General features: G+C 57.8%; 49 protein-coding genes and 2 pseudogenes (1 of these 51 running past the window's edge). 33 read left to right on the forward strand and 18 right to left on the reverse strand.

The features are described from left to right. Window positions 1-19: 19 nt before the first annotated feature. Window positions 20-424 (forward strand): annotated as a pseudogene (gene nanQ / locus ACE1BR_RS03070) (N-acetylneuraminate anomerase); the annotation flags it as partial. A gap of 243 nt (window positions 425-667) precedes the next feature. After that, window positions 668-2419 (forward strand): exo-alpha-sialidase, encoded by a 1752-nt coding sequence (locus ACE1BR_RS03075; RefSeq protein ID WP_374867518.1) that lies wholly within the window; start codon window positions 668-670, stop codon window positions 2417-2419. A gap of 173 nt (window positions 2420-2592) precedes the next feature. On the opposite strand, the gene ACE1BR_RS03080 is transcribed toward ACE1BR_RS03075, so the two are convergent. Together ACE1BR_RS03080 and ACE1BR_RS03085 are read right to left on the reverse strand one after the other, a co-directional pair. Beyond that, window positions 2593-3111 carry a tyrosine-type recombinase/integrase gene (locus ACE1BR_RS03080; protein ID WP_374867520.1) on the reverse strand — a complete coding sequence of 173 codons (519 nt, stop codon included), beginning with the start codon at window positions 3109-3111 and terminating at the stop codon, window positions 2593-2595. Between the two features lie 172 nt (window positions 3112-3283). Next, window positions 3284-4045: an alpha/beta fold hydrolase gene (locus tag ACE1BR_RS03085; RefSeq protein WP_374867522.1), complete on the reverse strand. Its 762-nt coding sequence runs from the start codon at window positions 4043-4045 to the stop codon at window positions 3284-3286. Window positions 4046-4234: 189 nt separating this feature from the next. On the opposite strand from ACE1BR_RS03085, the pseudogene ACE1BR_RS03090 reads away from it, so the two are divergent. After that, a pseudogene (locus ACE1BR_RS03090) lies at window positions 4235-5504 on the forward strand (IS4 family transposase). Between the two features lie 121 nt (window positions 5505-5625). Here ACE1BR_RS03090 and ACE1BR_RS03095 read toward each other — a convergent pair. Further along, window positions 5626-6834: a tyrosine-type recombinase/integrase gene (locus tag ACE1BR_RS03095; RefSeq protein ID WP_374867524.1), complete on the reverse strand. Its 1209-nt coding sequence runs from the start codon at window positions 6832-6834 to the stop codon at window positions 5626-5628. 551 nt (window positions 6835-7385) lie between these two features. Here ACE1BR_RS03095 and recR point away from each other — a divergent pair. Together recR and htpG are read left to right on the forward strand one after the other, a co-directional pair. Beyond that, on the forward strand, window positions 7386-7988 hold the full coding sequence (recR, locus tag ACE1BR_RS03100; RefSeq protein WP_374867526.1) for a recombination mediator RecR: 603 nt from the start codon (window positions 7386-7388) through the stop codon (window positions 7986-7988). A 179-nt stretch (window positions 7989-8167) separates the two neighbouring features. Then, window positions 8168-10081: a molecular chaperone HtpG gene (gene htpG, locus ACE1BR_RS03105; protein WP_374867528.1), complete on the forward strand. Its 1914-nt coding sequence runs from the start codon at window positions 8168-8170 to the stop codon at window positions 10079-10081. Window positions 10082-10191: 110 nt separating this feature from the next. Here htpG and ACE1BR_RS03110 read toward each other — a convergent pair whose 3' ends face one another. From ACE1BR_RS03110 to pspF, 6 genes are all read right to left on the reverse strand, one after another. Further along, window positions 10192-10977 (reverse strand): ATP-binding cassette domain-containing protein, encoded by a 786-nt coding sequence (locus ACE1BR_RS03110; RefSeq protein ID WP_374867530.1) that lies wholly within the window; start codon window positions 10975-10977, stop codon window positions 10192-10194. A 34-nt stretch (window positions 10978-11011) separates the two neighbouring features. Beyond that, window positions 11012-12010 carry an oligopeptide/dipeptide ABC transporter ATP-binding protein gene (locus ACE1BR_RS03115; RefSeq protein WP_374867532.1) on the reverse strand — a complete coding sequence of 333 codons (999 nt, stop codon included), beginning with the start codon at window positions 12008-12010 and terminating at the stop codon, window positions 11012-11014. 118 nt (window positions 12011-12128) lie between these two features. Continuing rightward, entirely contained in the window at window positions 12129-13022 is an 894-nt protein-coding gene (locus ACE1BR_RS03120; protein ID WP_374867534.1) for an ABC transporter permease subunit, read from the reverse strand. A 35-nt stretch (window positions 13023-13057) separates the two neighbouring features. Beyond that, window positions 13058-14017, reverse strand: a complete 960-nt coding sequence (locus tag ACE1BR_RS03125) for an ABC transporter permease (RefSeq protein WP_374867536.1) — start codon at window positions 14015-14017, stop codon at window positions 13058-13060. A gap of 2 nt (window positions 14018-14019) precedes the next feature. Continuing rightward, window positions 14020-15615, reverse strand: coding sequence for an ABC transporter substrate-binding protein SapA (gene sapA, locus ACE1BR_RS03130; RefSeq protein ID WP_374867712.1), 1596 nt, complete (start codon window positions 15613-15615; stop codon window positions 14020-14022). Between the two features lie 83 nt (window positions 15616-15698). Beyond that, on the reverse strand, window positions 15699-16739 hold the full coding sequence (gene pspF, locus ACE1BR_RS03135) for a phage shock protein operon transcriptional activator (RefSeq protein WP_374867538.1): 1041 nt from the start codon (window positions 16737-16739) through the stop codon (window positions 15699-15701). Between the two features lie 196 nt (window positions 16740-16935). Between pspF and pspA the strand changes: the two genes are divergently transcribed. The 17 genes from pspA to ACE1BR_RS03220 all read left to right on the forward strand — a co-directional run bounded on the left by pspA (window position 16936) and on the right by ACE1BR_RS03220 (window position 33393). After that, complete coding sequence (gene pspA, locus ACE1BR_RS03140) at window positions 16936-17610, forward strand: phage shock protein PspA (protein ID WP_041210359.1); 675 nt, start codon at window positions 16936-16938, stop codon at window positions 17608-17610. A 3-nt stretch (window positions 17611-17613) separates the two neighbouring features. Continuing rightward, window positions 17614-17850: an envelope stress response membrane protein PspB gene (gene pspB, locus ACE1BR_RS03145; RefSeq protein ID WP_108572205.1), complete on the forward strand. Its 237-nt coding sequence runs from the start codon at window positions 17614-17616 to the stop codon at window positions 17848-17850. Next, window positions 17847-18251: an envelope stress response membrane protein PspC gene (pspC, locus tag ACE1BR_RS03150; RefSeq protein ID WP_374867541.1), complete on the forward strand. Its 405-nt coding sequence runs from the start codon at window positions 17847-17849 to the stop codon at window positions 18249-18251. Before pspB ends, pspC begins: the two co-directional genes overlap by 4 nt. Window positions 18252-18396: 145 nt before the next feature. Beyond that, window positions 18397-19803, forward strand: coding sequence for a YcjX family protein (locus ACE1BR_RS03155; RefSeq protein WP_374867543.1), 1407 nt, complete (start codon window positions 18397-18399; stop codon window positions 19801-19803). Between the two features lie 65 nt (window positions 19804-19868). Beyond that, a complete protein-coding gene (locus ACE1BR_RS03160; protein WP_374867545.1) occupies window positions 19869-20900 on the forward strand; it encodes a YcjF family protein in 1032 nt (343 codons plus the stop codon). 192 nt (window positions 20901-21092) lie between these two features. Then, the gene (locus ACE1BR_RS03165; protein ID WP_374867547.1) at window positions 21093-22016 is read left to right on the forward strand and encodes a LysR family transcriptional regulator; all 924 of its coding nucleotides are present in this window, start codon (window positions 21093-21095) and stop codon (window positions 22014-22016) included. 197 nt (window positions 22017-22213) lie between these two features. Then, entirely contained in the window at window positions 22214-23359 is a 1146-nt protein-coding gene (locus ACE1BR_RS03170; protein WP_374867549.1) for an ABC transporter substrate-binding protein, read from the forward strand. A gap of 100 nt (window positions 23360-23459) precedes the next feature. Beyond that, complete coding sequence (locus ACE1BR_RS03175; protein ID WP_374867550.1) at window positions 23460-24473, forward strand: ABC transporter ATP-binding protein; 1014 nt, start codon at window positions 23460-23462, stop codon at window positions 24471-24473. Beyond that, on the forward strand, window positions 24470-25438 hold the full coding sequence (locus ACE1BR_RS03180) for an ABC transporter permease (RefSeq protein ID WP_374867552.1): 969 nt from the start codon (window positions 24470-24472) through the stop codon (window positions 25436-25438). Before ACE1BR_RS03175 ends, ACE1BR_RS03180 begins: the two co-directional genes overlap by 4 nt. A 137-nt stretch (window positions 25439-25575) precedes the next feature. After that, window positions 25576-26403 carry an ABC transporter permease gene (locus ACE1BR_RS03185; protein ID WP_374867554.1) on the forward strand — a complete coding sequence of 276 codons (828 nt, stop codon included), beginning with the start codon at window positions 25576-25578 and terminating at the stop codon, window positions 26401-26403. A gap of 29 nt (window positions 26404-26432) precedes the next feature. Then, complete coding sequence (locus ACE1BR_RS03190) at window positions 26433-27863, forward strand: gamma-aminobutyraldehyde dehydrogenase (protein ID WP_159158753.1); 1431 nt, start codon at window positions 26433-26435, stop codon at window positions 27861-27863. 153 nt (window positions 27864-28016) lie between these two features. Continuing rightward, on the forward strand, window positions 28017-28811 hold the full coding sequence (gene phhA / locus ACE1BR_RS03195; RefSeq protein ID WP_374867556.1) for a phenylalanine 4-monooxygenase: 795 nt from the start codon (window positions 28017-28019) through the stop codon (window positions 28809-28811). A 51-nt stretch (window positions 28812-28862) separates the two neighbouring features. Beyond that, window positions 28863-29201 (forward strand): 4a-hydroxytetrahydrobiopterin dehydratase, encoded by a 339-nt coding sequence (locus tag ACE1BR_RS03200; RefSeq protein WP_058051632.1) that lies wholly within the window; start codon window positions 28863-28865, stop codon window positions 29199-29201. Between the two features lie 148 nt (window positions 29202-29349). Further along, window positions 29350-30897: a transcriptional regulator TyrR gene (gene tyrR, locus ACE1BR_RS03205; RefSeq protein WP_374867558.1), complete on the forward strand. Its 1548-nt coding sequence runs from the start codon at window positions 29350-29352 to the stop codon at window positions 30895-30897. A 188-nt stretch (window positions 30898-31085) separates the two neighbouring features. After that, a complete protein-coding gene (locus ACE1BR_RS03210) occupies window positions 31086-31643 on the forward strand; it encodes a YfiR family protein (protein WP_374867560.1) in 558 nt (185 codons plus the stop codon). Then, on the forward strand, window positions 31640-32878 hold the full coding sequence (locus tag ACE1BR_RS03215) for a diguanylate cyclase domain-containing protein (RefSeq protein WP_374867562.1): 1239 nt from the start codon (window positions 31640-31642) through the stop codon (window positions 32876-32878). The genes ACE1BR_RS03210 and ACE1BR_RS03215 overlap by 4 nt, the downstream gene beginning before the upstream one ends. 26 nt (window positions 32879-32904) lie before the next feature. Then, complete coding sequence (locus ACE1BR_RS03220) at window positions 32905-33393, forward strand: OmpA family protein (RefSeq protein ID WP_374867564.1); 489 nt, start codon at window positions 32905-32907, stop codon at window positions 33391-33393. A gap of 82 nt (window positions 33394-33475) precedes the next feature. Here the strand turns inward: ACE1BR_RS03220 and ACE1BR_RS03225 are convergent, their stop codons facing one another. After that, window positions 33476-34213, reverse strand: a complete 738-nt coding sequence (locus tag ACE1BR_RS03225) for a TerC family protein (RefSeq protein WP_374867566.1) — start codon at window positions 34211-34213, stop codon at window positions 33476-33478. Window positions 34214-34321: 108 nt separating this feature from the next. Here ACE1BR_RS03225 and ACE1BR_RS03230 point away from each other — a divergent pair, with 108 nt between their 5' ends. The 3 genes from ACE1BR_RS03230 to ACE1BR_RS03240 all read left to right on the forward strand — a co-directional run bounded on the left by ACE1BR_RS03230 (window position 34322) and on the right by ACE1BR_RS03240 (window position 37577). Further along, on the forward strand, window positions 34322-35437 hold the full coding sequence (locus tag ACE1BR_RS03230) for an ATP-NAD kinase family protein (protein ID WP_374867568.1): 1116 nt from the start codon (window positions 34322-34324) through the stop codon (window positions 35435-35437). 99 nt (window positions 35438-35536) lie between these two features. Then, window positions 35537-35815 carry a YfcL family protein gene (locus ACE1BR_RS03235; protein WP_042062259.1) on the forward strand — a complete coding sequence of 93 codons (279 nt, stop codon included), beginning with the start codon at window positions 35537-35539 and terminating at the stop codon, window positions 35813-35815. Window positions 35816-35912: 97 nt separating this feature from the next. Beyond that, on the forward strand, window positions 35913-37577 hold the full coding sequence (locus tag ACE1BR_RS03240; protein WP_374867570.1) for an AMP-binding protein: 1665 nt from the start codon (window positions 35913-35915) through the stop codon (window positions 37575-37577). A gap of 112 nt (window positions 37578-37689) precedes the next feature. Here ACE1BR_RS03240 and ACE1BR_RS03245 read toward each other — a convergent pair whose 3' ends face one another. From ACE1BR_RS03245 to ACE1BR_RS03255, 3 genes are all read right to left on the reverse strand, one after another. Continuing rightward, window positions 37690-38853, reverse strand: a complete 1164-nt coding sequence (locus ACE1BR_RS03245; RefSeq protein WP_374867572.1) for a trans-sulfuration enzyme family protein — start codon at window positions 38851-38853, stop codon at window positions 37690-37692. Between the two features lie 139 nt (window positions 38854-38992). Beyond that, window positions 38993-40030 carry an isopenicillin N synthase family dioxygenase gene (locus ACE1BR_RS03250; RefSeq protein WP_374867574.1) on the reverse strand — a complete coding sequence of 346 codons (1038 nt, stop codon included), beginning with the start codon at window positions 40028-40030 and terminating at the stop codon, window positions 38993-38995. 430 nt (window positions 40031-40460) lie between these two features. Continuing rightward, the gene (locus ACE1BR_RS03255; protein WP_374867575.1) at window positions 40461-41099 is read right to left on the reverse strand and encodes an NAD(P)-dependent oxidoreductase; all 639 of its coding nucleotides are present in this window, start codon (window positions 41097-41099) and stop codon (window positions 40461-40463) included. 101 nt (window positions 41100-41200) lie between these two features. Between ACE1BR_RS03255 and ACE1BR_RS03260 the strand changes: the two genes are divergently transcribed. Then, on the forward strand, window positions 41201-42088 hold the full coding sequence (locus ACE1BR_RS03260; RefSeq protein WP_374867577.1) for a LysR family transcriptional regulator: 888 nt from the start codon (window positions 41201-41203) through the stop codon (window positions 42086-42088). A gap of 67 nt (window positions 42089-42155) precedes the next feature. Here the strand turns inward: ACE1BR_RS03260 and ACE1BR_RS03265 are convergent, their stop codons facing one another. Both ACE1BR_RS03265 and ACE1BR_RS03270 read right to left on the reverse strand, forming a co-directional pair. Next, the gene (locus tag ACE1BR_RS03265) at window positions 42156-43058 is read right to left on the reverse strand and encodes a LysR family transcriptional regulator (protein WP_374867579.1); all 903 of its coding nucleotides are present in this window, start codon (window positions 43056-43058) and stop codon (window positions 42156-42158) included. A gap of 95 nt (window positions 43059-43153) precedes the next feature. Further along, entirely contained in the window at window positions 43154-44065 is a 912-nt protein-coding gene (locus ACE1BR_RS03270; RefSeq protein ID WP_374867581.1) for a LysR substrate-binding domain-containing protein, read from the reverse strand. A 257-nt stretch (window positions 44066-44322) separates the two neighbouring features. On the opposite strand from ACE1BR_RS03270, the gene metE reads away from it, so the two are divergent. Next, a complete protein-coding gene (metE, locus tag ACE1BR_RS03275; RefSeq protein ID WP_374867583.1) occupies window positions 44323-46587 on the forward strand; it encodes a 5-methyltetrahydropteroyltriglutamate--homocysteine S-methyltransferase in 2265 nt (754 codons plus the stop codon). A gap of 191 nt (window positions 46588-46778) precedes the next feature. Continuing rightward, a complete protein-coding gene (locus ACE1BR_RS03280) occupies window positions 46779-47528 on the forward strand; it encodes a substrate-binding periplasmic protein (RefSeq protein WP_374867585.1) in 750 nt (249 codons plus the stop codon). Window positions 47529-47551: 23 nt separating this feature from the next. On the opposite strand, the gene ACE1BR_RS03285 is transcribed toward ACE1BR_RS03280, so the two are convergent. After that, on the reverse strand, window positions 47552-48430 hold the full coding sequence (locus tag ACE1BR_RS03285; RefSeq protein WP_374867587.1) for a LysR substrate-binding domain-containing protein: 879 nt from the start codon (window positions 48428-48430) through the stop codon (window positions 47552-47554). A 153-nt stretch (window positions 48431-48583) separates the two neighbouring features. Here ACE1BR_RS03285 and ACE1BR_RS03290 point away from each other — a divergent pair, with 153 nt between their 5' ends. From ACE1BR_RS03290 to pflB, 4 genes are all read left to right on the forward strand, one after another. After that, a complete protein-coding gene (locus ACE1BR_RS03290) occupies window positions 48584-50017 on the forward strand; it encodes a glycoside hydrolase family 1 protein (RefSeq protein WP_374867589.1) in 1434 nt (477 codons plus the stop codon). Window positions 50018-50233: 216 nt separating this feature from the next. After that, window positions 50234-51994, forward strand: coding sequence for a 30S ribosomal protein S12 methylthiotransferase accessory factor YcaO (gene ycaO / locus ACE1BR_RS03295; protein WP_374867591.1), 1761 nt, complete (start codon window positions 50234-50236; stop codon window positions 51992-51994). Between the two features lie 381 nt (window positions 51995-52375). After that, window positions 52376-53224, forward strand: a complete 849-nt coding sequence (gene focA / locus ACE1BR_RS03300; RefSeq protein ID WP_374867593.1) for a formate transporter FocA — start codon at window positions 52376-52378, stop codon at window positions 53222-53224. 46 nt (window positions 53225-53270) lie between these two features. Next, window positions 53271-55553 carry a formate C-acetyltransferase gene (gene pflB / locus ACE1BR_RS03305; protein WP_374867595.1) on the forward strand — a complete coding sequence of 761 codons (2283 nt, stop codon included), beginning with the start codon at window positions 53271-53273 and terminating at the stop codon, window positions 55551-55553. Between the two features lie 562 nt (window positions 55554-56115). Here pflB and ACE1BR_RS03310 read toward each other — a convergent pair. Continuing rightward, on the reverse strand, window positions 56116-56550 hold the full coding sequence (locus ACE1BR_RS03310; protein ID WP_374867714.1) for a YcgN family cysteine cluster protein: 435 nt from the start codon (window positions 56548-56550) through the stop codon (window positions 56116-56118). Window positions 56551-56952: 402 nt separating this feature from the next. Next, window positions 56953-57438 carry a cell division inhibitor gene (locus ACE1BR_RS03315; protein WP_374867597.1) on the reverse strand — a complete coding sequence of 162 codons (486 nt, stop codon included), beginning with the start codon at window positions 57436-57438 and terminating at the stop codon, window positions 56953-56955. A 229-nt stretch (window positions 57439-57667) separates the two neighbouring features. Here ACE1BR_RS03315 and ACE1BR_RS03320 point away from each other — a divergent pair, with 229 nt between their 5' ends. Continuing rightward, window positions 57668-57671, forward strand: partial view of a DUF4250 domain-containing protein gene (locus ACE1BR_RS03320; RefSeq protein WP_374867599.1) — the 5' end (the start) only. 194 nt of this gene lie beyond the right edge of the window; only the first 4 of its 198 coding nucleotides appear in the window; the start codon lies at window positions 57668-57670; its stop codon lies off the right edge, out of view.

Below are 57671 nucleotides of genomic sequence, written 5' to 3' on the forward strand. Positions count from 1 at the left end.
TTGACAAGTTGAATCTACAGTTACCTATTTTAAGCAAACCAATATGCTCGATATTCCCGTTGGGCGCTACGAGTTGGAAAAAAACTTGTTGTATGTCAATGTTATGGAGTTTGATACGGGATTCGCCGAACAAAAACAAGCAGAAGTACATAAGGAGTATATTGACATTCAATTCCTTATTAGCGGTGAGGAACGTATTTTTTTTGGGCTTGAGAATAGTAAAAATATGACATCCAAGGAGTATGATGTAATTAATGATTACTATCTCGTATCTTCGATCTCTAGTGAGTCTGAATTGTTATTGTTACCAGGGATGTTTGCGATATTTCTGCCTGAACAACCACATAAACCTGGATGCTGTATTGATAATTCAATGCCGCTCAAAAAAGCTGTAATGAAAATGCATAGGTCATTATTGGTCTAATTATGATCTGTTATTGTGGCTTGTGTATTTCTGATTAAACATAGTGAATGTTACAGTGTGGTAATATTTTATAAGGTGATTGACAGATTATGATTGCAGCTAAATTTTGATAAATATGATGGTTGATCTCTGGAAAGTAGTATTTATCATGATGTTAAAGCCTTTGCGAAAACGCAAAATAGGATAGAAGTTGCTGATGTAATAGATATATATTAAGGCCATTAATTTATGAGGGAATTATTTATGAAATGGAATGCAAAAAACTCTTTAATTTCATCAGGTCTATTAGCCTTTAGTTTACTAGGAATGCCTTTCGGCGTAGAGGCAATTGCATCAAACATTCGAGATGTTATTGTATTTAAAGGTGGGGAAGGAGGAAGTAGTAATTATCGTATCCCATCCATTGTGAGTACTGCTGACGGTACATTGGTTGCATTCGCGGAAGGGCGAGCCTCAAGTCACGATCCTGGCAGTGGCTATCCTACTAGCATAAAAAGCCGGCGTTCAACGGACAATGGTATCACATGGAGTGATTATTATGTTATCCATGAGGGAGTTAATGAAGCATATTCTGATCCACGACCATTTATAGATAAAATCAACGGAAGGATGTTTGTTTTTTATACTAAGTGGGATAACCGATGTGCTCAGAATGGTAATTGTGTACCATTCGATGATCCACAACATAAGTTATTATATCGTAGCAGCGATGATAATGGGAAAACATGGTCATCTCCCGTTGATATTTTAGCGAAAGTCAGAGACACCAACTGGATGGCCAATGGTATATCAGGGCTGGCTACTTGGTCTCTGACACCATCACAAACTCAGATTGAACAAGCAAGAAATATGGGTTGGAGTTTGAATTGGGTATCCCGTGTTGCTGATGGAAGATGTAATGTACAGTATTACGGGGATGGTAATAAACGATTCTTGGCTGATTTACAAGTCAATGCAGATAAATCAGTAAAGGTTGTTCTCTATACTGACACTGGAACTCTGGAGTACCCTCTTGCTTTGGATATTTCTGGATATCATAGCTATCAAATAAAAGGTTCAGGGAGTACAGCTAGTTTTTATGTTGATGGTCAACTGGTTGCTTCAAAATGGCTTGGACAAACTCATGCCAGTAAAACTGTAACATGGGGTAATGGCTGTTCAAACACCTCAGGCGCAATTGCTTATCAAAGCGTTGATTTTAGAATTGGTAATAGTTCACAGCTTGCTTTTAATGCAAGCTTGATGAAGCGAGTTAATGGGACTGTCGTTAATACTCCAACCAATCAAGGCTGGTCACAAACACTTACATCAAGTGGTAAAGGTGGACCGGGTTGGAAAAGCATCAACGCTGGCCCAGGACAAGGCATCCAATTGTCCAATGGAAGGTTAATATTCCCAGCGATTGTACTCGATGCATTTGCACAGTTATCTGTAGTTTCAATTTATAGTGATGATCATGGCGAAACTTGGCGAGCTGGCACTCAAACGCCGACCTATGCACATGAACCGAGTGAAGCCGATATGGTTGAGTTAAATGACGGCCGGCTTTTATTGTCAGCACGAAATGATGGGGTCACGGGGGTTGGTAATTTTAATCGCTACCAATTTATCAGCTCAGATCAGGGTGTAAGCTGGAAAATGATATTAGAAGACAGAAATTCAATTAATGGTGCGCTGTTCTTCAAACTGAATCAAGTTGATATAGGTTTGTTGAACTATGATGGTAACCGATTACTAATGTCTGCCCCACAGGGTAATACAGCTGTGAGTTCTGATAGAAATGACCTGGCCATTTGGAGTGCCACTGATGATGGTACTGGTAACTATAACTTTACTAAAAGAACCCAGGTGAGAGATGGGTATAGCGCCTATTCTGACCTTGTAAAGCTTCAAAGCCAAGGAACTAATGGTAATGAAGATATAGGTGTTATATATGAGGCATCTCCGAGCACTGAAATTAGGTTTATGGTACTCGATATCAACGAAGTAGAGTAATTTTGTATCTTCGTCCTCAGTCATTTAGCTATCTATAAAATTATTGGGATGAAGAGCTAAAAGAACCTCTCATTTGGCGCCAGTGTTAAGCTGGTGCCCTTTTTGTTTACTGATTAATACGCCGCCATTTGATAAGCGACTATAACTACAGTTTCACATATTTAGCAAGTAAATCATCTGATACAAACTGAGCCCATACATCCATCATGGGCCACAGTTGGTCTAGCAAGTCGGTGCGATGGTACGCCGCTTCTAACTTGTTTTGCACTGTGTGCTAACGCTCGTTCAGCGAGATCCCGTGCATAACCCTGCTCGCTGCACCAATCGCGAAAGCTGGAACGAAAACCATGCGCCGTTGCCAGACGGCCAGGAGTAGAGCTTGGCGCTTTTACCCGACGCAAAAATGTCGTCAGCACCATATCTGATAGGGAGACTTGATCGCGTGGTGAAGGGAAGACCAATTCATCATGCAACCCCTGCAATCCCATCAGGATCTCAACGGTTCGAAGATATAACGGGACGCGATGCATTTGCTTGGCCTTCATTCGCTCCGCTGGCAAGGTCCAGATCTTTGCTTCTGCATATTCCGGCCGGTTATGAACACCAATTCCCGGCGTCTTGCCATGTTGATCAACGCCATGTAATTGGAAGATATGTTTTGCCAGAACGATGCCGATAGTCGTAGCCTTCATGGTGGTCACGTCTCTCATCTGTGGGAACTTACATTCGCCACTTTGGCACTCAGATGCTGTTTTTGGGAGGGGCGGGCATCCCATTAACGCCGCTCAACGCATAAGGTCTTGCAAATTAATTGGGACATGAGCTTATTTATGCACTGCGCTATTTTAAAATATTAGTTATCTTTTACTGCGATATGAACTGTTGAAGTATTTTACCTACTAGCTCTGGCGAATCTTGGTGAGCAGAATGAGCTGCAAGTGGAATATTAGCAAAACTGGATCCTGTTATCTTCGCTTTTAAGGACACCGCTTCATCAAGTGAAAATAAAATATCGTTATCCCCTCTCATTATTAATGTTGGGCAACGAATTCTTTCAACCAGGTTACACGGGTAGCCAGATGGTGTTGTATCAAGCCAAACAGCCTTTACTGCACCGACAAGTTTAGAAAAATCAGGTTTGGGATTTGAAGATTCGTATAATGCGACATCATCGGGAAACTTTGAAACCCAAAAATCTTCTGTTAAACTACTTTTCAACTCTAGTGATGGTTCATTAGGCTCTAACCGCCAAGCAGCACCAAGTGTAACCAAACAAGAAACACTACGGGGGTCTAGGGCGGCTAGGCGATAACCCACGATACCACCATCACTAAAACCAAATATTGAATATCTATCAATACTAAGGTGACCGAGGACGTCTTGGATATCTTGTTGATACTGCAAGTAGCTTAGAGGGCGACTACCTAAAGGAGATCTTCCATGGCCACGGAAATCTATACTTATCAACTGATAATCAACAGCAACATATTTTTGAATGTGTATTAGTTCATCAAGGGACCCGAGACCACCATGCAGCATCAATAATGGTTTACCAACCGGATTACCCGAAAGTTCGTAATAAACCTCACTACCATTGATGTCAATATAACCGCATTTATTATTCATTTTTTGATCAACCTTATTTTGTTGTTTTGATTTATATTACCTACCAGATGAAATCGCACATCGGTGCAGACCTTGTTAGTATGACATCATATACAGGATCTTTAGCGGCAATCAATTGAAATAGATATAAAAAAGGCTTCGTTTGTGATCTGATTTTATCGCCAAACAAAATCAACACGCGCGAAGCCTATGACCATTATCAATGCTAATCACTATCTGGAGCAACTCCTGGTTCCCGCCGCACTCGAGCGCATTGCTCGGCTCTGCAAATTTTGTCTGCGTCAGCGCGCCATTACCCCAGCCATGCTCGTACCAGCACTGCTGCGGGCCATGGGGGCGACCAGGTCAATGACATTGCCGGTTTACACCGTCATTTCAATGCCTTGCAGCTGGTGGGCGCGCATCAAGTTTCCTACAAACCGTTTCACAATCAGCTGCGCAAAGAGAGTTTTGCCCTGTTTATGAAAGCCCTGGTTGAACGGGCCATCGCCTTGCGTATCGACCATCAACTCAAATCGGCTTCCCTGGGCGCGTTCAAGCAGGTGTTACTGCACGATGGCACCTCCTTTGCTGTGCATAGGCGCCTGGCTGCTGACTTTCCTGGCCGGTTCAAGACCATCAGTCCGGCGGCTATCGAGTGCCATATGACCATGTCTTTGTCGGAGCAGAGCCCGCTGTGCATGAGTGTGTCTGCCGATACCGCAGGGGAGCGGCAATTTCTCCCTGAGGCCCACAAGCTGGCCAACTGCCTGCTGCTGGCTGACGCGGGTTACATTGACAGGGCCTGGTTTGAGCAGGTGAATGACGCTGGCGGATATTATCTGGTGCGAGGCACTCAAAACCTGAACCCCAAGATAATCCAGGCCTGGCGCGGTGATGGACGGGAAGTGCCAAAACTGGCGGGACTATCACTGAAAGAGGCCGGACGGCGGCGCTGTCGGGCCGAGGTGCTGGATATGGTGGTGAAGTCCGGCAAGGTGGAATATCGGTTGATCCGGCGCTGGTTTGCCGAGGAAAAGCGGTTCTGTCTGTCGATGACCAACCTGCCGCGAGCAGCGTGGTCAGCAGAGCAGGTGATGAGCCTGTATCGCTGCCGTTGGCAGGTGGAGTTGTTATTTAAAGAGTGGAAATCGCACAACCGGCTCAAGGGGTTTGTGACGGGGGAGAAAGCCATCGCCGAGGGATTGGTATGGACGAGCCTGCTATTATCGCTGTGATGAAAAGACGGGTCGCGCAAAGTGTGATGACAGGGAAGCTATCGATGTTGAAAGCGTCAAAGAACAGTACGACATGGTGGTTGCCGCTATTGGAAGCAGTGGCCCATAGGGCGCTGACAGAAATAAGGGAAAGACTGGAATGGGCAGCTGATTATTTGGCCAAGAACGCTTGCCGAACCAAGCAGAGAAAATCGATACAGAACAGAACTTTGGAGGGAGTTTTAAAGGGACTTAATGCTTAAGGTCCTGTATATGAGAATGACATTACCTGCTGTCAGTTTCCGTCAGCAATGAGAGGGCTATTGAGAGACTCTCTTCCTGCTGCATCCGGGTGAAGGAAACGGCCTGATGGCCGTTTCCTTCTTATTCAGTTGGCAAATCACCAGTCACAAACTCAGCCCAAGCATCCATCATCGGACGCCGCTGGTCTAGCAAGTCGGTGCGATGGTACGCTGCTTCTACCTTGTTTTGCACTGTATGCGCTAACGCTCGTTCAGCGAGATCACGCGCATAACCCTGCTCGCTGCACCAATCCCGAAAGCTGGAACGAAAACCATGTGCCGTTGCCAGACGGCCAGGAGTAGAGCTCGGTGCCTTTACTCGTCTCAAAAAGGTCGTTAGTACCATATCTGATAGTGGAACTTGATCGCGTGGTGAAGGGAAGACCAATTCATCATGCAACCCCTGCAATCCCATCAGGATCTCGACCGCTCGAAGAGATAACGGGACGCGATGCATTTGTTTGGCCTTCATTCGTTCTGCTGGCAAGGTCCAGATCTTTGCTTCCAGATCTACCTCTGACCATTTCATGGCTCGCACTTCACCTGAGCGGCAAGCCGTCAGGATCAAGAACTCCAGCATCAAGCGGGTCACATCGTAACGCTGTGTTGTCCTCAGATGCTGCTGGACAAAGGTTGGAATATCACGCCAGGGCATGGCTGGTTGATGCTCTGTACGCACGGCTTTACTGGGTTGCAGCGGGAGCAAGTGACTCACGACATCGACTGGGTTTGCTTGGCAGTGACCATGCGCCCAGGCCCAAGCCATGACCGCATGCAACCGTTGTTTCACACGGCTGGCTGTTTCAGGGATCTCCAACCAGATCGGCATTAAGACCTCAGCGATCTGTGCAGGAGTGATGGCAGAGATTGAGTACTGGCCAATCATGGGGAATGCATACTGTTCTAGTGTCGAGATCCACTGTTTGCCGTGTTTGGGGTTTTTCCATCCAGGTAGCAGTTTGGAATGAACTTCCCGAGCAGCAGCCTCGAAAGTTGGGATAGAGGGTTTGCTCTCTTCAGCACGTTTGAGCTCTAGAGGGTCAAGGCCATTGGCGAGTTGCTCTCGCATCTTCTGTCCTTGCTTGGTGGCATCAGCTATAGATATTTCGGGGTAAGAGCCTAATCCTGCATTTCGGCGTTTTCCGGTCACTGGGCTGACATAGCGAAGCACCCAGTTGCCACGACCTTTTGTTGTTGACGGATGAAGTGCAAGGCCAGTTACGCCACCATGTGCAATCGCTTTGTCACCCGGCTTGAAATTACGTGCTTTGGTATCGGTAAGAAGTGCCATAGGTAAGATTCCTTGAGAATGTGGCACCATGGACTATGCCATCCATTGTGCCATTTAGTGCGGGATAGTGTCATTTATAGTTGGATGGCGCTGGACTAATTCAATTGTAAGGTGTTGATTTTATATTGGCATTTTAGAAGTAACTGGCTTTGTCCGGACTTAATTCAGGCGGTCTCCCTCACCGCCAAATTAAAAAAACCGACCTCAGGGTCGGTTTTTTGCTTTTAGGCGAAATCCTGACGTAAATACTCCTAAGGCAGAGCGAAAAACCTCACCCGGTTTGCATTGAACGGCTTGCTTGGATCAAAGATCAGCAGTGCTGAATGGTTTGCTGTTTTTAGCCGTGAATCGTTAAGTTGACCGAAAATTGCAAAGCCCTGATGGAAGCATCAGGGCTTTTTGCTATTCGCATTTTTAGCAGGCATCCGTGGGCAAGCTGATGGCGATGGGCGGCGGGCTCGGGTATAGTCCTGCGCCAATGGCGTTATCCTGTTTTGCTGACCCGTCGTGGCCCTGGTGGCGGCGAGGGGCAGGCCCGTGTAAGGAGTGTTATGAAGTTCAGTCCCCTGCTCGATGAGATGATGAAAGCCCTGCAGGTATTGCCGGGGGTGGGGCCCAAGTCTGCCCAGCGCATGGCTTTTACCCTGCTCGAGCGCGAGCGCAGCGGCGGCTTGCGGTTGGCCCAGTTGCTTTCTCGCGCCCTGACCGAGATTGGTCACTGCAGCCACTGTCGCACCTTTACCGAGAACGAGCGCTGCGATATCTGCGCCAATCCCAAGCGGGAAGAGAACGGTCTGCTCTGTGTGGTGGAGAGCCCGGCGGACGTGGCCGCCATCGAGCAGACCGGTCAGTTCTCCGGCCGTTACTTTGTGCTGATGGGTCATCTGTCGCCGCTCGATGGCATCGGCCCAGAGGAGCTGGGGCTCGATATCCTCGAGCGCCGTTTGCAGGAAGAGCACATCAGCGAGCTGATCCTCGCCACCAATCCCACCATCGAGGGGGATGCCACCGCCTGGTACATTGCCGATATGGCCCGTCATGCCGGGGTGGAGGTGAGCCGCATCGCCCACGGGGTGCCGGTAGGGGGTGAGTTGGAGCTGGTGGATGGCACCACGCTGTCCCACTCCCTGATGGGGCGGCAGCGCTTGAAATAACAAGGCGAGCCGGTTTGCCGCCCCCGAATCAACAGGGGGCGAGCTGAGCAATAAATAGCCGCTTGAGCGGATTTAAAGGGGCGAGTGAGCAGGATTGCATACTCGCCCCTTGATATTTGATTGGCCGTCCCCATCTAGGTTGGGCATATGTTCAACCCGATGTTTCTGAGGATTGGTCCATGACCCAAAGTGTTCATGCCGAAACCCACGGCTTTCAGACTGAAGTTAAACAACTGCTGAGCCTGATGGCTCACAGCCTCTACTCCAACAAAGAAGTATTCCTGCGCGAGCTGATTTCCAACGCCTCCGATGCGGCGGACAAGCTGCGCTTCAAGGCGCTTTCCGATGCCTCTTTGTTCGAAAACGACGGCCAGTTGCGTGTGCGTCTGGTTGTGGACAAAGAGAAGCGTACCCTGACCATCTCCGATAACGGGATCGGTATGACCCGTGATCAGGTGATCGAGCACCTGGGTACCATCGCCAAGTCCGGCACCGCCGAATTCTTCAAAAACCTCTCCGGCGATCAGGGCCGTGACTCCCAGCTGATCGGTCAGTTCGGGGTCGGCTTCTACTCTGCCTTCATCGTTGCCGACAAGGTGACCGTCGTTTCCCGTGCCGCCGGTACCGCTCCGGAGCAGGGTGTGCAGTGGGAATCTGAAGGGGAAGGCTCCTTCACCGTCGCTGACGTGACCAAAGAGGGTCGCGGTACCGACGTTATCCTGCATCTGCGTGCCGAGGAAGAAGAGTTCCTCGACGACTGGCGTCTGCGCTCCGTGGTGAGCAAATACTCCGATCACATCAGCGTGCCGGTCGAGATGTTCAAAGAGGGTACCCCGGATCGTGAAGAGGATGGCGAAACCATCGTCGGTACTCCGGGCGAGTGGGAGCAGGTCAACCGCGCCACCGCACTGTGGACTCGTAACCCGAAAGATATCAAGGACGAGGAGTATCAGGAGTTCTACAAGCACGTTGCTCACGACTTCGAAGATCCGCTGCTGTGGGGTCACAACCGGGTGGAAGGGGCGCAGGAGTATACCAGCCTGCTCTACGTACCGGCCCGCGCACCGTTCGACCTTTACAACCGCGAGCAGAAGCACGGTCTGAAACTCTACGTACAGCGCGTCTTTATCATGGATGACGCCGAGCAGTTTATGCCGACCTACCTGCGCTTCGTCAAAGGGGTGCTGGACTCCAACGATCTGCCGCTCAACGTCAGCCGTGAAATTCTGCAAGACAACAAGGTGACCGTCTCCCTGCGCAAGGCTTGCTCCAAGCGCGTCTTGACCATGTTGGCCAAACTGGCCAAGGATGACAGCGAGAAGTACGCCAAGTTCTGGAGCGAGTTCGGCAATGTGCTGAAAGAGGGCCCGGCCGAGGATTACGCCAACCGCGAAGAGATTGCCAAGCTGCTGCGCTTTGCCAGCACCGCTGGCGAGGGCGAAGCCCAGACCGTCTCTCTCGAGGATTATGTTGGCCGCATGAAGGAAGGCCAGCAGAAGATCTACTACATCACTGCTGACTCTTATGCCGCTGCCAAGAACAGCCCGCACCTCGAGATCTTCCGCAAGAAGGGTGTCGAAGTGCTGCTGATGTGGGAGCGCGTTGACGAGTGGCTGATGAGCCACCTGACCGAGTTCGACGGCAAGCAGCTGGTCTCCGTCACCCGTGGCGAGCTGGATCTCGGCGAGCTGGAAGACGAAGCGTCCAAACAGGCGCAAGAAGAGGCCGAGAAGGCCAATGCTGGTCTGGTTGAGCGAGTGAAGCAGAGCCTCGGCGAGGCGGTAAAAGAGGTGCGTGTCACCCACCGTCTGACCGACTCACCCTCCTGCATCGTCACCGATGCCCACGGCATGAGCACCCAGATGATCAAGCTGATGCGCGCCGCCGGTCAGCCGGTGCCGGAGCAGAAGTACATTCTGGAGCTCAACCCCGACCACGCGCTGGTCAAGAAGCTCGACACCATCGAAGATGAAGCGCTGTTCGGCGAGTGGGTCACCCTGTTGCACGAACAGGCCCAGCTGGCCGAACAGGGCGGGCTGAACGATCCGGCGAGCTTTGTCTCCCGCATCAACCGCCTGCTGCTGCAAGCCTAAGCGGCAACACGGATAACAAAAACCCACTGCATGCAGTGGGTTTTTTTATTTCCCCTGTTCCAGGTGAGAGGGGCTGCTGGCCCGAGCGAACGGCAAGCAGCCGGCGGGGTTTAGCGACGGTATTCGTTGTTGTAGTTCTGGATCAGACGCCGGGTCACCTCATGCTGGGGATCGGCAAACACCTTGAGGGTCTTGCCGCGTTCGACCACCCGCCCTTCGTGCATTACCAGCACCTCGTCACTGATATGGCTGACGATGCCCAAATCGTTGGCTACCAGCACATAGCTCAGCCCCATGGTCTCCTGCATCTCCAGCAGCAGGTTGATGATCTGGGAGCGCACCGAGATATCGAGGGTGGAGAGCGCTTCATCGGCGACCACGATTTTGGGATTGAGGATAAGCGCCCGGGCCAGTGCCACCCGCTGCTGTTGCCCGGCAGAGAGCATCTGGGGGTAGAACAGGGCGTGATCGGGCAACATGCCCACCATGCGCAGGGTTTGCACCACCTTCTCGCGGCGCTCCTCTTCGCTCATCTCAGTGTTGAGGCGCAGTGGCGTCTCCAGGATTTGGCCGACCCGGATCTTGCGGTTCAGCGAGGTGTTGGGATCCTGAAAGATCATCCGCAGCAGTTTGCAGCGGGTCTGGTAATCACCGTGCACCATCAGTTGGCCATCGATGGCGATATCGCCGCTGGTGGGTTCGATCATGCCAGCCAGAATGCGAGCGAGGGTGCTCTTGCCGGAGCCCGCCTCGCCGACGATGGCGAGGGTTTGGCCCACGTCGAGATCGAACGAGAGGGGCTTGATCGCCTCTACAGCCTGGCGGCGGAACAGACCAGTGCGGTTCTGGTAGGTTTTGCTAAGGCCTCTGACCTGCAACAGGGATGGCTCGATCACAGGCGGGGCTCCTTCATGGGGGCATTAACGGTCATCATTTTTTCGGCTCCTCCATGTTCAGCGGGAAGTGACAGCTGAACTGATGGCCCTTGATCTTGTTCATCAGCGGAGTTTGTACACACTGCTTTTGTGCATAGGGACAGCGTGGCCCCAGACGACAGCCAATGGGCAGATGCTGCAGCGGTGGAATGATACCGGGCAGGGTCTCGAGCCGTGACTTGTGGCGCACCAGCTTGTCAAAATCGGGAATGGATTTGAGCAGCGCATCGGTATAGGGGTGGTGCGGCGTTTCGAGGATCTGCTCGCGGGTGCCCACCTCCACCATTTGGCCGCAGTACATCACGTTGATGGTGTCGGTCAGGTTGGCGATGGCGGCGATATCGTTACTGATGATGAGGATGGTGGTGTTGCCCAGCTTGTTCATCTTGTCCAGCAGCCGCAGGATCTGCGAATGGGTGGTGGACTCCATGGCACTGGTGGGCTCGTCAGCCACCAGCAGGCGCGGCTGGTTGGCAATGGCCATGGCGATCATCACCTTCTGGCACATGCCATCCGACAATTCGTGGGGGTAGGCGCGCATCACCTTGCGGTGATCCTTGACGCCGACCCGGTGCAACAGGGCGATTGCTTTTTTCTTGCGCCACTGGAAGCGCTGCCAGAACTGGCCCTCGAAGGAACCGGTCGGGATCGCCTCTTCCAGCTGGGTGCCGATCTCCTCGGAGGGGTCGAGACAGCTGATAGGATCCTGAAAGATCATGGCGATCTCGCGGCCCATGATGCGACGACGCTCCTTGGGTGCCATGGTCAGCAGATCCATGTCGTTGAAGCGCATCCGGTCGGCGCGTACCGTCCAGTTGTCTTTTTCGATGCCGACGATCACCTTGGCGATCAAGCTTTTACCAGAACCGGATTCGCCGACCAGCCCGCGGATCTCCCCCTCATTGAGGGTGAGGCTTACCTTGTCCACCGCCTTGACCTTGCCTTGCGGGGTGTCGATCTCGATGGTGAGATTGCGTATATCGAGCAATGGCATCAGTTATTCCCCGCAGCAAGGGTGCTTTCACCCACCAGCGGATAGCCGATGGGCACGCAATATAATGGTGTACCGACGCCGATGGCGAGATTGCGTATATCTGGCAGGGTCATCAGCATCAGTCATTCCCCTCTTTGAGTGCTTCGCGGATCCCTTCACCGACCAGGTTGGTTACCAGCACGCTGAACAGAATGGCAACCCCGGGCAGAGTCACGGTCCAGGGGGCGAGATAGATGAGATCGCTTGAATCAGCCAGCATGGCCCCCCACTCGGGTTGGGGAGACTGGGCACCCAGGCCAAGAAAACCCACCGCCGAAATATCGAGGATGGCCGCCGACAGGGTACGGGTAGTCTGGGCCACCAGGGTTTCGACGATGTTTGGCAGAATGGCGAGGCGCATGATCCGAAACGGCGGCGAGCCATCAAGGCGGCTGGCGATGATGTACTCCTTCTGCATCTCGGCGTGCACCGCATTGTAGGTGGCGCGGATAAAGGGCGGGATCAGCGCCAGAGTGATTGCAATCAGGGTATTGCCAAGGCCCGGGCCGAGAATTGCGACCATCAGAATGGCCATCAACAGGGAGGGGATGGAGAGCAGGGTATCGAGCAGATGGTGCAGCACGCTCGATTTGAGCCCCTTGCTCATGCCGCCGAGGATGCCGATGGCAGAGCCTGCCACCATGGCGATGACCACGACGATGAGGGCGCAACCAAAGGTAAGGCGAGCACCGACCACCAGTCGGGATAGCATGTCGCGCCCCAGATCATCGGTGCCGAGGAAGAAGTCGATATTGCCGGTGGCCGCCCAGGAGGGGGCCAGCAACAGGTGGTTGGCATGTTGCTCATCGATACCGTGAGGCACGACCAAGGGCCCAAGCAGGGTGATGAGCAGCAGGATCAGAAAGCACCAGAGCCCAGCCATGGCCAGCGGGTTGCGGCGATAGGAGGCCCACGTCTGCTCAAGGGGGGAGAGGATCTTGAGCTCGGGATAGATGTTCGATTTATCTTGCATAGGATACCTGGCTCCTGGTCACGCCATGAGCGCGTTCAATCTTGTTTGGCATACAACTCTTTGCGTCGCGCCGGGTAGATAAGGGTGGTCAGCAACTCGGTACTGACGCTGGTCAGGATGACGAAACTGGCGACCACCAGGGTGGCTCCACGAATAGCGGCGTAATCCTGCAAGGCAATGCTGCTGATGAGCCAGCGACCGATACCGTGCCACTCGAACACCACTTCGGTGATCATGGCGGAGGTGAGCACACTGCCCAGTTGCAAACCGAGTAGCGGCAGTACCGGCGGCAGAGCATTTTTCAGGCCATGGCGCCAGACAATTTGCCTCTTGGAGAGGCCGCGGCTCGCTGCTGCCTTGATGTAGTTCTGTTTCATCACGTCGATGAGCGAGCTGCGCACATGGCGGATCACCTCGGTGGTAGGCACCACAGCCAGTACCAGCGAGGGGAGGATGAGGTGGCGCAGGGCATCGTGCAGTGCAGCCTGGCGCCAGGGTTCGTGGCTCAGCAGCACGTCGATGACGGCAATGCCGGTGATGGGCGGCACATCATAGAGCAGGCTGATCTGACCGGAGGCCGGCAACCAGCCGAGATCCAGCGAAAAGAGCATCACCACCAGCAGCGCCAGCCAGAACACTGGTATCGCGTAGCCGATAAGGCCTGCGGTCATGATGGAGAGATCCAGCGTCTTGCCTTGTGACAGGGCGGCCAGGGTGCCAAGCGGAATGCCCACCAGCAGCGAGATGGTGAATGCCGCGAGACAAAGGATCAGGGTGGCCGGGAAGTAGTAGCGGATCTCGTCCAGCACCGGCAGTCCGGAGACGCTGGAGAGCCCCAAGTCGCCTGCAAAAATGCGGCGCAGGAAGTCGGGGTAGCCGCTCCAGAAGCTGAGTTGATGACCGATCAGCCGATATTCCAGCAGGTAGGCGACAAAGGTCAGTGCCAGCAAGGTAATGATCAGCAGATTGATGCGGCGCAAGGTGTATAAAAGCATGTTTACTCCCTGTGAGCCTGGTTGAAGGAGGTGCCACCAAACGGCATCAACTGCAGCCCTTCGATATCACTGCGGGTGACCTGGGTGCGCAGGGCGTGCGCCAGCGGAATGATCGGCAGCTGCTCGTTGAGCAGGGTCTGGGCGTAGTAGTAGTTACGTAGCCGGAACGAGAGCTGGGGAGTGGTGACCGCATCATCAAGCAGTTGATCGAAGGCCGGGCTGCACCAGCGGCTGTAGTTGTTGCCCCGCTCGACCGCCGAGCAGCTCAGCAGCTGGCGGAAGAAGTTGTCCGGGTCGGCGTTGTCGGCAATCCAGCCGGAAAGCAGACTGTCGTACTGACCGGCGGCCAGGCGTTTTTCAATGACGGGCCACGCCTGCTGCACAATCTTGAGTTTGATCCCCACCTTGGCTAAATCGTTTCGCATCAGTTGGGCAGTCTTGATTGCATCTGGGTTGTAGGGTCTGGCATCCGGTTGCACCAGTACCTGCATCTCGAACCCTTTCGCCATGCCCGCTTCCTTGAGCAGCTGGCGTGCCCGTTTCAGATCCGGTTTGCGCTCCTGCAGACTGGGGTTGTAGCCCCACGAGATGGGGGGCAGCAGGCTATTGGCCGGCAGGCCGGTATCGAAATAGACCGCCTGCAGCAGGTTGTCGATATTGATGGTGCTGGCGATGGCCTGACGCACCTTGAGGTTGTTGAATGGCGGTTTTCGGGTGTTGAGGGCTAAAAAAGCCACGTTCATTCCCGATTGTACCGAGAGGCTGAGATCCGGGTTCTGCTTGATCACCGAGAGTTGGCTGGCGGCCGGGGTGCTCATCACGTCGCACTCGCCGGTCAGCAGCTTGGCCAGCCGTTTGGCGGATTTCGGGGTGATGTCGTAGACCAGCTGCTCGATCCGGGCCGGACCGTTCCAGTAGCCGGGATGGCGTAGATAACGGATGAACTCGTTATGGCGATACTCCTTGAAGCTGAAGGGACCGGTACCGATGGGGCGAGTATCGAGCAAGGCAGGCGTTCCGGCCTTCAGCATCTGTTCGCCATATTCAGCGGAGAGGATCACTGCATAGTCACTGGCCAGGGTGGCGAGGAATGAGGCGTTGGGCTGGTTCAGCTCGAACACCACCTGCTGCGGCCCCTTTTTGTAGACCCGTTTGATCAGCAGATCCTGCCCCAGGCTGTAGAAGAAGGGGTAGTCGCCGCCGGAGACGTTGTGATAGGGGTGCTGATCGTCGAGCTGGCGGGCGTAGGTAAAGACGACGTCATCGGCATTGAAGGTACGGCTTGGGCTGAACCAGGAGGTGTGATGAAAGGTTACCCCCTTGCGCAGTTTCAACGTATAGATGAGACCGTCATCGCTGATGTGCCACTCGGTCGCCAGTGCCGGTTCCAGCGCCATGGTGTTTGGGTTGACGTCCAAAAGACGGTCATAGAGCGGGCGAGCACTGGCATCCAGCGTAACCCCGGTATTGGAGACATGGGGGTTGAAGGAGAGGGGAGAGCCCTCAGCACAGTAGATGAGTCCGGTTTTGGAGGCCTCGGGTTGCTTCTGGCAGCCGGTGAGCAGAACCAGCAGACCGAGCAGCAAGGGTGTGAGCATTCTCATTGTTGAACCATCTGGTTGATACGCATCTGTTTTTATATGAATGCGCCAGCACTGTGCTGGCTTTGTTGGTGCCGGTGTCAACCGGACTCTTTCTGGTCTTGTTCCGTATCGTTGTCGGCATCCAGCAGCTGATACTTGCGTAGCATGCCACGAAACTGGTGATAGCTTAAGGCCAGCAGTTGGGCGGCTTTTCGCTGATTATACTGGGATTGCTGCATCGCCTGCTTGAGTAAATTAATCTCGAACTCCGCCACCGCCTGCTTGAGATCGAGTGGCAATCCCCCGCTTGTCACGCCTTGTTGCTCGTTTTTACTCTCTTGGCAGGTTGTCGTGCCGGGCCGCCAGGGGGAATCAAACGGATTGATCACCAGCTCGGCCAGCGGCAACTGGGGGTTGCCCTGGCGGTAGATGCTGCGCTCCACCACGTTTTTCAGCTCCCGCACGTTGCCAGGCCAGGGGTAATCGAGCAGCAGCTGGGTTGCTTTACGCGAGAAACCGGCAAAGAGCGGATAGCCCAGCTCCCGGGTCATGCTGTGGGCGAAGTGCTCCGCCAGCATCAGGATATCTTCCCGCCGCTCCCGCAAGGGGGGGAGGGTAATCACATCAAACGCGAGCCGGTCCAGCAGATCGTGGCGAAACAGCCCCTTGTCTGCCAACGCAGGGAGATCTTCGTTGGTAGCGCAGACCAGCCGCACATCCACCTTGAGGGGCTTGGCCCCGCCCACCCGCTCGAACTCGCCATACTCGATGACCCGCAGCAGCTTCTCCTGCACCCGGGCGCTGGTGGTGGCCAGCTCGTCGAGGAAGAGGGTGCCGCCATCGGCCCGCTCGAAGCGCCCCTGATGGCGCTTGGCCGCGCCGGTAAAGGAGCCTGCCTCGTGACCGAACAGCTCGGTCTCCAGCAGGCTCTCGCTCAGAGTGGCGCAGTTGATGGTGACAAAGCTTTGATCCCAGCGCGCCGAGAGATAATGTAGGCGGTGGGCAATGAGCTCCTTGCCCGTTCCCCGCTCACCGATGATCAGCACGGGTTTGCGCAGCGGGGCGAGCCGTGAGGCCTGCTCGATGATCTCGAGGAATGCGTTGGATTCCCCCAGCAGGCTTTCCGTGGCCGTGGTCATAGTGATCCCTGTCGGTTGTTAAAGCTGGTCAATCTTACCAAAAGTTGGTGATTTTTATCACCACCTGTATGGCATCTATTGAAACGGGGCAAAGCAGCCCCATATAAATCAACAAGTTAAATTTCGCTCCAGATTGGCACACAAGTTGCCATTGTCAATGGAGAAACAACGCCATGCCATTAACAGGAGTGCAATCATGAGTATTTTTTCCCGTCTGGCCGACATCATCAATTCCAACCTGACGGCCCTGCTCGACAAGGCAGAAGATCCCCAGAAGATGGTGCGCCTGATCATTCAGGAGATGGAGGACGAGCTGGTCAAGGAGCGCTCCAATCTGGCCCGCTTCCTCGCCAGCCAGAAAGAGATTGGCCGTCAGGTGGCCCGCCATCAGGAGCGGGTAGATGAGTGGCAGGCCAAGGCCGAGCTGGCCCTGACCAAGGGGCGTGAAGATCTGGCCCGCGCGGCCCTTATCGAGAAGAAGAAACAGAGCGAGTTGTCAGAGACTCTCTACCGCGAGCAGCAGGCAGTTGATAGCGGCATCGAGAAGCTGGGTGAGGAGATCCGTCAGCTCGAAGCCAAGCTGGAAGATGCCCGCGCCCGTCAAAAGGCGATGGCCATTCGCAGCGAAGCGGCCAGCAGCCGTCTCAACGTGCAGAGCCAGGTAGCCCGTGGTGACAGTCAGGCGGTGGTGAGCAAGTTCGAGCGGATGGAGCGCCGCATCGACGAGATGGAAGCGCGCGCCGATCTGGGTCAGTCCGACAAGGCGCTGGCGCAGCAGTTTGCCGAGCTGGAAGTGGACGATCAGATAAGCAAAGAGCTTGAGGCGATGCGCCAAAAGCTGGGTCAGCGTGACGGCCAGCAGGGAGAGTAAGCGATGGAGAGTCTGCTGGGTGTATTGATGGTTCCCATGGTGGTCTTCATGGTGGTGGTGGCCCCCATCTGGCTGGTGCTGCACTACCGGGCCAAGGGGCGCATGGGCGCCGGTCTTGCCGATAGCGAGCGGGAACAGCTGCAAGGGCTGCTGGCCCGCACCGAGAAGATGCAGGAGCGAGTCGGTGCGCTGGAATCGATTCTGGATGCGGAAGTGCCCGGTTGGAGGAACAAGGTATGAGCAGTGTCAACCGTGAGGGGCGCAACCTCTATCGCGATCCCCGGCAGGGCAAGATTGCCGGTGTTTGCGCCGGTCTGGCAGAGTACTTCGGGGTGGAGACCTGGATCGTGCGGCTGCTGGCTATCAGCGGCCTCATCTTCGCCGGGTTCATCACCTTCACCGCTTATATTGCCGCTTGGCTGTTGCTCGACAAAAAGCCGGTCACCCTCTATTCGCAAGAGGACGCCGATTTTGCCGAGGTGCGGATGAAGGCGCGCAGCTGGCAGGCGGGTGTCACCCCCCAGCAGGCGCTGGGCCGTGTCGCGCAGGAACTGGATGCGCTGGAGCCTCGAGTTCAGCGCATCGAGAAGCTGGTGACCTCCCGCGAGTTCACCCTGCAGCGGGAATTTCGCAAGCTGTAGTGCCTGCCGAAGCACTCAATGTCGATGGTGGAGCTTTCTGGGATGATCCACTATCGACACCAACTATCCAGACGTGGATAAGCGGTCGACCTCTTGCACGGCCAATCACGCCGGATGCAACCACCAAGGGAGAACAGGTCAAGCCTTGATACTCAATAAACTGGAACAGAAGTTGACTCGCCTGCAGAGCAAGGCGAACGACGTGGTGAACCGGGTACGGGATCGCCATATCCGGCTGGCGGTGACCGGCCTCTCTCGCAGCGGCAAGACGGCGTTTATCACGGCGCTGGTCAATCAGCTGGAACATGCGGCCATCGACGGCCGTTTGCCGTTGTGGGATGCCCTGCGTCAGGGGCGTATTCTCGGTGCCCGCCGGGTGCCGCAGCAAAATGCCCACATCCCCACCTTTGCCTACGAGCGTGGCCTCGACTCCCTGTTTGGCGATCCGCCGGCCTGGCCCGAGCCCACCCGTGGCGTGGCCGAGGTGCGTCTCGAAATTCGTTATCGCACCCGTCACCCCCTGCGCAAGCATCTGGGGGAGATCTCCACCCTCTACGTGGATCTGGTGGACTATCCCGGGGAGTGGCTGCTCGACTTGCCGCTCCTTGAGATGAGCTACGCGCAGTGGAGCGAACAGGTGCGCGAGCAGCTGCGTCGCCCCGAGCTGCAGGCGCTCGCCGCCAGCTGGCTGACCCCTGGGTGGCAGGCTGATCAGCGCTTCGAAGAACGACCGGTGGCTGAGCTGGCCGAGCGTTACACCGCCTATCTGCACGCCTGCAAACAGGAGCTGGGGCTGCACCTGATCCAGCCCGGCCGCTTCGTCTTGCCGGGGGAGTATGCCGGTGCCCCCATGCTGCAGTTCGTGCCCTGGGTGTGGGAGATGCCTGCCAGCGAACCCGCTGATGGCACCCTCTACGCCACCCTCAAGCAGCGCTTCGAGCAGTACAAGCAGCATCTGGTGCAGGGTTTTTATCAGCAGCACTTTGCCGGCTTTGATCGCCAGATCGTGCTGGTGGATTGCCTGCAGCCCCTCAACGCAGGAGCGGCCAGCTTTGGTGACATGCAGCAGGCCATTGCCCGCATCATGGAGAGCTTTGCCTACGGCAAGAGCAACTGGTGGCGGCGGCTCTTCTCGCCCCGCATCGACAAGCTGCTGTTTGTAGCGAGCAAGGCTGATCACGTCACCCCCGAACAGCACGCGCCCATGGTCTCCCTGCTCCAGCATCTGGTGCACCGTGGCCGCGGCCAGGCCCGTTTTGAGGGGATCACTACCGAGTGTCTGGCGCTCGCTGCCATCAAGGCGACCGAGGTGGGCAAGGGGGTGGCCAATGGCCGTGAGTTCCCTGCCATCCGTGGCACCAGCCTTGAGGGTGAGCCGCTGCTGCTGTTCCCGGGGGAGGTGCCGCCCCATATTCCGCCTGCGCAGTGGTGGAACAGTCAGGGCTTTGATTTTCAGGCGTTTCGCCCCATGCCCATGAGCGCTCATCAGGCGCTGCCCCATATCCGGCTCGATGCGGCGCTGGAGTTTCTGCTCGGGGATCACCTCGAATAACGGTGTGCGGCCCGGGTTTGTTGCCTGCGCCGCACTCAGGAGACTGTTTTCAGGAGAACAAGGCGATGAACGATCAGATAAAAGAGCGGCCACCGCTGCAGGGCAAGGTGATCCTTGAGCCTGCCTTGACGGTGGCCAGTGACGAGCGACCGCCCGCGCCGGCCCAACGGCTGGAGGAGGCGAGCTTCGAGCGTCTCGATGAGCTGGACGACTTCACCGAGGTGGAGAGCGCTCTCGTCATCAAACCGCGTCGCCGCCATCGGCTGCTGGCGTGGGGGCTGGGGGCAGTCGGTCTGCTCTCGTTGGGGCAATATGGCGCTTTCCTTTACGATCAATTTCTCACTACTCCGCTCTGGGGCAGCGCCTGGCTGGTGGCCTCGGCGCTGGTGGCGGCGGGTACCGCCAGTGTGGTGGGGCGCGAGTGGCTGCGTCTGCGCACCCTCAAGCGGCGTCAGGATGTGCGCTCGCGGGCAGAAGATCTGCTGGCCCATCAGGGAGTCGGGCAGGGGCAGGCCTTTTGCGAAGGGTTGGCGGTCAAAAGTGGCGACAAGGGGCGCGAGGGGTATCAAACCTGGCTGGCCCAGCTCGACGAGAGCCACAGCGATCGGGAGGTGCTGACCCTCTACAGTCAGCTGGTTCTGAGCGAGCGCGACAAGCTGGCGCAGGCGCGGGTGGCCAAATGGTCGGGGGAGGCCGCCGTGCTGGTGGCCCTGAGCCCACTCGCCACCGTCGACATGATGCTGATGCTGTGGCGCAACCTGCGGATGATCGAGGATATCGCCGATGTCTACGCCATCGAGCTTGGCTACTGGAGCCGCATTCGCCTCATCCGTCAGGTGTTTCGCAACATGCTCTACGCTGGCGCCACCGAGTTGGTGACCGAGGTGGGGATGGACTTGCTGGGCGCCGAGTTTGCCGCCAAGCTCTCCGCCCGCGCCGCGCAAGGGGTGGGGGCGGGCCTGCTCACCGCCCGCCTTGGCCTGCGCACCATAGAGGCGTGCCGCCCGTTGCCCTGGTGTGCGGACGAGAAACCCAAACTGGGCGAGTTGCGCAAGCGGCTGATCGGCCAGCTGGCGGGATATCTCAACAAATCCTGATCGCCACGGGCGACACCTTGCTGCGATGACCCATGCCCCTGTCGTGCTTGCCAAGCCACAGGGGCATGGTTTTAATCGGCAGATCATTGAGTTGCCAGCATGGTGGCGACTTTGGCGAGGCGCCCGTTTACGGTTAAGCTGGCAGCTAATCGTACCAATCACACCAATCGTACTAATCGGCAAGGATGCCCGATGAACTTTACCTTTCGCCAGATCCGTTATTTCGTGGCCGTGGCCGACAGCTTTTCAGTGAGCCGCGCCGCCGCCGAGCTGCATATTTCCCAGTCGGCGGTCACCAGCGCCATTCGCGAGCTGGAGACCGAGCTGGGCGCCCCGCTGTTCGAGCGCAATCCGCGTGGCGTCACCCTCACCACTCAGGGCCACCAGTTTTTGCTCCACGCCCGCCGCATCCTCGGCGCCATGACCGAGGCTAGCCACTCACTCAAAGCAGTAGCCCAGCAGGATCAAGGGCGGCTCACCATCGGCGTGACTACTCTGGTGGCAGGCTACTACCTGTCTGAGGCGCTCGGCCGCTTTCGCCGTGCCTTTCCGGCGGTACAGATCGAGGTGAAGGAGGATGAACAGCCTTTTCTGGAGCACCAGATCGTCAACGGCGAAGTGGATGTGGGGATCCTGATGACCAACCGCACCATCCGGCAAGAGGCGTTTGATACCGAGTTACTGACCCGTTCGCCGCTGCGGCTCTGGCTGGCTGCCAACCACCCGCTCTGCGCCGAGTCGACCCTCTCGCTCACCGCGTTGGGGGAGGAGCCGATGATCTCGCTGACCGCCGATCAGCTGGATCAGATCATCGGTGGCGGCCTGCGCCGTTACGGCATCTCCCCCCGTATCGTGCTGCGCACCGCGTCGGTGGAGGCGGTGCGTAGTCTGGTCGCCAGCCAGCTCGGAGTCGCTCTGCTGCCCGATTTTGCCTATCGCCCCTGGTCGCTGGAGCAGGAGCGGGTCGAGGCGCGCACCATCAAGGAGCCCATTCCCGCCATCGATATCGGGCTGGTGTGGCGCCGTGGTTCTCGGCTGGATTGGACGGCGCGGGAATTTATCGATATCGCGCGGGATCAGAGCCGGTTGCGGGCTCGTCAGACGCTCCCTCGCTAGCCATCTTTCGCGGGGTTGCCACTAAAATTCAGATTCATCTGCACTCGATATCGATTTAGCTGATACCTGAGCCATCAAAAATTGAAATATTCATCGTATTGCCACTCCCCTAAGCTCATTGTTGGTTAACAGGATGTTAACGCCTACGGTGGCGTTCCTTCACCTGATGCAAGTCAACACAATGCAAGGAGTGCATGATGAAATTGACCCCTCTGATGCTGGCTCTTGTCCCTGCTATGCTGGCAGGCCAGACCCAGGCTGCCCCGACCGAGCTCGGCAAGGGTGAAGGCCAGCTCAATATCGTGGCCTGGGCTGGCTACGTTGAACGTGGCGAGACCGACAAGAATTACGACTGGGTGACTGGTTTCGAAAAAGAGACCGGCTGCAAGGTGAGCGTCAAGACGGCGGCCACCTCGGACGAGATGGTGGCGCTGATGAATGAGGGGGGCTTCGATCTGGTGACCGCCTCCGGCGATGCCAGTCTGCGTCTGATTGCCGGTGGCAAGGTGCAGGCGCTCAATCTGGCGCTCATTCCGAGTTACAGCAAGATTGATCCCCGGCTGCAAAATGCCCCCTGGCACACGGTGGATGGCAAACACTACGGCGTGCCCTACCAGTGGGGCGGCAATATCCTGATGTACAACACCAAGGTGTTCCCCAAGGCGCCAGACTCCTGGAACGTGGTGTTCGAGGAGCAGACCCTGGCGGATGGCAAGTCCAACAAGGGGCGGGTACAGGCCTTTGACGGCCCGATCCATATTGCAGACGCGGCTCTCTATCTGATGACCCATCAGCCCGCCCTTGGTATCAAGGATCCTTACGAGCTGAACGAGGATCAGTACAAGGCCTCTCTCGATCTGCTGCGCAAGCAGCGCCAGCTGGTGGGACGCTACTGGCATGATGCTTTCGTTCAAATCGATGACTTCAAGAATGAAGGGGTGGTTGCCTCTGGCTCCTGGCCGTTCCAGGCCAATACCCTGATTGCCGACAAGCAGCCCATTGCCACTACTGTGCCTAAAGAGGGCGTCACCGGTTGGGCCGATACCAGCATGGTGCACAGCGATGCCAAGAACCTCACCTGTGCTTACAAGTGGCTGGAGCACTCCCTGAACAACAAGCTGCAGGGGGATCTCGCCGCCTGGTTTGGCTCGGTGCCTGTGGTGCCTGCCGCTTGTGAGGGCAATGCCCTGCTGGGCCCGATCGGGTGCAAAACCAACGGTATCGACAACTTCGATCGGGTTCGTTTCTGGCGCACTCCGGTTTCCCAGTGCAAGAGCCAGGGAACCTGTGTGCCCTATTACCGCTGGGTTTCCGACTATATCGCCATTCTGGGTGGTCGCTAAGGCAGAGTGAGCAGCGTTGCCTCTGCACCGTTGCTCAAACCGGATAATCAAGCGGGCCGGACAGGAGTCCGGCCCATCCCAGCACAGACAAGGACGCCCCATGAACGCCGTACAATTTGACCGGGTCAGCCGCCACTATGGCGAGGTGAAGGCGGTCGATGACATCTCTTTCCAGATCCCCTCCGGGGAATTCTTTACTCTGCTGGGGCCGAGCGGTTCCGGCAAGACCACCTGCCTGCGGATGATCGCGGGCTTCGAGTACCCGAGCGAAGGGGAGATCCGCCTGTTTGGCGAACCCTGCTCCACCGTGCCGCCCTATGATCGCAACCTCAACACCGTGTTTCAGGACTATGCCCTGTTTCCCAACATGGATGTGCGCGACAACATCGGCTATGGCCTGATGCTCAAGGGGGTCGCCAAGACGGAGCGCTACCGCAAGGTAGACGAGATGCTGGAGCTGGTGCGGCTGCCCGGGGTCGGCAAGCGCCGCCCGGGCCAGCTCTCCGGCGGCCAGCGCCAGCGCATCGCCATCGCCCGGGCTCTTATCAACCAGCCGCGCATCCTGTTGCTGGATGAGCCGCTGGGGGCCCTCGATCTCAAGCTGCGCGAGCAGATGCAGCTTGAGCTCAAGGCGTTGCAACGCCAGCTTGGCATCACCTTTATCTTCGTCACCCACGATCAGCAGGAGGCGCTCTCCATGAGCGACCGGATCTGCATCTTCAGTCAGGGCAAGATCGAGCAGATCGCCGCGCCCGACACCATCTACGACGCCCCGGCGACGCCGTTTGTGGCCCGCTTTGTCGGCACCGTCAATCTGTTCGAAGGGGAGCAGGCAAGACGGCTGTGCGGTGACGGTAGCCAGATGATGGTGCGCCCGGAGCGGATCCGGCTCGCTGAGGCGGGCACGCCCGGCTGGTCGGGGGAGATCCGTGAGGTAGAGTATTTAGGCCCCTTCGTCCGTTATCGGGTCGATCTGGGGAATCAGCTCGAGATCATCGTCAACCACCCCAATGAGGGGCAGGCCCGTCTGGCGCGCGGCAGCAGGGTCAGCCTCAGCTGGCCGGAGCAGGCGATCCATCGCCTGAGCGCCACTCATCAAGGGGCGCAGCCATGAGCCTCCCTCACAGTGCGAGTCTTGCCATGAACCATCAGACCGAACCTGCCCGTTTCAGGCCGCTGCGGCGCCTCTCGACCCTGCTCTATGGTCGACCCGGCCTGCTGCTGGCGATCTTGCTGGGGCCGCCGCTGCTGTGGCTCGGCATCATCTATGTCGGCTCCTTGCTGATGCTGCTCTCCAACTCCCTATTTGGGCTGGACGAGTTCAGCGGTCAGGTGCGCCACGAGCTGGGGCTACAAAACTTTGTCGCCCTGCTACGACCGGAGAATCTGGATGTGATCGGTCGCACCGTCGGCATGTCGCTGTTGGTGACCCTGGCCTGTGCCCTGCTCGGTTTTCCGGTTGCCTACTACATGGCGCGCTACACCAGTGGCAAGACCCGGGCGCTGTTCTATGTGGGGATCATGCTGCCGCTCTGGTCCAGCTATCTGGTGCGGGTCTATGCCTGGAAGCTGATTTTGGCCAAGGAGGGGGTGGTGAGCTGGCTGGCCGACAGCATGGGGCTGGAGTGGCTGCTGGATGCCATCCTCTCCCTGCCAGTCATCGGGGGGCCGTCGCTCTCTTTTTCGCGGCTCGGCACCTTTATCGTGTTCGTCTATGTCTGGCTGCCCTTCATGATCCTGCCCATTCAGGCGGCGGTGGAGCGTATTCCGCGCTCCTTGCTGGAGGCGAGCAGTGATTTGGGGGCGACACCCGCCCAGACTTTTCGCAATCTGATCCTGCCGCTGGCGTTGCCCGGTGTGGTGGCGGGCTCCATCTTCACCTTCTCGCTGACCCTCGGTGATTACATCATCCCCGGCATTATCGGCAACTCGACCATGTATATCGGTCAGGTGGTCTACATGCAGCAGGGTACGGCGGGCAATCTGCCCTTCGCCGCCGCCTTCTCGCTGGTGCCGATCCTTATCATCGCCATCTATCTGGCGATGGCGAAACGGTTAGGAGCCTTTGATGCGCTTTGATGCCCATATTGCACTCATCCATGTATCTCCTCGGGTGCCCAGCCTGATCATGGTTATCAACCGACGACCGTCAAACGGCAGGGGGCTTTTGATGCGCTTTGACCATCTCGCTTTGAACCGGCAGCAAGGAGGCCGTCATGTCAGCTAGCTCAGTGATCAGTCAGGGACATCGCCCTTCGGGCCTGCTCAAGTACGCCGCCATCGGCGGGCTGTTGTTCCTGCACTTTCCCATTCTGTTTATCTTCCTCTACGCCTTCACCAGCGAGAGCAAGAGTTACCAGTTTCCGCCCCCCGGGCTCACCCTCAAGTGGTTCGAGGTGACCCTCAATCGCCCCGATGTGTGGCGTGCCATCCAGCTGTCGCTGGAGGTCGCGGGGCTGGCGACGCTGGCGGCCATGATCCTCGGCACGTTGGCGGCAGGGGCCATTGCCCGCAGCCGATTCTTCGGTCAGGAGGTGGTGTCACTGTTGCTGGTGCTGCCCATCGCGTTGCCCGGCATCGTCACCGGTATCGCGCTGCGCTCGGCCTACGGTCTGCTGGAGATCCCGTTCAGCTTCTGGACCATCGTTATCGGCCACGCCACCTTCTGTGTGGTGGTGGTCTACAACAATGCGCTGGCCCGCTTTCGCCGCACCAACCAGAGCCTCATCGAGGCGTCGATGGATCTCGGGGCCGACGGCTTCCAGACCCTGCGCTACGTGATCTTGCCCAATCTGGCCACGGCGCTGTTGGCGGGGGGCATGCTGGCCTTTGCCCTGAGCTTTGACGAGGTGATCGTTACTACCTTTACCGCGGGCCAGCAGACCACGCTGCCCATCTGGATGTATCAGGAGCTGATCCGCCCCCGTGACAGGCCGGTCACCAACGTAGTGGCCCTCATCATAGTGGCCTTCACCACTATCCCCATTTTGCTTGCCTACTACCTCACTCGCGACACCCATGATGTCGCTGGCAGTGGCAAATGATGACTCAACGCGTGCGCAAGGATGCAACCATGAAACTCTCTACCCAACTCTTGATTGATGGCCAGTTTGTGACCGGCGAGGGGCAGGCCGAACCCATTCTCAACCCGGCCAACGGTGAACAGATCGCCGCCGTGCCCGAAGCCTCGTTCGAACAGGTGAACCGGGCGGTGAACGGTGCCCAGCGTGCCTTCGCCCAGTGGAGTCGCACCACCCCGGCAAGCCGCAGCAACCTGCTACTGCGTCTGGCGGATCTCATCGAGCGCCACGCCGAGGAGTTCGCGGCGCTCGAATCCCTCAACTGCGGCAAACCCTATCTGGCGGTACTCAATGACGAGCTGCCCGCGGTGGTGGACTGCTTCCGCTTCTTTGCCGGGGCGGCTCGTTGCCTGCAAGGGCCGCTGGCGGGGGAGTATATTGAGGGGCACACCAGCATGATCCGGCGCGATCCCATCGGGGTGGTGGGCAGTATCGCCCCCTGGAACTACCCGCTGATGATGGCGGCCTGGAAGATGGCGCCGGTGCTGGCGGCGGGCAATACGGTGGTGCTCAAACCCTCCGAGCAGACCCCGCTTACCGCCCTGCGCCTGGCGGAGCTGGCCAGCGAGATCTTCCCGCGCGGCGTCATTAACGTCATTTGCGGGCGAGGCGAGAGTGTGGGGGCGCCGCTGGTGGAGCACCCGCTGGTGCGCATGGTGTCGCTCACCGGCGATATCGCCACCGGCCAGAAGATCCTGCAAAGCGCCGCCCGTACCATGAAGCGCACCCACCTTGAACTGGGAGGCAAGGCGCCGGTGATCATCTTCGACGATGCGGATCTGGAGGCGGTGGTGGCGGGTATTCGCACCTTCGGTTTCTACAACGCTGGTCAGGATTGCACCGCCGCCTGCCGTATCTATGCCCAGGGCAAGATCTACGACAAGTTCGTCGCCGCCATGACCGATGCGGTGGCCTCCATCAAGGTGGGCAGCCAGTACGAGGAGGGGGTCGAGATGGGGCCGCTTATCTCGGACAGACAGCGCAACCGGGTCGCCAGCTTTGTCGAGCGGGCCCAGAGCAGCGGCCATGTGGAGGTGACGGCGGGGGGCAAGATCCGCCCCGGCAACGGCTTCTTCTTCGAACCGACCCTGATTGTCGGGGCCCGTCAGGAGGATGAGATCGTGCGGCGCGAGGTGTTCGGCCCCGTGGTGTCGGTGACCCGTTTCAGCGACGCCGAGCAGGTGGTGCAGTGGGCCAACGACTCGGACTATGGTCTGGCCTCGTCGGTCTGGACCAAGGATTTGAGCCTGGCCAGCAAGGTGGCCAGCCACCTGCAATATGGTTGCACCTGGATCAACACCCACTTCATGCTCACCTCCGAGATGCCTCATGGCGGCATGAAGATGTCGGGCTACGGCAAGGATCTCTCCCTCTATGCGCTGGAGGATTACACGGTGCCGCGCCATATCATGGTCAAGTTGTAGTGGGGATTGGTTAGCGGGTTGTCACAATTTATTTACAACTGTTTCCGGCAGCCGACTGATGGGTCGGCTGCTTTTTTTGTTGCCATTTCGTTACAGTGAAACCGTGATGAAACGGCAAGGCGCCTTGATGTGGCGCCAGAGGATGGAACCGCTATGGCAACCTGTTATACCGCACACCAGCCGGATGCTGACGGGGTGATCCACTACAGCAACGAAGAGCACGGCACCTGGCAGATCCTGATCGAGCGCCAGTTCGCCGCTCTTGCTGGCAAGGGGTGTGATGAGTATCTGGCCGGTCTCGTCAGACTGGGATTGCCCCGTGATCGCATCCCCCAGCTGGCAGAGATCAACGCCGTCTTGCAGCCTGCCACCGGCTGGTCGGTGGCGGCGGTGCCAGCGCTCATCTCGTTCGATCGCTTCTTCACCCTGCTGGCCAACCGCCAGTTTCCGGTGGCGACCTTTATCCGGCGGCGCGACGAGCTCGACTACCTGCAAGAGCCGGATATCTTTCACGAGATCTTCGGCCACTGCGCCATGCTGACCAATCCGGCCTTTGCCCACTTCACCCACCTCTACGGTCAGTTGGGGCAACAGGCGAGCAAGGAGCAGCGGGTCTTTCTGGCGCGGCTCTACTGGTTCACCGTGGAGTTTGGCCTGCTGGCGACACCTGACGGGCTGCGTATCTACGGTGGCGGCATTCTCTCCTCCATCGGCGAGACCGCCTATGCCCTCTCCGGTAAGCCGCTGCTGCAATCTTTCGATCTGCTGACCGTGCTACGCACCCCATATCGCATCGACATCATGCAGCCCACCTATTTTGTGCTGCCGAGTCTCGCTCATCTCTACCAGCTGACCGGTGAGGAGATCATGGCTGCTCTGGCCGAGGCCAGTCGACTTGGTCTTTATCCGCCGCGCTTTGAGGTTGCCACTGGCAAGCAGGCGAGCTGACCAAAAGCAAACAACCCAATTTCATATTCATTGATCAAGCAGGAGTAACCCATGTCCGAACTGGCCAGCCAGCAGTGTGAAGCGTGCCGCGCCGATGCCCCCAAAGTGAGTGATGAGGAGCTGCGCGAGCTGATGCAGTTGATCCCCGACTGGCAGCCGTTGGTGGTGGAGGGGGCGTTGCAACTGCGGCGGGAGTTTACTTTTCGCAACTTCAAGGAGGCGCTGGCCTTTACCAACCGTCTGGGCGAACTGGCGGAGGCGGAGTTTCACCATCCGGCCATCCTGACCGAGTGGGGTAAGGTGACCGTCAGCTGGTGGACCCACAAGATAGGCGGCTTGCACCGCAACGACTTCATCATGGCGGCGCGGACGGATCAATTAATCAGCTGACGGTGTGCGCAAACCGTGACTCGTGCTGGTTTGGGCCTGCCTGCGAAAACGGGGCAGGCCCGCATTTTTATGGGCTGGCGCTCGCACTGGGGGGATCGAGACTGTATTATCCGCTCATTCATAGAGTTAGCTAGGAAGTGTGTCCCGAATGCGTCTTGAAGTCAGCTGTGAAGACCGCCTGGGCCTGACCCGGGAACTGCTCGACCGCCTGGTGGAGCACAATATCGATCTGCGCGGCATCGAAATCGATACCTCAGGCATCATCTATCTCAACTTTCCCGAGCTGGAGTTCAGTGATTTTCAGCACCTGATGCCGGAGATCCGCCGCATTCCCGGCGTCTACGACGTCAAGACCATCCCCTACATGCCCTCCGAGCGAGAGCACCACGAAATCGAGGCGCTGCTCAAGGCGCTGCCGGATCTGGTCTTCTCCCTCGACAGCAAGGGCAAGGTGACCCAGGCCAACCAGTCGGCCCTCACCACCCTCGGCTTGCCGGTGGAGGAGGTGCGCGGTGTGGCGCTCGGCTCGCTGGTTAAGGGCTTCTCCTTCACCCGCTGGCTGGAGGCGAGCGAGATCAAGCCGCAGACCAGCAAGCTCAGTTTCAATGGCGAAGAGTATCTCGCTGATCTGATGCCGCTGTTCGTGGCGGAAGCCCGCGGTAAGCAGGCGCTGGCCGGTGCCGTGGTGGTGCTCAAATCTGCCCGGCGGGTCGGTCTGCACTTCAGTGCGCTCCATGCGGTGGAAGTGGGGGGCTTTGAACATCTGCAGGCCGAGAGCCCCAAGATGAAAGAGGTGCTGTCGCAAGCGCGCAAGTTGGCGATGCAGGACGCGCCGCTGCTGATCGTCGGCGAGACTGGCACCGGCAAGGAGTTGCTGGCCCGCGCCTGTCACGGTGCCAGCCTGCGCTCCAGCCACCCCTTTATGGCCCTCAACTGCGCCGCCATGCCCGATAACGTGGCCGAGAGCGAGCTGTTTGGTTATGCCCCCGGCGCTTTTGGCAACAACACCGAGGGCAAGCGCGGCGTGCTGGAGTTGGCCAGTGGCGGCACCCTGATGCTGGACGAGATCGGCGACATGTCTCCCCATTTGCAGACCAAGTTTTTGCGAGTGCTGCAGGATGGGGTATTCCGCCGGGTCGGTGACGAGCAGGAGGTGAAGGTCAACGTCCGTTTCATCTGTACCACCCAGAAGCAGTTGCTGGATCTGGTGCACGAGGGAACCTTCCGCGAGGATCTCTACTACCGTCTCAACGTGTTGAGTCTGGCGTTGCCCCCCCTGCGCGAGCGTAAGGCAGACATCATGGTGCTGGCCCAGCAGTTTGTCTCCCGTTTTGCCAGCGAACTGCAGCGTCCGCGCCCGCGCTTTACCCGCAACATGGCAGACTACCTGACCGCCTACCGCTGGCCGGGCAACGTGCGCCAATTGCGCAACTGCCTCTATCGTGCCATGACCCTGCTGGAAGGGGATGAGCTGGGGCCCGAGCAGATCGATCTGCCGGTGGCCGCCGATACGGCGCCGCTTATCGACGAGTGGTTCGAAGGGGATCTGGACGATGCGGTGAAACGCTTCGAGAGCCAGTTGCTGGCACGACTCTATCCGGCGTTTCCCTCGACGCGCCAGTTGGCCAAGCGCCTGGGTGTGTCGCACACCGCCATCGCCAACAAGTTGCGTGAGTACGGTATCAGCAAGAAGTAAGTTGCGTATTGATGCCCGTGAACAAAGAGCCCATCGTCAGATGGGCTCTTTCGTTGTTTTATACGTCGGTCAGAAATAGCGGGCGGTGAAGGTTTGTCAGGCAATCATCAGCCAACTTACTATCACCCCTTATCTATCCGAACTGCAGTGCACTGCTGCGGTAGTGTCAAGGTGGCCACTCTCTGATCATGCGGTTACTCTCGTTCCCCCGTACCATCATTCGCATGGCGCTCCTGTTGGTGGCGCTCGGGTTGCTATTGCCCCGCGCGGTGGCGGAAACGGCGGCCGAGAGCCGGGCGATGGCCGTCAGGGAGCTGGTGCTCGATATTCTCAGTTACACCCGCTGGCCCACGGAGCCTGCGGTGTTGCGCATGTGTGTGGCGGCACCGACCGAATATGCTGGTGCGCTCTTTACCATCAAGCGTCAGGCCAATGGCCGGACGGTTCAGGTCAATCGCTACGAAGCGAGCGATCCGGCTATCCGTGATAACTGTGATGTGCTCTATCTTGGCGTTGTGAGTGAACAGACCCGGCTTGCGCTCTTCACTCGCCTGCAGGGCCACCCGGTGCTCAGCATCAGCGAATATAGCCAGGAGTGTTCTACCAGTGCGGTGTTCTGCCTGCAGACGTCACCAGACAATGTGCGGGTGCGCTTCAAGGTTAACCTCGACGCCCTGGCGTTGAGCGGCGTGCGAGTGCATCCCGCCGTGCTCAAACTGGCCCATGCCGACCAGGGGGTACCATGAGGCGACAGTTGAGCGGTACGTCCCGCCGTTTGACCCTGCGTCAGAGCCTGGGACGAACCCATCTGGTGGCCGCTGTCACTGCGGTGAGTGTTGCGGGACTCTTTTTCACCCTGGTCGCCTTGCTGATGGTGCGCTTTTACGCCGCTCATAATCTCGAACTGGTGGCTCGGGCCATCAGCTATAGCGCCGAGGCGGCGGTGGTGTTCCACGATGAGGAGGCTGCCAGTGAGGCGCTCAGCGGCATTGTTGCCCATGAAGAGGTGGCCGAGGCCAGCATTTTTCTGAGTGATGGCGTACGGCTAGCCAACTGGGTGCGGCCCAGAAGCAATCCGTTGGTGACGGTGGAGGATTATTTGGCCCATCTGCTCATGCCGGGGCCAGCAAAGTTCCCCATGCTGCGGGGGGGCGAGCAGATCGCGACCATCGAATTGCGTGGTCACGGCGAGTATTTGCTGCTGTTCTTGCTTGCGGCGCTGCTGGTGATGTTGGTTTGCCTGATGTTGAGCGCCATGGTGGCTTTTTATGTTGCCGGGCGCATGCAAGTTGCGATCACCTCGCCACTGCGGCAGTTGGCACAGGTTGCTCACTCGGTGCGTCGGCAGCGTACGCTGGGGATGAGGGCTCCGCCAGCCGATATCGTCGAGCTCAACGAGTTGGGGGATGACTTCAACTCCCTGCTCGATGAGCTGCAGGCTTGGCAAGATCATCAGGCCCGCGAGAATGCCAGTCTGCTCCATCAGGCGACCCATGATGTCCTGACGGGGCTCCCCAATCGCGCCTTGTTTGATGCCCGGCTGACTCAGGCTATCTCTCTCGGTGAGCAGGCGGGGTTTGCGCTGCTCTATCTCGACTGCGATCGTTTCAAGCAGATCAACGACAGCTACGGCCACAACGGCGGCGACGATGTGTTGATGACGCTGGCCAGACGGATACAGCATCAATTGCGCCCTGATGATCTGGTGTTTCGCCTCGGTGGTGACGAGTTTGCCGTGCTGGTTGGCTCAGTTGATCAGTTGCAAGCGGCGGAAGAGGTCATTGAACGCATCCAGCAAGCGATGAGCGAACCCGTGGTGCTGCGCGATGGGCGTCAACTGGTGGCCGGTGTGAGTATCGGTTTTGCCATCTATCAGGCGGGGATGAGTGCCTGCATGTTGTGTGAACAGGCGGATGCGGCCATGTATCTGACGAAACGGACACGCCGTAGCGAACAGCAAGCGCTCTCCCAGCAAGCATGAATAACAACAAACAGAAGGAGCAAACCATGAAGATCACCCACCTGTTGCAGGTTACCTTGCTGGGGTTGATGTTGGCGCTATTGGCCGGTTGCCAGAGCGCCCCCAGAGGGTTGACTCCGGAGCAGGTTGCTGTGCTCAAGGAGCAGGGGTTTCGCCTGACGGATGAGGGTTGGACCCTTGATCTGGCCAACCGGGTGCTGTTTGCCAACAACGTGGGGGCACTCAATGTCAAGACCCGACAATCGGTGGAACAACTGGGCCGGACCCTGCTTGGCGTCGGTCTCGACAAAGCACGGGTAGATGGCCACACGGACAATACCGGTGAGAGTGGCTATAACCAGCAGCTCTCCCTGCAACGGGCTCAATCGGTGGCGGATGTGCTGGTGTCGATTGGCATGAAGCCCGCCAATCTTGAGGTGCGTGGCCGTGGTGAGACCTTGCCGGTGGCAGATAACAAGACCAGAGAAGGACGCGCCGCCAATCGCCGGGTGGCCATCGTCATCAGCGATCAGTAATCGCTACCGTTATCTCGTGACCCATAACAAAAGAGCGCCGCAAAGGCGCTCTTTTTGATCTCGATGCATTCGAGCTGCGGGGTTATTGCGGGCTCTTCTGACCGTTGTTGTCGTGGTGGCTGCGCAAGCGGATGTTGATCATCTCCACCACCAGCGAGAAGGCCATGGCGAAGTAGATGTATCCCTTCGGAATGTGCAGATCCATCCCCTCCGCCATCAGGGCGAAGCCGACCAGGGTAAGGAAGGAGAGGGCCAGCATCTTGATGGTGGGATGGTTGTCGACGAAATCACCGATCGCCTTGGCGGCAAACATCATGATGAAGACGGCGATCATGATGGCCAGCACCATCACCGGTACGTGATCGGCCATGCCGACGGCGGTGATCACCGAGTCGAGGCTGAAGACAATATCGAGAATGGCGATCTGGATCAGGGTACTGATAAAACCGGACGCAGCCGAGCTGATGCTCTCCGGTTCAGCCGCGCCTTCCAGAGTGGCATGGATCTCGTGAGCACTCTTGCCGATCAGGAACAAGCCCCCCAGCAGCAGGATCAGATCGCGGCCAGAGATGGCTTCACCCAGCACGGTGAAGAGCGGATCGGTGAGACGCATCACCCAGGCCAGCGAGAGCAGCAGCAGGATCCGGGTACCCATGGCGAGGCCCAGACCCAGAATGCGTGCTTTCTGACGCTGCGCCTCCGGCAGGCGACCCACCAGGATGGAGATAAAAATGATGTTGTCGATACCGAGCACGATTTCGAGCAGGGTAAGGGTAGCGAGAGCGACCCAGGCAGAGGGATCAAGAACCCATTCCAGCATGATTTGACCTTGGTAAAAAATTGAAGCAGCGCATTTTAGCAGGGGGGCGGCGGCTTGTCCCTCTGGTGTAAAAAGATAAAAATGGCACACATCGCAAGGGAGGCAGGCATGTTTCGATTAGGGTTCATCATTAATCCGGTCGCCGGCATTGGCGGCGCAGTGGGGCTAAAGGGCAGTGACGGTGTGGTTGCCGAGGCGCTGGCTCGTGGTGCTGTGCCCAAGGCGCAGGAGCGGGCCAGACAAGCGCTGTTGCCACTGTGTGAGCTGAGTGCTCCGTTCGAGCTGCTGACGGTGGCGGGAGAGATGGGGGAGACGGTAGCCCGCTCTCTGGGATTGCCCTGTCGGGTCATCTATCAACCGGCCGGGGAGAGCACCTCTGCTGACGATACCCGCCACGGCGCTGAGTTAATGCGCGAAGCTGGAGTCGATCTGCTGCTGTTTGCCGGTGGCGATGGTACGGCGCGGGATATCTGCGCCGCGGTGGGGGAGTCCTGCCATGTGCTTGGCATTCCGGCGGGATGCAAGATCCACTCCGGTGTCTACGGAGTGACCCCGGCCGCCAGCGGGCGGGTGGTAGCCCGGATGATTGCCGGTGAACTGCTCAGCCTGATCGATGCCGAGGTGCGCGACATCGACGAGGAGGCATTTCGCGCGGGTAAGGTACGGGCCCGCCACTACGGTCAGCTGAAGGTGCCCGGCGATCTGCGTTATGTACAGGCGGTCAAGCAGGGGGGCAAGGAGTCTGAAGAGCTGGTGCTGGCCGACCTTGCTGCCGGGGTGGTGGAGCAGATGGAGCCTGAGGTGCTCTACCTGATGGGCTCTGGCAGCACGGTGGCGGCCTGCATGGCTGAGCTCGGTCTGGAAAATACCTTGCTCGGTGTTGATCTGGTGGAAAATGGCCGACTTATCGGGCAGGATCTCAGCGCCGCCGAGATCCTGACCCGGATCCGCGGCCGTCGCTGCCGACTGATCATTACCCTGATCGGCGGACAGGGACATCTGTTCGGGCGCGGAAATCAGCAATTGAGTCCAGAGGTGATTCGGTGTGTCGGGCTGGACAATATCCAGGTGCTGGCAACCAAGGCCAAGCTTGCCGCGCTCGCGGGCAGGCCGCTGTTGGTGGACACCGATGATCCCGAATTAAACCGGGCGTTGCGTGGATATTTGCGAATAACCACGGGATACAAGGATCAGGTCATCTACCCGGTGGCCAACCCGGAATAGGACGCCAGGGACGCTGCTGGCGTGGCGCCAGAGAGTCGCAATCAACCGGATTGCGGTTCCATACCCCCGAATTTTTTGCCGCAAATGAGGCTGCGTTACATGACGATTCACGATTTTGAGCACAAGTTGTTGGGACTGATCGACAGCATGGTTGCCACCGCAACCGACGATGAGCTGTTTGCAGGGGGTTACCTGCGAGGTCATATCTCATTGGCCGTTGCCCGGGCCGAGCTGGAAGGCAAGACCCTGGTGCGGGACGTCAAGAGCTATGTGTTGCGCAGCCTCAACGAGGCGATTTTGCAAGGTGAACTCTCCGAAGAGGATGAGAAACTGGTGCAGGCAATGTGGATTCGTTTGCAACAACAGGCAGAAGCTTGATCGGATACACAGTTCAAACAGAAGTTTGAGTTTATTCTTCCCTGAAGTTAGTGAAAGGTTAATAATAAGTTTCGCCTTTTGTTTCAGGGATTAAACTATGGCCTCCTCCTCACGCATTGCCAACAAACTGCCGCTCGAGATGCTCTATCACTGGGAGCGGCAGTGTCCTGATCGAACCTACCTGCGTCAAACCATCAACCGCGAATATGTCGACTTCACCTGGGGTGAAGTGGCCGATGAAGCGCGGCGGATGGTGACGGCCTTGCGCCACCTCGGTCTGGTGGCCGGTGACAAGGTGGCGCTGCTCTCCAAGAACTGCGCCCAGTGGTTTATCGCCGATCTGGCGATGCAGATGGGGCAGTATGTGAGCGTGCCCATCTACCCGACGGCCAACGTCGATACCATCGAATATGTGCTGCGCCACAGCGAAGCCAAGGCCATCTTCGTTGGCAAACTGGATGACTGGAAGAGTCAGGAGGCTGGCGTGCCCGCCGACCTGCTGCGCATCGCCTTCCCCTACGACACCATGCCGGCCAGCCACCAGTGGGATGATCTGCTGGAAGCGCACGAACCCATTCCCGATAGCCCGGTGCAGGCCCCCGACGCCTTGCTGAGTCTGGTCTACACCTCCGGCAGTACCGGTAAACCGAAAGGGGCCATGCTGAGTGTCGAGCGTTACGCCTGGTCATGTGAGAAGCTGGTAGAGACGGTGAGTCTGACCCAGTCTGATCGCGGTTTCTCCTATCTGCCGTTGGCCCACATTACCGAGCGGGTCTATATCTACGGCGGCAGCCTTTATGGTGGCGCCGAAATCGCCTTCCCCGAATCCCTCGATACCTTTATTGACGATGTCAAACGTTGCCGTCCCACCGTCTTTATCTCGGTGCCGCGGCTATGGGCCATGTTCCGCATCAAGATCCACGAGAAGCTGCCCCAGAAGAAACTGGAGTTGCTGCTCAAGATCCCGCTCATCTCCGGTCTCATCAAACGCAAGCTGCAAAAAGGGCTGGGGCTGGATCAGGCCCGTGTGCTCGGCTGCGGCTCGGCGCCGGTCTCCCCTGCCTTGCTGGAGTGGTATCTGAGTATCGGTCTCAAGGTGACCGAGGCGTGGGGCATGACCGAGAACCACGCATTTTCGACCATCAACTATCCGTTCCGTGCTGACAAGATCGGTACCGTTGGCAAGGCGGGGCCCGGGGTGACCATCAAGATCTCCGATGAGGGGGAGATCCTCTGTCGTTGCGAAGGGATGATGCTCGGTTACTACAAGGATCCCGAACACAGCGCCGAGGCCATTGATGCCGAGGGCTGGCTCCACACCGGCGACATGGGCAAGCTGGACCGGGAGGGTTACCTCACCATCACCGGCCGGATGAAGGATGTGTTCAAGACTGCCAAGGGCAAGTATGTAGCGCCGGTCCCCATCGAAGGGATGCTGGGGCAGGAGCCCATTATCGAGCAGCTCTGCGTGATTGGTTACGGCATGCCGCAACCAGTGGCGCTGGTGCAGTTGGCCGAGAGCGCAGCCAAGGGAAATCGGGACGAGATCGTGGCCAGACTGGAGGCCGCCCGGGTACGGGTCAACGATCATCTGGAGTCCCATGCCAAAATTCGCGGCATTCTGGTGGTGAAAACCCCCTGGAATATCGAAAACGGCGTGCTGACTCCCACCATGAAGATCAAGCGTCATCTGCTGGAGCAAAAATATGCTCATGTCGGGGATCGCTGGCCTTCATCGCAAGTGGTGGTGTGGGAGGAGTAAATCCCGCCTTTTCCACATCGTGACAAACAACAACGGCCCTTGATGGGCCGTTGTTGTGTTTGGGGGTTATCACCCGTCGCGATTTGGCGGGCAAGTGAAACATGCCTTCTGGCTAGATCTGCGCCAGCGCAGCGGCCAGATCGGCGATCAGATCGTCGGCATCTTCCACCCCGATGCTGAAGCGGATGAGGTCGTCATTGACCCCGGCGGCGAGGCGGCTCGCCTCGTCCATGGCGGCGTGGGTGGTGCTGGCCGGATGGCAGGCCAGGCTCTCGAGATCGCCGAGGCTCACCGCCTGCACGAACAGCTGCAGGTTGTCGAGCAGGGTGGCGCAGCGCTCAAACCCTCCTTCAAGTTCAATGCTCACCATGCCGCCAAAGCCGCTGGCGAAGGCGCCGAGGGCATCGTGGCCCGGATGGTTGGCAAGCCCCGGGTAGATCACCTTCTTCACCGCCGGATGGGCGGCCAGAAACTCGGCCACCTTCTGCGCATTGTGCAGATGGGCATCCATCCGCAGGGGCAGGGTCTTGACCCCGCGCTGCAGCAGGTAAGCCTCCTGCGGGCCGATGGGGGAGCCGATATGCTTGAGGGCCACGGTGCGGATGGACTTCATCAGCGCGTGAGATCCCGCCACCACCCCGGCGATGATGTCGCCGTGGCCGCCCAGATATTTGGTGCCGCTGTGCATCACCACGTCTACCCCGAGCTCCAGCGGACGCAGCAGATAGGGGGTGAGGAAGGTGTTGTCACACACCGTAATGGCCCCCACCTTGCGGGCCGCTTCCACCACCACCCGCGGATCCACCACCTTGAGGGTGGGGTTGGTCAGGGTTTCGAACAGTACCACCTTGGTACCCGGGCGGATATTGGCCAGCAGATCCTGATCGCTCTCGTAGGCGGTGACCTTGATGCCGGCGCGGCTGAAGGTTTGCTTGAGAAACGCATCGGTGCCGCCGTAGAGCGGGCCGATATAGGCCACCTCATCGCCGCTGTCGGCCAGGGCATACATGATGGCGCTCACCGACGCCATGCCGCTCGCTACTACCAGCGCCTCATCTGCCCCTTCGAGCGCTGCCAGCTTCTGCTCCAGCTCGGCAGTGGTGGGGTTGCCAAAGCGGCTGTAGATAAAGCCGGGGGCCTGACCTGCAAAGCGCTCCTTGCCCGCCTGGGCGTTGAAGTAGCTGAAGGTGCTGCTCTGGTAGAGCGGGGTGGTGAGGGCGCCGGTCTGTGGGTCGATCCGCTGGCCGCTGTGTACGCTCATGGTCTTGAATTTCATCGTGTTGCTCCGTGATGGCCAGGCTCTGGCCATGACTGGTTGTGTTTTGTCGTTCATTGCTTGTTGTTCGTTGTCAGGGCGGGTATATCCATGCTGCTTGTGGCTCATGCATATACCCGCCTGCGGATCTTTGCGCTGCTTAGGCCGGTATCGCTTCGCTTTCAGTGCGCGGGAGGCGAGCAGGTTCCACCGGCCCATAGTGACGCGCTGCTACATCCGGGTGGGAGCGCAGCCGCCCCTTGAGTACGTTTTCCCCAACCTGATAGAAGAGCGGGTTGGTCGGGTCACTCTCCGGCCCCTGCGCTGCCAGCGCAGGGGAGAGGCTGAGCAGTGGCACGGTGGCATCGAGCCGCGCCGCCATAAAGAAGGCGCAGGAGAGGCGTGAGACGCCGGGCGGCGGGCTCACCACCCGATGCAGGGTCGCCTTGAGATAGCCGTTGGAGGCCAGCTCCAGCAGCTCGCCGATATTGACCACCAGCGCTCCCGGCAGGGGCGGCGCGGAGATCCAGCCGTCGGCCGTCTCGACCTCAAGCCCCGAGTGATTGTCCTGCATCACCAGCGTCAGGTAGCCGGGATCCTTGTGGGCGCCGACCCCCTGACTGCTGCCGCCCGCCTCTTGTCCCGGGTAGTGAATGAGCTTCATGTGCTGGTAGGGGGCGCCACGAATGCTGTCGTCAAACACTCCGACTGGCTGTTCCAGTACCTCGGCAAAGGCGGCGAGCAGGGTGATGGTGATATCGCTCAGCCGCTCCTGCCACGCCAGCAGGTGATATTTCATCTCGGGCAAGGCGGTCGGCCACTGGTTGGGGCCGATCAGCCGCTGCCAGGGTTCACGGATCTGTGCCGAAGGCAGGGTCTGCGCCTCATTCATGATATCGAACTGCTCGCGCAGGTCAGGCTGCTGGCGGGTCAGCTCGGCGCCGACCCGGTTGTAGCCGCGAAAGTGGGGGTTGTTGACCATCTGCACCGCCAGCTTCTCCTGCTCCGGCAGGGCAAAGAAACGCTCTGCCAGCGCCAGGGTTTCCCGCTGTTCGGTCTCGCTCAGACCGTGTCCTGTCAGATAGAAAAAGCCTACATCGCGAGCGGCCGCAGCCAGCCTGGTCAACATAGGGCGACGCATCTCGGGCGCCCCGTTGAGGGCAGCCAGATCGATGATCGGCAGTGGTGAATGTTCCATGTGCACCTCCTCACTCTTTCGTTATCTCTGGCGTCATCTCTTCTGCTGCCTCTAGTGCGGGCAGGCCTGATGAGCGGCAAACGGGATGGCGCGACAGCACGGCGGTATGCGCTTGCGGTGTGGTGCCATCTGGAATGAAGGGGATGCTACTGTTCGGTGTTATAAGACGGAAACAACAAATTATTCTTAGTTATATACAAAATTCGAAATGGAATTCGGCGCCTGATGGGCTGACGGTTTTTTGCGCAGTCATTGAGGGGTAAAGGGGAAATGATGAGGGGGATAGTGATAACCAGAGGCAAGCTGCCAGCGGCAAAAATGGCCAAAACAGAAGGGAGGCGGATGCCTCCCTTCTGTTTGCGCGGGTGTTCACCTGACTAGGTGCACAGGCGAGTGACCGCGCATTCTGGCCTTAACCGACAGTGGGCTCTCAGTAACCCAGGGTAAAGCGCTGGCGCAGGTGAGCCGGTTTTTCCACCTCGTTCAGCACGCCATCGGCCAGATCGCCAACCGTGATTCCGGCAGGTTGTTCGCCGCTAAAGAGCACCTGATCGCCCCCCATGCGATAGCCGCCGCGCTTCTCGCCCGGTTCGAGGAACACCGGGGGAGAGACAAAGCGCCAGTCGAGGGCGGTTTCACGACGCAGGGCGGTGAGACCGTCGCGGGCGGCCAGGGCTCCCTGTTGCCACTCGGCCGGAAACTCCGGTGTATCCACTAGCTGCACGCCGGGGGCGACTTCCAGACTGCCGGCACCACCGACTACCAGCAGCCAACTGTTGGCCGCTTTGGACGCATCGACAATCGCGTTGGCGCCTTTGAGGTACTGGTCGTAGATATCCGGCGCACTCCAGCCCGGGTTGTAGGCGCTGATCACCCGATCGTGCCCCTTGAGCACCTCGGCCAATGCCTGCGGGTTTTGGGCATCCACCGCCACGGCGGTGACCTGCGGATGGGCGGCCACCTTGCTGACATCGCGGACGATGGCGGTGACGTGATGGCCGCGGCTGACGGCCTCGTTCAGGATGGCTGAACCGACAAAACCGCTGGCACCGATCAGGGCAATCTTCATGGGAAACTCTCCTTCGCTGTTGGAATGGGGCTATCCTACGCCGCCAGTTATGATTTAATAATCACCTCAAAAATGCATTCACTTATAATCTGGGTTTAATAATGGAACAGCTCAGACGTTACGCTATCTTCGCCGCCGTGGTGGAAGCGGGCAGTATGACCGGTGCGGCCAAGTCTCTTGGCATGACACCCTCCGCCGTCAGTCAGCATATCAGCCAGCTGGAGAGCCTGCTCGGGCTGCCCCTGCTCCATCGCTCCACCCGCCGCCTCAGTCTCACCGAGGCGGGAGAGGTGGTGTGGCAAGGGTGCCGAGCGCTGCAGCAGACGTTGAGCGAGACCGAGCTGCGTCTTTCTGAAGTGCGCGACGCCCTGCTCGGTGAGGTGCGGATCACTGCGCCGGTGGGGATGGCGGGCCAGCCGCTGGCACTGGCCCTCTCGCCGCTGCTGCAGGCCCACCCTGGCCTCACTATCCAGATCATCGCCGACGATGAGAAACGGGATCTGATTGCCGAGCGGATCGACGTGGCGCTGCGGGTTGGCACTTTGCCCGACTCGACTCTGGTGGCCCGCAAACTTGGTCAGACCCGGATGCTGCTCTGCGCCGCTCCCGCCTATCTGGCGCGCAAGGGGACGCCGCGCACGCCCACCGATCTGGCCACCCACGACTGGCTCTGTGGCGACATGTTGGGCAGCGGTTTATTGCTGCTGGATGAAAAGGGGGGCGAACACAGAGTGAGGTTCAAGGCCAAGGTACTGTGCAATAACGTGTTACCCCTACGCCAGTTTGCGCTGGCGGGGCAGGGGATCTCGCTGCAACCGGAAGGCGAAATCAGTGAGGATCTGGCACAGGGGCGCCTGCTTGAGCTGTTACCCGGCTTTCGGGTTGCACCGATGGAGATCCACGCCATCACGCCGCAGCGAGAGATCCCGGAGAAGGTGAGGCGGGTGGTGGAGGCACTGCGTAACTATTTCGGTATGACCAGCCCTTGAGTGACATCTTGCAGGTGCAACATGCCAGCCTGACGGTTGGTGGGCGCTTTTTAACTGTTAAGGTAGCTTAAAGTAAACTGACGGCCTGTACCTGCTGTTTGAACCAATTCAGCCCTGCATCCTGATTGGCGCTCTTGTGCCAGCTCATATAGACAGAGCCATCTTCCGAAGGCCAGGGGAGGGGGTAGCTGGCCAGTTGCAAGCTAGGGCCCAGCATATCCATATGCCACTGGCTGGCGACGCAAAGCAAATCGGTACGACTCACCAGATGGAGTGCGCTGAGCAATGAGTCACTTTCGTAGGCGATCTGGCGCGGTGGCAGCGGCGACTTGGTCAGGGTGTTGAGCAGCAGATTGTCGAGCCGTCTGGCTTGCAGCACCACATGTTTTTCGCTGAAAAAGGCATTCATATCGGGGGCTTGGCGGATCCTGGGATGATCCTTGCGACAGGCGATGCGCAGTGCTTGCGACATCAGCTTCACATTTTCGATACCCGGCTCAGTCATCGGCTTGATTGCCAGCACCAGATCCACGCTGTGCAGATAGAGGCTGTTCTGGCGCAGCGCTTCGTCCTGTACCTGGGTATTCCACTCCAGCTGACAGTTGGGGGCTTTGGTTTGCAGCAGGTTGTTGAGTTCCGGCAAGAAGAACAGGTCGATATCGGGAACTCCCGCGATGCGAAAAGTGCGCCGACTGGTTTGGGGATCAAAGAGATCCGTGCGTTGCAGGCTGCGCTCTATGTCGTGCAACGGCACCATGATCTCGCGGTGCAGGCTCAATGCCCGCGCCGTGGGGATGATCCCGCGGCCCTGACGGACGAACAGCGGTTCGCCCACCAGTGCAGTGAGGCGACTGATGGCCTGACTGATAGCAGAGGGGGTCATCTCCATCATCTCGGCAGCGGTAGTGACACCGCCATAGCGGATCACGGTGTCCAGGACACGAAAGAGGTTGAGATCGACTTGCGACATGGCTGACACCGTTAAGCACCATTAAAGAATCAGGATACGGCTTTGCCCTTTGCGAGGCCAGCATTGCCTGTCTGTTCTGTGATATTCAGCGGCTCTCAGCCGTTGCCCATCTTGCTGCGAATGCGTTCGAGCAGGCTTTGCAGACACGTTTGCTCCCGGTCGGCACTGCGCACCGCGCCATACATATGGCGACGAATACCGTTTCCGAGGGGGCGGGAGCAGAGCATCCCCTGCCTGACAAACTCCTCGCTGGCCCAGCGTGGCAAGGCGGCGACCCCGAGCCCGGCGGCGGCCATTTGCAGCATCACCGAGGTGTTGTCTACCGGCTTGCAGCGGGCAGGCTCCACCCCGGCGGGTTGCAAAAATCGGCTGAAGATGTCCATGCGGGCACGCTCCACAGGGTAGACCAGCAATACCTCCCGCTTGAGATCTTCCGGCACTATGTGGTGCTGGTGACAGAAGGGGTGATCCGGCGCCATCACCAGGGTGAGGTCGAAGGCAAACAGTGGCTCGAAGTGGAGATCGCCGCGCGCCTGCACGTCCGAGGTGAGCAGCAGGTCGAGTTGGCCGCCGAGCAGGGCTGCAAGGGCATCGAAGCCGGGTACCGACTCCACTTCCAGATCCACCCCCGGCCACTGGCGGCGAAAGTCGGGCAGCAACGGCAGCAGCCACTGGATGCAGCTGTGGCAATCGAGAGCCAGATGCAGCCTGCCTGCATCGCCGCTATGCAGGGCGTGTAGCTGCCTCTCGGTCTGGGCCAGCGCAGGCAGCACCTGACGGGCGAGGCCGAGCAGCTGGCTGCCTGCCGCGGTCAGCACCAGCGGGCGACTTTTGCGCAGGTAAAGCTCCAGATTGAGGCGGGTCTCCAGCTCTTTCAGCTGATGGGAGAGGGCGGACTGGGTGAGGTTGAGGGTGAGGGCTGCCCCAGCCAGCGAGCCCTGCTCGGCCAGTGCGCAGAGCGTTTTCAAATGCTTGATCTCTATCCCTGAATTGCTTGGCACTGCCATGAGAGGGCTCCTTGTGGTATTTCGTGTCGCTCTATTTTTGTTCTGGGACGTGGCTGCACCGCTGGTTCCTGCTGCAACCAGCCTCGGCATCCTTGCTGTACAGCTGATCGCAGGTCAGTTGAGAATTTTTTGAGGGCCACTTGAAGAGGATTCAATAGCCAGCGCCACCTTATCTTGTCATTTTGGATGTGTAAACATCTGGATGGCCAAATCATCCAGTTTTCCCATCAGATGAATGAGCATAAGGAAATGGACCTATGACACGAGCACACACCCTGGGCTTCCCCCGTATCGGCGCCAAACGCGAGCTGAAATTTGCCCTCGAATCCTACTGGCGTGGAGAGACCACTCAGGCGGAACTCGTTGCCGTGGGCAAGACGCTGCGCGAGCGTCACTGGTTGGCGCAGCACGCTGCCGGGGTTAATCTGCTGCCTGTGGGGGATTTTGCCTGGTACGATCAGGTGCTTGGCACCAGCCTGCTGGTGGATGCGGTGCCTGCCCGTCATCGTCATGGCGAGACCGATCTCGATACCCTGTTCCGGGTCGCCCGTGGTCGTGCGCCGACGGGCCCAGCGGCGGCCGCTGCCGAGATGACCAAGTGGTTCAACACCAACTACCACTACCTGGTGCCCGAATTTAGCCGCGATCAGCGCTTCAAGCTGGGCTGGAGCCAGTTGTTTGACGAGGTTGAAGAGGCCAAGGCGCTGGGGCTGCCGGTCAAGGCTGTGCTGCTGGGGCCGGTCTCCTACCTGTGGCTTGGCAAGGAGAAAGAGAGCGGCTTTTCGCGCCTTGAACTGCTCGATCGCTTGCTGATCGTCTATCAGGAGATCTTGGCTAAACTGGCCGCGCAGGGGGTGGAGTGGGTGCAGATCGACGAACCGGCGTTGACGCTGGACTTGCCGGACGAGTGGCGGCTGGTCTACCTCAACGCTTACGAGCGTCTGGCCGGTCCCTGCAAGCTGCTGCTTACTACCTATTTCGGCTCGGTGGCCCATCAGCGCGACATCATCACCAGCCTGAAGGTGGATGGCCTGCATCTGGATCTGGTGGCCGCCCCCGAGCAGTTGGAGACGCTGGTGCCGCATTTGCCAGCCCAGTGGGTTATCTCGGCCGGAGTCATCAATGGTCGCAACGTCTGGCGTGCCAACCTCGCCAAGCTGGCACCGACTCTAAAAGCACTGAAGGATAAGCTCGGCGAGCGGTTCTGGGTGGCCTCCTCCTGCTCCCTGCTGCACAGCCCGGTGGATTTGACCCTCGAATTGGATCTGGATCCCCAGACCCGCAGCTGGTTCGCCTTTGCCCTGCAAAAATGCTTCGAGCTGGGACTGCTCAGAGAGTATCTGGATGGGGGCGAGCTCGACAAAATCACCGCCTACAGCCAGCCCATCGTGGATCGGGAGTCCGACAGCCGGGTGCACAAGAAAGCTGTGCAGTCACGGCTCGCCAGCCTCACCAACAGCGATTTCGAGCGTCACAGTCCCTATCCGGTCAGGGCCCAGCTGCAGCGCTCGGATCTCAAACTGCCGCTGCTGCCCACCACCACCATCGGTTCTTTCCCGCAGACCTCGGAAATTCGGGTGCTGCGTCAGGATTGGCGGGCCGGTCGCATCGATGACCGCGCCTATGAGGCGGGCATTCAGGCTGAGATCCGCGATGCCATCGAACGGCAGGAGGCCATCGGGCTGGACGTGCTGGTGCACGGCGAGGCCGAGCGCAACGACATGGTGGAGTATTTCGGTGAGCTGCTGGATGGTTTTGCTATCACCCGTTTCGGCTGGGTACAGAGCTATGGCTCCCGCTGCGTCAAGCCGCCGGTGATCACCCGTGACATCGACCGCCCGACCCCCATGACCCTGGCGTGGACCCGGTTTGCCCAGAGCCTGACCGACAAGCCGGTCAAGGGGATGCTGACGGGCCCGGTGACCATCCTCTGCTGGTCCTTCCCGCGGGAAGATGTGAGCCGCGAGCAGTCTGCCCTGCAGATTGGGCTTGCCATTCGCGACGAAGTGGCGGATTTGGAAAGCGCGGGCATCAAGATCATCCAGATCGATGAACCGGCGATCCGCGAAGGGCTGCCGCTGCGCAAGCAGGATCACCAGGCCTATCTGGACTGGGCGGTGCGGGCCTTCCGTCTGAGTGCCAGCCCGGTGGCGGACAGCACCCAGATCCATACCCACATGTGCTATAGCGACTTCAATCTCATCATCGAGGCGGTGGCGGCGCTGGATGCAGACGTGATCACCATCGAGACTAGCCGCAGCCAGATGCAGCTGCTGGAAGCGTTCGAACGCTTCAACTACCCCAATGAAATCGGCCCGGGCGTCTACGACATCCACTCGCCGAACGTGCCGAGCCAGAGCTGGATTGAGGGGTTGCTGCGCAAGGCGGCCAGGCAGATCCCGGCCGAGCGGCTGTGGGTCAACCCGGATTGCGGCCTCAAGACCCGCGGCTGGGAAGAGACGGAAGCCGCTCTCAAAGTGATGGTCGATGCCACCAGGGCGCTGCGGGCCGAGCTGGCGTAACCGGCAAGCCGTGACCGCCATCGATAAGGTGGCGTGCTGACAAACTAACGGGAGAGGGGAAGCCAGTGTTTCCTCTTTCTTTTTATGTTCGCCACTTTTTCGCTGGTCACTGTTTCGTATGCACCGAAACCTTGCCGTAGCCCGCTTTGCACTAGGATCAAAGTTGGCAGGTGTGGATGGAGTTCGCGGCCATGAGAGTCGGAGTGCGTAGTGCAATCCTGTGGGGTTTGCTGCTGTGGCAGAGTGCATGGGCGGCGTCGGCGGAAGAGTTGAAGATGGTCTATTTTGACGACTTCGCTCCATATTCGTGGCGTGACGAACAGGGCAAGATGCGCGGGCTGATGATCGATGTGATGGATCTGGTTGCGAAGGAGATGGGGATCCGGGTCAGCCATAGCGGATATCCCTGGCAGCGGGCCCAGAAACTGGTGCAAGCAACGCAAGCCGATGGCTTTGTCACTATTGCGACCCATGAGCGGCGTACTTACACCCTGGTGGTAGAGCAGCCGGTCACTATTACCCGATTAACGCTGTTTACCCGACGAGATCACCCGGACATAGCGGTGTTTCAACATGCTGATCGATTGAGTGCGTTCAGCGCCTATACCTTTCTCGACTACTTCGGTAATGGCTGGGGCAAGGAGAATCTGGCCAGTTTCAAGGTTCACCATACCATCAACGTCGACAACGTTTTTAAAATGCTGGCGGCGGGGCGAGGGGACTTGATGGTGACAGACCCCTTGGTCGCGCGTTTCAAAATCAACCTGTTGGGTTTGTCCGGTAAGGTGGTTGAAGTGCCACTTCTGCTTGAATCGACCCCGTTTAATCTCTGTATTGGCAACCATTCCCGTTTTAATACCCGGGTGAATGAGTTCAATCACACATTGCAGAAATTGCGTCAAAGCGGTGAGCTGGCACGTATCGAAGCCCGCTATCGTTGACAGCTCCACTGACATCAACGCGTTTATTCTGGACAAATCTTTTCTTGCTCCATTTGTGAGATCGTCGCCCAGAAAGCCTCGATCAGCGGCCCGTTACTGTGGGGCGGGCGAATAAGACCGATTGTCCAGCATGCTTCGTTCTCCATCAGCGGCAGGGTGAGCACATCCGGGTGCTCGATGGTGGTGGAGGAGGGCACCAGGGTCCAGGCGATCCCGGCCGCAGCAGTAGCCACGCCAGCGGCGAAGTCATTGACATACTGGATACCCTGAAAGCGCAGTCCGCTCTGGGCCAGATAGTTCATCAGGTGATCGTAAAACGACGGTGCCTTGTCCCGGCGCAGGATCGCCAGCGGTTTATCCAACAGATCTGCCAATCCCCTCACATCTCGATAGCTGGCGGGCAGCACGGCGACGAAGTGGGCCCGTTCGACCGGCATGGCGTGCCACCCCTTGGGGGCGGGCAGGCGGCAAAAACCTAGATCCAGCTTGCCCTCGCTCAGCGCCAGCAACTGGTGGTGGGTGGAGAGATCGTTGAGTTCTATGGTCACCTGCGGCCGTTCGGCACGAAAGCGGGCGATGGCGGCGGGTACCAGCAGCTTGGTAGCGACGCCAAAGCCGATGCGCAGGATCCCCAGATTACCCGCCAGCACATCGCGGGCGGTGCGCGAGAGTTGCTCGCTGGCCGTCACCAGCGAGCGAGCATCTTCATAGAGGGCTCGCCCCAGCACGGTGAGACGGGTGGTGCTGGAATTGCGCTCGAACAGTTCGCCGCCCAGCTCCTCCTCCAACCGCCGGATCTGCTTGCTCAGCGCCGACTGGGTAACATGCTGGCGTACCGCCGCCTGGCCGAAGTGCAGTACCTCGCCCAGGGTGACGAAGGCCTTTAGATCCCGTAGCTCCACAGTGGCTCCTTCATTCCTTATGGGAATATTGAATGGTCATATTTGTCATTGGACGGAATTTTAGAACTGTTCGATGCTATTGCCAATTCAATTGGGTGCCGCTAGTCGGCGCAATCAAGGTGGTCAGAGCCGCCGCAGAAGGAGCAACACCAGATGCATCACCACAAGTTCAACGACTTCCCGAGCGATTTTCTGTGGGGCGCCGCCTCTGCCGCCTATCAGGTGGAGGGGGGCTGGAATGCCGATGGTAAGGGGCCCTCGGTGTGGGATCTCTTCACCAAGTTGCCGGGCAAGACCTTTGAGGGTAGCAACGGCGATGTGGCGGTAGATCACTACCACCGCATGGAGGAGGACGTGGCGCTGATGGCCGAGATGGGGCTCAAGGCTTACCGCTTCTCGGTGAGCTGGCCGCGCATCTATCCCACCGGTCGGGGGGAGGTGAACGAGGCGGGTCTTGCTTTCTACGAGAAGCTGATCGACACCCTCTTGGCGCACAAGATAGAGCCGGTGCTGACCCTCTACCACTGGGACTTGCCGCAGGCGCTGCAGGATGAGTACGGCGGCTGGGAAGACCGACGCATTATCGAGGATTTCGAGCGCTACTGCGTGACCCTCTATCAGCGTTTTGCCGGCAAGGTGAAGTACTGGGTGTCGCTTAACGAGCAGAACTACAACCTGACCAATGCCTATCAGCTCGGCACCCATCCGCCCGCAGTGCAGGATCGCAAGCGCTTCTTCGCCGCCAACCATATCGCCTTTCTGGCCAATGCCCGGGTGATCAAGGCGTTTCGCCAGCATGTGCCGAACGGCCTCATCGGCCCGAGCTTTGCCTATTCCCCTGCCTATCCGGCGTCGTGCGACCCGAAAGATATGCTGGCTTACGAGAATGCCGAGGAGTTCAACAACCTCTGGTGGCTGGATGCCTATTGCTTTGGCCGCTATCCGCAGGCGGCGCTCGCTTACTTACGGGAAAACGGCGAGGCGCCCGAGATCCTGCCGGGCGATTTGGAACTGCTGCGCGAAGGGACGCCCGACTATATTGGCGTCAACTACTACTACACCCTGACCTACACCGATAACCCTCTGGGTGGTCAGACCCTGCAGCGCATCAACACCACCGGCAAGAAGGGCACTACGCCGTCCAGCGGCATTCCCGGCCTCTACAAGACGGCGCCCAATCCGCACCTTGAGACCAGTAACTGGGACTGGGCTATCGACCCGACCGGGATGCGCATCGCGCTGCGTCGTCTCTCTTCCCGTTACGGCTTGCCGCTGATGATCACCGAGAATGGCCTCGGCGAGTTCGACAAGCTGGAGGCGGGCGACAAGGTGAACGATGAGTACCGCATCGACTATCTGCGCAGCCACGTCAAGGCGTGCCAGGAGGCGATGCAAGACGGCGTCGAACTGCTCGGTTACTGCGCCTGGTCGTTCACCGACATCCTGAGCTGGCTCAACGGTTACCAGAAGCGCTATGGCTTCGTCTATGTGGATCGTGATGAGCAGGGCGGGTCACTTCGCCGGATCAAGAAAGCGAGTTTCCACTGGTACAGCCAGGTGATAGCCAGCCAGGGCAAGCAGCTCTGACGATGTATCGCTTCGCGTAACAAGCGGGCCCGGGCAATCCCCGGGCCCGTTTGCTTTGGTTGCCATCTTTGACCGAGAGAGGAGAGGGCGCTGGAGTCTGCGGGCGTCGGAAGTGGGGCGCATTGCTTACCGTTTACTGATTTTGTCCTGCCAAAGCCGCTGACCCCTGCTATTATCTGCGGCCAAACATGAGCCAATAAAAATCAGGATATCGTGATGACTGACCACACTTTTATTCCCGGCAAGGACGCGGCGCTGGAAGACTCCATCGAACGCTTCCAGACCAAGCTGCAAGCTCTGGGCTTTGATATTGAAGAGGCCTCCTGGCTCAACCCCGTGCCGAACGTCTGGTCGGTGCACATCCGGGACAAGGAGTGCTCCCTCTGCTTTACCAACGGTAAGGGTGCCAGCAAGAAGGCGGCACTCGCCTCAGCCCTCGGTGAATATTTCGAGCGCCTCTCCACCAACTACTTCTTCGCCGACTTCTATCTGGGCGAGCAGGTAGCGAACGGCGATTTCGTTCACTATCCGAACGAGAAGTGGTTCCCCATCGAAGGGGATCAGCTGCCAGCCGGTCTGCTCGACAGCTTCACTCGCAAGTTCTACAACCCGGATGGCGAAGTGACAGCGGAGATGCTGGTGGACCTGCAATCTGGCAACGAGGAGCGCGGCATAGTCGCGCTGCCGTTCGAGCGCCAGTCCGATCACGAGACCGTCTACATCCCGATGAACATCATCGGCAACCTCTACGTCTCCAACGGCATGAGCGCCGGTAACACCAAGACCGAAGCGCGCACTCAGGCGCTCTCCGAGGTGTTCGAGCGCCACGTGAAGAACAGGATCATCGCCGAGGCCCTGAGCCTGCCGCAGATCCCGAGCGAAGTGATTGCCCGTTACCCGGGGATTGCCGCCTCCATCGCCGCACTGGAAGCCGAAGGCTTCCCGATTTATAGCTTCGATGCCTCGCTGGGTGGCCGCTATCCGGTCATCTGTGTGGTGCTGCTCAACCCGAACAACGGTACCTGTTTTGCCTCCTTCGGAGCCCACCCGCGCTTCGAAGTGGCCTTCGAACGCACCGTAACCGAGCTGCTGCAGGGTCGTGGCCTCAAAGATCTCGACGTGTTCGTGCCGCCGTCATTCGACAACGATCAGGTGGCGGATCACCACAACCTCGAGACCCACTTCATCGACTCCTCGGGCCTTATCAGCTGGGATCTGTTCAAGGAAGAGGCTGACTTCGAGTTCGCCGATTGGGACTTCCGCGGTACCTCGCAAGAGGAGTTCGATCACCTGATCGGCATCTTCCACGAGCTGGAACAGCCGGTCTATATCGCCGACTACGAGCACCTGGGCGTCTATGCCTGCCGCATTCTGGTGCCTGGCATGTCCGACATCTATCCGGCCGAAGATTTGCTGCTCGCCAACAACACCATGGGCGCCCACCTGCGTGAGACCATCCTGGCGTTGCCCGGGCTGGAATGGGATGCCGAACAATATATGGCGTTGTTTGATCAACTGGATGAAGAGGGGCATGACGAGCGTACCCGTGTGCGCGAGCTGCTCGGCATCGCCGCCGCCAAGGGCACCGCTCTGCATACCTTGCGCGTCGGCGAGCTGAAAGCCATGCTGGCGCTGGCTGCCGGTGAGCTGGAGACGGCGATGGATCTCATCGACTGGACCATGGAGTTCAACCAGTCAGTCTTCACTGCCGAGCGGGCCAGCTACTACCGTGCCCTGCGTGCCTGTGTCGAGCTGTTCCTGGACGAGGAGCGGGATCCGGAGCAGTATCGTGCCGTCTTCACCCGCATGTATGGCGAAGAGACGCTGGCCCAGGCGTGGGCCCATGCCAGTGGCGACGAGCGTTTCCACGGACTGGAGGCGGCTGACTTGTCGCTTGCCCAATTCCCGCTGCATCAAAAGCTGCTGGCGGCCTACGAGAAGCTGCAAACAGCCAAGCGAGCCCACCACTGGGTGTAATCGTTGCTGTAGAGGAAGGGGCCGTGTGGCCCCTTCTGTTTATTGTGTGGCAATGTTGGGGATTGTTATTCAAAGATGAAATAAAAAACAAAAAATACCCCTAATGGGGTTGATAAGAGAGTCAAGAGTGTGCTGTTGGGCTGCAAAGATATCTTGCCAATACCAGCTTTCCATGCATGCCAATAAATTCTTTAAAATCATTGTATTAAAAATATGGCATTTCTGTTTCAGCTGAAACCTGGTGTAAACTGGCGCAGCCGTTGCACTAAAAAATTTGTAGTAAAATTACATTCGCAGTCTGATAAACTTGATCGATGTCAATTTTGGCCATTTGGGCCTTTGTTATGATTTCAACAGGCAAAACATTCAGGTAGATAATAATTGAAAGCTGAATCCCCATTCGATTGTCTCAAGCCCGAAGCCATCGCTGCACTGGCTGAAGACATCACCTATGCCAAGGCTACCAAGCCGGCATACAAGGTCATTCCACTGGCCATCACCGCAGGCGCTTTCATCGCCATCGCGTTTATCTTCTACATTACTGTTACTACCGGTACCGGCTCCATGTCCTGGGGTATGGCCAAGCTGGTTGGCGGTCTCTGTTTCTCTCTCGGCCTTATTTTGTGTGTGCTGCTCGGTGCCGAGCTGTTCACCTCCACCACCCTGACGCTGGTGGCCAAGGCTGCCAATCGCATCAGCTGGGCGCAACTGCTCAAGAACTGGGGTCTGGTCTACTTCGGTAACCTGATCGGTGGTCTGCTGATGGTTGGCCTCATCATCATGTCGGCGGAATATACCGCGGCAGATGGCCAGTGGGGTCTCAATGCCCTGAAAGTGGCTCAGCACAAAATTCACCACACCTTCTTCGAAGCCGTTGCATTGGGTATCCTTTGTAACCTGATGGTGTGTCTTGCTGCCTGGATGGCCTTTGGTGCCCGCAGCGCGACTGACAAGGTAGTGGTTATGCTGCTGCCAGTTGCCATGTTCGTTGCCGCAGGTTTCGAGCACAGCATCGCAAACATGTTTATGATTCCGGTTGGTATCGCTATCCACAGCGTGGCTAGTCCGGAATTTTGGCAGGCCATCGGCCAGGATCCGGCAACCTTTGCTGACCTGACCGTATCCAACTTCGTCCTACACAACCTCATCCCTGTTACCATCGGCAATATCATCGGTGGTGGCGTGATGGTTGGTCTGACTTACTGGTTTATCTTCCGTCGTCATCATTAAGGATGATTGCGGGATACTACATCAATACCGTGTGAGGTAATGAAAAATGGCAGAACTTAACGAACAGTTCCAAAAAGCATGGGAAGGCTTCGCGGCCGGTGAATGGCAGACCTCTGTCAACACCCGTGACTTCATCCAGAAGAACTACACCCCGTATGAAGGTGACGAGTCCTTCCTGGCTGGCGCGACCGAAGCTACCACCAAGCTGTGGGACAAGGTCATGGAAGGCATCAAAATCGAGAACCGCACTCATGCGCCGGTCGATTTTGATACTGACCTGCCCTCCACCATTACCGCACACGATGCCGGTTATATCGATCAAGGTCTGGAGCAGATCGTTGGTCTGCAGACTGACAAGCCGCTGAAGCGCGCCATCATCGCCAACGGCGGTATCAAGATGGTTAAGACTTCTTGCGAAGTGTACGGTCGTCAACTGGACCCGATGGTCGAGAAGATCTTCACCGAGTACCGCAAGACTCACAACCAGGGCGTGTTTGACGTTTACACCAAAGACATCCTGAACTGCCGTAAGTCTGGTGTTATCACCGGTTTGCCGGATGCCTACGGCCGTGGCCGTATCATCGGTGACTACCGTCGTGTCGCTCTGTACGGTATCGACTTCCTGATGGCCGACAAACTGGCCCAGTTCAAGTCCCTGCAAGCTGACCTGGAAAACGGCGTAAACCTGGAAGCCACCATCCGTCTGCGCGAAGAGATCTCCGAGCAGCACCGTGCCCTGGCACAGATGAAGGTAATGGCTGCCAAGTACGGTTGCGATATCTCCGTACCGGCCAAGAACGCCAAAGAAGCCGTACAGTGGACCTACTTCGCCTACCTGGCGGCAGTCAAGTCCCAGAACGGTGCAGCCATGTCCTTCGGTCGTACCTCCAGCTTCCTGGACGTGTACATCGAGCGTGACCTGCAGAAAGGTCTGATCACCGAGCAAGAAGCCCAGGAGCTGATGGACCACATGGTCATGAAGCTGCGTATGGTTCGCTTCCTGCGTACCCCGGAATACGATTCACTGTTCTCCGGCGACCCGATGTGGGCTACCGAGACTCTGGCTGGTATGGGCGTTGATGGCCGTACTCTGGTCACCAAGAACAGCTTCCGTATGCTGAACACCCTGTACACCATGGGCCCGTCTCCTGAGCCGAACCTGACCATCCTGTGGTCCGAACAGCTGCCGATCGGTTTCAAGAAGTACTGCGCCAAGGTATCCATCGAGACCTCTTCTGTTCAGTATGAGAACGATGACCTGATGCGTCCGGACTTCAACAACGATGACTATGCCATTGCTTGCTGTGTGTCCCCGATGGTGATTGGTAAGCAGATGCAGTTCTTCGGTGCTCGTGCCAACCTGGCCAAGACCATGCTGTATGCAATCAACGGCGGTATCGACGAGAAGCTCAAGATCCAGGTCGGTCCTAAAACTGACAAGGTGACCTCCGAGTTCCTGGACTATGACGATGTCATGTCTCGTCTGGATAGCTTCATGGATTGGCTGGCCAAGCAGTACGTTGCTGCGCTGAACATCATCCACTACATGCACGACAAGTACAGCTACGAAGCCTCTCTGATGGCGCTGCACGACCGTGACGTATATCGCACCATGGCGTGTGGTATCGCGGGTCTGTCAGTTGCAGCTGACTCCCTGTCTGCCATCAAGTATGCCAAGGTCAAGCCGGTTCGTGACGAAGATGGCGTTGCAGTCGACTTCGAAATCGATGGTGAGTACCCGCAGTTCGGTAACAACGACGAGCGCGTTGACGATATCGCCTGTGATCTGGTTGAGCGCTTCATGAAGAAAATTCAGAAGCTGAATACCTACCGCGGCGCTGTTGCTACCCAGTCTGTTCTGACCATTACCTCTAACGTGGTATATGGCAAGAAGACCGGTAACACTCCGGATGGTCGCCGTTCAGGTGCTCCGTTCGGCCCGGGTGCCAACCCGATGCACGGTCGTGACCAGAAGGGTGCCGTTGCTTCCCTGACTTCCGTCGCCAAGCTGCCATTCGCTTACGCTAAAGATGGTATCTCCTATACCTTCTCCATCGTTCCGAACGCACTGGGCAAAGACATGGACGCTCAGAAAGCCAACCTGGCTGGCCTGATGGACGGTTACTTCCACCACGAATCCAACGTAGAGGGTGGTCAGCACCTGAACGTGAACGTGATGAACCGTGAAATGCTGCTGGACGCCATGGAAAACCCGGAGAAATATCCGCAGTTGACCATCCGCGTATCCGGTTATGCCGTTCGCTTTAACTCTTTGACCAAAGAGCAACAGCAAGACGTCATCACACGTACCTTCACCGCCTCTCTGTAATCGAGATTCAGTGAGTAAAACCGGCGCCAAGGCGCCGGTTTTTTTATGCGTGTGATTTAGGGGGAATGGATCTCTAGAGCAGCCCCATAGTGGCCACAAAGATTGTCATGGGATATTTGAACAGGGCCAAGGTGCAACAATTCACCAGGATTGACCTTGGCACGGTCTGTAATGCGATCATGATTCATCCACGCTTTATCACTCAATAGGGCGGTGGCTTTGCCTGTCATTGTGTCACTGTCACGCGCTAGGCCACGGCGAACAGGCTCAGTCTACGGGTGAAAGAGACGCCATCGCGGGTAGAAAGCAATATCCATAAGCCTGTGGTTATGGAATCATTCTCTGTCTCTGTCTCTGTCTCTGTCTCTGTCTCTGTCTCTGTCTCTGTCTCTGTCTCTGTCTCTGCCAATGTGCAAGTCTGCTGTTGGGAGGAGGGGGCTAGGCTTGAGCCTGCCAGATATGTGTGGGCTTTAGCCAACCAAGCTACCATCCCTGTTTGCAGAAACGACAAGGGCCGCACTATGTGCAGCCCTTGCCTCTAGAAAATGGTTAGTTGAGCACGTCAGCTGGCCCAGGTAATGATGTGATCAATCCACTCACCAGCCTGATCTTCGTGAATGACCTTGCCACGAACGGATTGACCTGCCTGATGCATGGCGGAGCGACTGCCGGTCAGCAGAGGATGCCACTCTGGCAGCGTGTCACCCTCCGCCAGCAGGCGATAGGCGCAGGTAGAGGGGAGCCAGTCATATTCAGCAATCTTGTCATGGGTGATCTGCAGACAGTCAGGCTCTATTTTGAAACGATTGGGATAGTCAGAGCACTGACAGGTCTTGGTGTTGAGCAGGTTGCAGGCGACATTGGTAAATACCAGTTCGTCGGTATCCTCATCGATCAGTTTGTTGAGGCAGCATTTGCCACAACCATCGCAGAGGGATTCCCATTCGGACTCAGTCATCTGCTGCAGACTCTTGGTCTGCCAGAAGGGGGCTTGCATCATACCGCTCACTTAATACACCTGATAAAACGCGTGGTTATACCCCTTGTTATCCAGTATTTCAAGGAGAGGGTTACTCAGGTGGGAGAATTGTCATCTTCAAGTCACACCAGGTACTACTCACAGTGTCTTCATGTTGCCCAAATTGACTCGCCTGCTAGCAATAAAATATGCAGGCTTCAATGTCTGTTCGGCATGATTAACCAGCTTATGTTTTTCTTTAGTATCAGTTACATATGCTAATTCAGTCTGTCTGCTTGCAGCAAGAAAGGCCAAATGACCTCCGGTGCCTGTCCTCAGGCTGTGCCACGCCTGTTTCTCAGATAAAACATCGCGGTGCATGTTGTTGGTCAATCTGCCACGGCGAGTTGGAGGGGCCTGTATGAGCGTTCGTTTTTTGTCTTAATGATTGAGATAGATATCTTGCTCTGCATAGGCCAACTGATGTGTGCCAAGGTTACTCCGTTTAGTGCCAAAGAAGCGCGTCAGTACGCCAGATTGTTGCCCCAGTCGCTGCAGCTTGACGTGATCCAGCTCGATCTGCTCGGGTAGCCAGGTAAACACAGCAGCGCAGTGACCATTGCCCAGGCTGCGTTCCAGGGTTTGCTGCCAGTTCTTGATTTTGGGGCTGTGTACCACCAGCACTCTGTTGGGATCGATGCCTCGCTCTTCAAGGTGGCTTGCTGTGGGGCGCCCCGGCGGGGCGATCAACAAGATCCAGCCGGCATGAGAGTCACCCAACTTGCTCAGCTCGCTGAGAAACTGATCATTAGCCTGGATAGTCACACCATAATGAGCCGATTCAGCTTTACAGGCGGTTCTGGTTGGCCAGGGGTTGCTCATGACACGATTCATCGCAAAGGGCAGTGAGTGCAGAGGCTGGTTCATATATGTTTTCCTGTATGAATATCCAAGCTGTATGCACATACAGTAGTTCTATCCTGAGGCAGTGACAAGGTGTTTTTGCTGAGAAATGTGATGAAGTTGGCAGGAGATGTTCATAACTTCATGTTTTTAAATGTTATTTAATCTAAGTTTTACTGTGTGTTTTTCATGCTATGGACAAAACCCGTGGAACGACCCATGGTTATACAGGTCATTTAAAGGAGGTGCCGCTATGG

The organism is Aeromonas sp. MdU4, assembly GCF_041929505.1.
Lineage (GTDB): Bacteria > Pseudomonadota > Gammaproteobacteria > Enterobacterales > Aeromonadaceae > Aeromonas.

What these genes read in the sequence shown, in the direction of transcription:
- ACE1BR_RS03075 (WP_374867518.1), top strand. Translation starts at nt 668, where the DNA reads ATGAAATGGAATGCAAAAAACTCTTTAATTTCATCAGGTCTATTAGCC.
- ACE1BR_RS03080 (WP_374867520.1), bottom strand. Translation starts at nt 3,111, where the DNA reads ATGAAGGCTACGACTATCGGCATCGTTCTGGCAAAACATATCTTCCAA.
- ACE1BR_RS03085 (WP_374867522.1), bottom strand. Translation starts at nt 4,045, where the DNA reads ATGAATAATAAATGCGGTTATATTGACATCAATGGTAGTGAGGTTTAT.
- ACE1BR_RS03095 (WP_374867524.1), bottom strand. Translation starts at nt 6,834, where the DNA reads ATGGCACTTCTTACCGATACCAAAGCACGTAATTTCAAGCCGGGTGAC.
- recR (WP_374867526.1), top strand. Translation starts at nt 7,386, where the DNA reads ATGAAGTTCAGTCCCCTGCTCGATGAGATGATGAAAGCCCTGCAGGTA.
- htpG (WP_374867528.1), top strand. Translation starts at nt 8,168, where the DNA reads ATGACCCAAAGTGTTCATGCCGAAACCCACGGCTTTCAGACTGAAGTT.
- ACE1BR_RS03115 (WP_374867532.1), bottom strand. Translation starts at nt 12,010, where the DNA reads ATGCCATTGCTCGATATACGCAATCTCACCATCGAGATCGACACCCCG.
- ACE1BR_RS03120 (WP_374867534.1), bottom strand. Translation starts at nt 13,022, where the DNA reads ATGCAAGATAAATCGAACATCTATCCCGAGCTCAAGATCCTCTCCCCC.
- ACE1BR_RS03125 (WP_374867536.1), bottom strand. Translation starts at nt 14,017, where the DNA reads ATGCTTTTATACACCTTGCGCCGCATCAATCTGCTGATCATTACCTTG.
- sapA (WP_374867712.1), bottom strand. Translation starts at nt 15,615, where the DNA reads ATGCTCACACCCTTGCTGCTCGGTCTGCTGGTTCTGCTCACCGGCTGC.
- pspF (WP_374867538.1), bottom strand. Translation starts at nt 16,739, where the DNA reads ATGACCACGGCCACGGAAAGCCTGCTGGGGGAATCCAACGCATTCCTC.
- pspA (WP_041210359.1), top strand. Translation starts at nt 16,936, where the DNA reads ATGAGTATTTTTTCCCGTCTGGCCGACATCATCAATTCCAACCTGACG.
- pspB (WP_108572205.1), top strand. Translation starts at nt 17,614, where the DNA reads ATGGAGAGTCTGCTGGGTGTATTGATGGTTCCCATGGTGGTCTTCATG.
- pspC (WP_374867541.1), top strand. Translation starts at nt 17,847, where the DNA reads ATGAGCAGTGTCAACCGTGAGGGGCGCAACCTCTATCGCGATCCCCGG.
- ACE1BR_RS03160 (WP_374867545.1), top strand. Translation starts at nt 19,869, where the DNA reads ATGAACGATCAGATAAAAGAGCGGCCACCGCTGCAGGGCAAGGTGATC.
- ACE1BR_RS03165 (WP_374867547.1), top strand. Translation starts at nt 21,093, where the DNA reads ATGAACTTTACCTTTCGCCAGATCCGTTATTTCGTGGCCGTGGCCGAC.
- ACE1BR_RS03170 (WP_374867549.1), top strand. Translation starts at nt 22,214, where the DNA reads ATGAAATTGACCCCTCTGATGCTGGCTCTTGTCCCTGCTATGCTGGCA.
- ACE1BR_RS03175 (WP_374867550.1), top strand. Translation starts at nt 23,460, where the DNA reads ATGAACGCCGTACAATTTGACCGGGTCAGCCGCCACTATGGCGAGGTG.
- ACE1BR_RS03180 (WP_374867552.1), top strand. Translation starts at nt 24,470, where the DNA reads ATGAGCCTCCCTCACAGTGCGAGTCTTGCCATGAACCATCAGACCGAA.
- ACE1BR_RS03185 (WP_374867554.1), top strand. Translation starts at nt 25,576, where the DNA reads ATGTCAGCTAGCTCAGTGATCAGTCAGGGACATCGCCCTTCGGGCCTG.
- ACE1BR_RS03190 (WP_159158753.1), top strand. Translation starts at nt 26,433, where the DNA reads ATGAAACTCTCTACCCAACTCTTGATTGATGGCCAGTTTGTGACCGGC.
- phhA (WP_374867556.1), top strand. Translation starts at nt 28,017, where the DNA reads ATGGCAACCTGTTATACCGCACACCAGCCGGATGCTGACGGGGTGATC.
- ACE1BR_RS03200 (WP_058051632.1), top strand. Translation starts at nt 28,863, where the DNA reads ATGTCCGAACTGGCCAGCCAGCAGTGTGAAGCGTGCCGCGCCGATGCC.
- tyrR (WP_374867558.1), top strand. Translation starts at nt 29,350, where the DNA reads ATGCGTCTTGAAGTCAGCTGTGAAGACCGCCTGGGCCTGACCCGGGAA.
- ACE1BR_RS03210 (WP_374867560.1), top strand. Translation starts at nt 31,086, where the DNA reads ATGCGGTTACTCTCGTTCCCCCGTACCATCATTCGCATGGCGCTCCTG.
- ACE1BR_RS03215 (WP_374867562.1), top strand. Translation starts at nt 31,640, where the DNA reads ATGAGGCGACAGTTGAGCGGTACGTCCCGCCGTTTGACCCTGCGTCAG.
- ACE1BR_RS03220 (WP_374867564.1), top strand. Translation starts at nt 32,905, where the DNA reads ATGAAGATCACCCACCTGTTGCAGGTTACCTTGCTGGGGTTGATGTTG.
- ACE1BR_RS03225 (WP_374867566.1), bottom strand. Translation starts at nt 34,213, where the DNA reads ATGCTGGAATGGGTTCTTGATCCCTCTGCCTGGGTCGCTCTCGCTACC.
- ACE1BR_RS03230 (WP_374867568.1), top strand. Translation starts at nt 34,322, where the DNA reads ATGTTTCGATTAGGGTTCATCATTAATCCGGTCGCCGGCATTGGCGGC.
- ACE1BR_RS03235 (WP_042062259.1), top strand. Translation starts at nt 35,537, where the DNA reads ATGACGATTCACGATTTTGAGCACAAGTTGTTGGGACTGATCGACAGC.
- ACE1BR_RS03240 (WP_374867570.1), top strand. Translation starts at nt 35,913, where the DNA reads ATGGCCTCCTCCTCACGCATTGCCAACAAACTGCCGCTCGAGATGCTC.
- ACE1BR_RS03245 (WP_374867572.1), bottom strand. Translation starts at nt 38,853, where the DNA reads ATGAAATTCAAGACCATGAGCGTACACAGCGGCCAGCGGATCGACCCA.
- ACE1BR_RS03250 (WP_374867574.1), bottom strand. Translation starts at nt 40,030, where the DNA reads ATGGAACATTCACCACTGCCGATCATCGATCTGGCTGCCCTCAACGGG.
- ACE1BR_RS03255 (WP_374867575.1), bottom strand. Translation starts at nt 41,099, where the DNA reads ATGAAGATTGCCCTGATCGGTGCCAGCGGTTTTGTCGGTTCAGCCATC.
- ACE1BR_RS03260 (WP_374867577.1), top strand. Translation starts at nt 41,201, where the DNA reads ATGGAACAGCTCAGACGTTACGCTATCTTCGCCGCCGTGGTGGAAGCG.
- ACE1BR_RS03265 (WP_374867579.1), bottom strand. Translation starts at nt 43,058, where the DNA reads ATGTCGCAAGTCGATCTCAACCTCTTTCGTGTCCTGGACACCGTGATC.
- ACE1BR_RS03270 (WP_374867581.1), bottom strand. Translation starts at nt 44,065, where the DNA reads ATGGCAGTGCCAAGCAATTCAGGGATAGAGATCAAGCATTTGAAAACG.
- metE (WP_374867583.1), top strand. Translation starts at nt 44,323, where the DNA reads ATGACACGAGCACACACCCTGGGCTTCCCCCGTATCGGCGCCAAACGC.
- ACE1BR_RS03280 (WP_374867585.1), top strand. Translation starts at nt 46,779, where the DNA reads ATGAGAGTCGGAGTGCGTAGTGCAATCCTGTGGGGTTTGCTGCTGTGG.
- ACE1BR_RS03290 (WP_374867589.1), top strand. Translation starts at nt 48,584, where the DNA reads ATGCATCACCACAAGTTCAACGACTTCCCGAGCGATTTTCTGTGGGGC.
- ycaO (WP_374867591.1), top strand. Translation starts at nt 50,234, where the DNA reads ATGACTGACCACACTTTTATTCCCGGCAAGGACGCGGCGCTGGAAGAC.
- pflB (WP_374867595.1), top strand. Translation starts at nt 53,271, where the DNA reads ATGGCAGAACTTAACGAACAGTTCCAAAAAGCATGGGAAGGCTTCGCG.
- ACE1BR_RS03310 (WP_374867714.1), bottom strand. Translation starts at nt 56,550, where the DNA reads ATGCAAGCCCCCTTCTGGCAGACCAAGAGTCTGCAGCAGATGACTGAG.
- ACE1BR_RS03315 (WP_374867597.1), bottom strand. Translation starts at nt 57,438, where the DNA reads ATGAACCAGCCTCTGCACTCACTGCCCTTTGCGATGAATCGTGTCATG.